The organism is Hydrogenophaga palleronii NBRC 102513 (genome assembly GCF_001571225.1).
In the GTDB taxonomy this organism is placed as follows: Bacteria; Pseudomonadota; Gammaproteobacteria; order Burkholderiales; family Burkholderiaceae_C; genus Hydrogenophaga; species Hydrogenophaga palleronii.
This window is the reverse complement of the sequence record NZ_BCTJ01000005.1, coordinates 1-56,342: the sequence shown is the minus strand read 5'-3', so window position 1 is coordinate 56,342 and position 56,342 is coordinate 1. Positions and strand designations below refer to the sequence as shown.

49 protein-coding genes and 3 pseudogenes (1 of these 52 running past the window's edge) are annotated in these 56,342 nt (G+C 67.5%); 30 read left to right on the top strand and 22 right to left on the bottom strand.

The window, feature by feature from the left end:
• A protein-coding gene (locus HPA01S_RS05800; RefSeq protein ID WP_066267763.1) for an AMP-binding protein crosses the window boundary here: on the bottom strand, positions 1-141 show its start. It extends 1,806 nt beyond the left edge of the window; the window shows 141 of its 1,947 coding nt (coding positions 1-141); its start codon is at positions 139-141; its stop codon lies off the left edge, out of view.
• Positions 142-303: 162 nt separating this feature from the next.
• Here HPA01S_RS05800 and HPA01S_RS05795 point away from each other — a divergent pair, with 162 nt between their 5' ends.
• The 11 genes and pseudogenes from HPA01S_RS05795 to HPA01S_RS23700 form a co-directional block, all read left to right on the top strand.
• Entirely contained in the window at positions 304-1,044 is a 741-nt protein-coding gene (locus HPA01S_RS05795; RefSeq protein WP_066267761.1) for a Crp/Fnr family transcriptional regulator, read from the top strand.
• 99 nt (positions 1,045-1,143) lie between these two features.
• Complete coding sequence (locus HPA01S_RS05790) at positions 1,144-1,638, top strand: type VI secretion system amidase effector protein Tae4 (RefSeq protein ID WP_066267968.1); 495 nt, start codon at positions 1,144-1,146, stop codon at positions 1,636-1,638.
• The gene (locus HPA01S_RS05785; RefSeq protein ID WP_066267757.1) at positions 1,635-2,072 is read left to right on the top strand and encodes a T6SS amidase immunity protein Tai4 family protein; all 438 of its coding nucleotides are present in this window, start codon (positions 1,635-1,637) and stop codon (positions 2,070-2,072) included. The genes HPA01S_RS05790 and HPA01S_RS05785 overlap by 4 nt, the downstream gene beginning before the upstream one ends.
• A 131-nt stretch (positions 2,073-2,203) precedes the next feature.
• Positions 2,204-3,439 carry a pseudouridine synthase gene (locus HPA01S_RS23800; protein ID WP_084360492.1) on the top strand — a complete coding sequence of 412 codons (1,236 nt, stop codon included), beginning with the start codon at positions 2,204-2,206 and terminating at the stop codon, positions 3,437-3,439.
• A gap of 61 nt (positions 3,440-3,500) precedes the next feature.
• On the top strand, positions 3,501-4,805 hold the full coding sequence (locus tag HPA01S_RS05775) for an esterase/lipase family protein (protein ID WP_066267755.1): 1,305 nt from the start codon (positions 3,501-3,503) through the stop codon (positions 4,803-4,805).
• A gap of 143 nt (positions 4,806-4,948) precedes the next feature.
• Complete coding sequence (htpG, locus tag HPA01S_RS05770; protein ID WP_066267754.1) at positions 4,949-6,895, top strand: molecular chaperone HtpG; 1,947 nt, start codon at positions 4,949-4,951, stop codon at positions 6,893-6,895.
• Between the two features lie 116 nt (positions 6,896-7,011).
• Entirely contained in the window at positions 7,012-8,442 is a 1,431-nt protein-coding gene (locus HPA01S_RS05765) for a class I SAM-dependent methyltransferase (RefSeq protein ID WP_066267752.1), read from the top strand.
• Positions 8,429-9,760 carry a sensor histidine kinase gene (locus HPA01S_RS05760; RefSeq protein ID WP_066267749.1) on the top strand — a complete coding sequence of 444 codons (1,332 nt, stop codon included), beginning with the start codon at positions 8,429-8,431 and terminating at the stop codon, positions 9,758-9,760. The genes HPA01S_RS05765 and HPA01S_RS05760 overlap by 14 nt, the downstream gene beginning before the upstream one ends.
• A complete protein-coding gene (locus HPA01S_RS05755; protein WP_066267747.1) occupies positions 9,757-10,938 on the top strand; it encodes a hybrid sensor histidine kinase/response regulator in 1,182 nt (393 codons plus the stop codon). The genes HPA01S_RS05760 and HPA01S_RS05755 overlap by 4 nt, the downstream gene beginning before the upstream one ends.
• 35 nt (positions 10,939-10,973) lie before the next feature.
• On the top strand, positions 10,974-11,921 hold the full coding sequence (locus HPA01S_RS05750) for a response regulator (protein ID WP_157084910.1): 948 nt from the start codon (positions 10,974-10,976) through the stop codon (positions 11,919-11,921).
• A gap of 209 nt (positions 11,922-12,130) precedes the next feature.
• A pseudogene (locus HPA01S_RS23700) lies at positions 12,131-12,447 on the top strand (hypothetical protein); the annotation flags it as partial.
• A gap of 98 nt (positions 12,448-12,545) precedes the next feature.
• Here HPA01S_RS23700 and HPA01S_RS05740 read toward each other — a convergent pair.
• The 3 genes from HPA01S_RS05740 to HPA01S_RS05730 all read right to left on the bottom strand — a co-directional run bounded on the left by HPA01S_RS05740 (position 12,546) and on the right by HPA01S_RS05730 (position 14,676).
• Positions 12,546-12,974, bottom strand: coding sequence for an organic hydroperoxide resistance protein (locus tag HPA01S_RS05740; protein WP_066267741.1), 429 nt, complete (start codon positions 12,972-12,974; stop codon positions 12,546-12,548).
• An 89-nt stretch (positions 12,975-13,063) separates the two neighbouring features.
• Positions 13,064-13,513 (bottom strand): MarR family winged helix-turn-helix transcriptional regulator, encoded by a 450-nt coding sequence (locus HPA01S_RS05735; protein ID WP_066267736.1) that lies wholly within the window; start codon positions 13,511-13,513, stop codon positions 13,064-13,066.
• Between the two features lie 122 nt (positions 13,514-13,635).
• Positions 13,636-14,676 carry a serine/threonine protein kinase gene (locus tag HPA01S_RS05730; protein WP_066267734.1) on the bottom strand — a complete coding sequence of 347 codons (1,041 nt, stop codon included), beginning with the start codon at positions 14,674-14,676 and terminating at the stop codon, positions 13,636-13,638.
• Between the two features lie 51 nt (positions 14,677-14,727).
• Between HPA01S_RS05730 and HPA01S_RS05725 the strand changes: the two genes are divergently transcribed.
• From HPA01S_RS05725 to HPA01S_RS05710, 4 genes are all read left to right on the top strand, one after another.
• Positions 14,728-15,603, top strand: a complete 876-nt coding sequence (locus tag HPA01S_RS05725; protein ID WP_066267731.1) for a class I SAM-dependent methyltransferase — start codon at positions 14,728-14,730, stop codon at positions 15,601-15,603.
• Positions 15,604-15,767: 164 nt separating this feature from the next.
• Positions 15,768-16,955, top strand: a complete 1,188-nt coding sequence (locus tag HPA01S_RS05720) for a cation:proton antiporter (RefSeq protein WP_066267961.1) — start codon at positions 15,768-15,770, stop codon at positions 16,953-16,955.
• Positions 16,956-16,963: 8 nt separating this feature from the next.
• Positions 16,964-18,091, top strand: coding sequence for a YbdK family carboxylate-amine ligase (locus HPA01S_RS05715; protein WP_066267730.1), 1,128 nt, complete (start codon positions 16,964-16,966; stop codon positions 18,089-18,091).
• 163 nt (positions 18,092-18,254) lie between these two features.
• Positions 18,255-18,515 carry a hypothetical protein gene (locus HPA01S_RS05710; RefSeq protein ID WP_174525281.1) on the top strand — a complete coding sequence of 87 codons (261 nt, stop codon included), beginning with the start codon at positions 18,255-18,257 and terminating at the stop codon, positions 18,513-18,515.
• A gap of 13 nt (positions 18,516-18,528) precedes the next feature.
• On the opposite strand, the gene HPA01S_RS05705 is transcribed toward HPA01S_RS05710, so the two are convergent.
• The gene (locus tag HPA01S_RS05705) at positions 18,529-19,365 is read right to left on the bottom strand and encodes an ABC transporter permease (protein ID WP_066267728.1); all 837 of its coding nucleotides are present in this window, start codon (positions 19,363-19,365) and stop codon (positions 18,529-18,531) included.
• 3 nt (positions 19,366-19,368) lie between these two features.
• Positions 19,369-20,433, bottom strand: coding sequence for an ATP-binding cassette domain-containing protein (locus HPA01S_RS05700; protein WP_502686328.1), 1,065 nt, complete (start codon positions 20,431-20,433; stop codon positions 19,369-19,371).
• Here HPA01S_RS05700 and asd point away from each other — a divergent pair.
• The 3 genes from asd to HPA01S_RS05685 all read left to right on the top strand — a co-directional run bounded on the left by asd (position 20,407) and on the right by HPA01S_RS05685 (position 23,154).
• On the top strand, positions 20,407-21,258 hold the full coding sequence (gene asd, locus HPA01S_RS05695) for an archaetidylserine decarboxylase (RefSeq protein WP_066267724.1): 852 nt from the start codon (positions 20,407-20,409) through the stop codon (positions 21,256-21,258). The two genes, HPA01S_RS05700 and asd, sit on opposite strands and share 27 nt — an antisense overlap.
• A gap of 32 nt (positions 21,259-21,290) precedes the next feature.
• A complete protein-coding gene (gene purT, locus HPA01S_RS05690) occupies positions 21,291-22,493 on the top strand; it encodes a formate-dependent phosphoribosylglycinamide formyltransferase (protein ID WP_066267722.1) in 1,203 nt (400 codons plus the stop codon).
• A 106-nt stretch (positions 22,494-22,599) separates the two neighbouring features.
• Positions 22,600-23,154 carry a DUF3455 domain-containing protein gene (locus HPA01S_RS05685; RefSeq protein ID WP_066267720.1) on the top strand — a complete coding sequence of 185 codons (555 nt, stop codon included), beginning with the start codon at positions 22,600-22,602 and terminating at the stop codon, positions 23,152-23,154.
• Between the two features lie 142 nt (positions 23,155-23,296).
• Here HPA01S_RS05685 and HPA01S_RS05680 read toward each other — a convergent pair whose 3' ends face one another.
• A complete protein-coding gene (locus HPA01S_RS05680) occupies positions 23,297-24,799 on the bottom strand; it encodes an AMP nucleosidase (protein ID WP_066267718.1) in 1,503 nt (500 codons plus the stop codon).
• Between the two features lie 54 nt (positions 24,800-24,853).
• Here HPA01S_RS05680 and HPA01S_RS05675 point away from each other — a divergent pair, with 54 nt between their 5' ends.
• Positions 24,854-26,128 carry an MgtC/SapB family protein gene (locus tag HPA01S_RS05675; protein WP_066267716.1) on the top strand — a complete coding sequence of 425 codons (1,275 nt, stop codon included), beginning with the start codon at positions 24,854-24,856 and terminating at the stop codon, positions 26,126-26,128.
• 12 nt (positions 26,129-26,140) lie between these two features.
• On the opposite strand, the gene gorA is transcribed toward HPA01S_RS05675, so the two are convergent.
• Together gorA and HPA01S_RS05665 are read right to left on the bottom strand one after the other, a co-directional pair.
• The gene (gorA, locus tag HPA01S_RS05670; protein WP_066267714.1) at positions 26,141-27,559 is read right to left on the bottom strand and encodes a glutathione-disulfide reductase; all 1,419 of its coding nucleotides are present in this window, start codon (positions 27,557-27,559) and stop codon (positions 26,141-26,143) included.
• Positions 27,556-28,461 carry a LysR family transcriptional regulator gene (locus tag HPA01S_RS05665; protein WP_066267712.1) on the bottom strand — a complete coding sequence of 302 codons (906 nt, stop codon included), beginning with the start codon at positions 28,459-28,461 and terminating at the stop codon, positions 27,556-27,558. The genes gorA and HPA01S_RS05665 overlap by 4 nt, the downstream gene beginning before the upstream one ends.
• A 203-nt stretch (positions 28,462-28,664) precedes the next feature.
• Here HPA01S_RS05665 and HPA01S_RS05660 point away from each other — a divergent pair, with 203 nt between their 5' ends.
• A complete protein-coding gene (locus HPA01S_RS05660; RefSeq protein WP_066267710.1) occupies positions 28,665-29,618 on the top strand; it encodes a pyridoxamine 5'-phosphate oxidase family protein in 954 nt (317 codons plus the stop codon).
• On the opposite strand, the gene HPA01S_RS05655 is transcribed toward HPA01S_RS05660, so the two are convergent.
• Positions 29,612-30,463, bottom strand: a complete 852-nt coding sequence (locus HPA01S_RS05655; RefSeq protein ID WP_066267707.1) for a 3-hydroxybutyryl-CoA dehydrogenase — start codon at positions 30,461-30,463, stop codon at positions 29,612-29,614. The genes HPA01S_RS05660 and HPA01S_RS05655 overlap by 7 nt on opposite strands.
• Positions 30,464-30,616: 153 nt before the next feature.
• Between HPA01S_RS05655 and HPA01S_RS05650 the strand changes: the two genes are divergently transcribed.
• Together HPA01S_RS05650 and HPA01S_RS05645 are read left to right on the top strand one after the other, a co-directional pair.
• Entirely contained in the window at positions 30,617-32,338 is a 1,722-nt protein-coding gene (locus HPA01S_RS05650; protein ID WP_084360490.1) for a GMC family oxidoreductase, read from the top strand.
• A 20-nt stretch (positions 32,339-32,358) separates the two neighbouring features.
• On the top strand, positions 32,359-32,658 hold the full coding sequence (locus HPA01S_RS05645) for an antibiotic biosynthesis monooxygenase family protein (protein WP_066267704.1): 300 nt from the start codon (positions 32,359-32,361) through the stop codon (positions 32,656-32,658).
• A gap of 169 nt (positions 32,659-32,827) precedes the next feature.
• On the opposite strand, the gene rocF is transcribed toward HPA01S_RS05645, so the two are convergent.
• Entirely contained in the window at positions 32,828-33,745 is a 918-nt protein-coding gene (gene rocF / locus HPA01S_RS05640) for an arginase (RefSeq protein WP_066267702.1), read from the bottom strand.
• A gap of 65 nt (positions 33,746-33,810) precedes the next feature.
• On the opposite strand from rocF, the gene HPA01S_RS05635 reads away from it, so the two are divergent.
• Positions 33,811-34,968 (top strand): DUF6352 family protein, encoded by a 1,158-nt coding sequence (locus HPA01S_RS05635; RefSeq protein ID WP_245638582.1) that lies wholly within the window; start codon positions 33,811-33,813, stop codon positions 34,966-34,968.
• Between the two features lie 175 nt (positions 34,969-35,143).
• Here the strand turns inward: HPA01S_RS05635 and icmF are convergent, their stop codons facing one another.
• The 5 genes from icmF to HPA01S_RS05610 form a co-directional block, all read right to left on the bottom strand.
• Entirely contained in the window at positions 35,144-38,437 is a 3,294-nt protein-coding gene (icmF, locus tag HPA01S_RS05630) for a fused isobutyryl-CoA mutase/GTPase IcmF (RefSeq protein ID WP_066267701.1), read from the bottom strand.
• A 50-nt stretch (positions 38,438-38,487) separates the two neighbouring features.
• Positions 38,488-39,366: a PPK2 family polyphosphate kinase gene (locus HPA01S_RS05625; protein WP_066267699.1), complete on the bottom strand. Its 879-nt coding sequence runs from the start codon at positions 39,364-39,366 to the stop codon at positions 38,488-38,490.
• Between the two features lie 138 nt (positions 39,367-39,504).
• A complete protein-coding gene (locus HPA01S_RS05620; protein ID WP_066267698.1) occupies positions 39,505-41,478 on the bottom strand; it encodes a TRAP transporter large permease in 1,974 nt (657 codons plus the stop codon).
• On the bottom strand, positions 41,475-42,095 hold the full coding sequence (locus tag HPA01S_RS05615) for a TRAP transporter small permease subunit (RefSeq protein WP_066267697.1): 621 nt from the start codon (positions 42,093-42,095) through the stop codon (positions 41,475-41,477). Before HPA01S_RS05615 ends, HPA01S_RS05620 begins: the two co-directional genes overlap by 4 nt.
• A gap of 85 nt (positions 42,096-42,180) precedes the next feature.
• On the bottom strand, positions 42,181-43,290 hold the full coding sequence (locus HPA01S_RS05610; protein WP_066267696.1) for a TRAP transporter substrate-binding protein: 1,110 nt from the start codon (positions 43,288-43,290) through the stop codon (positions 42,181-42,183).
• Positions 43,291-43,480: 190 nt separating this feature from the next.
• On the opposite strand from HPA01S_RS05610, the pseudogene HPA01S_RS23525 reads away from it, so the two are divergent.
• From HPA01S_RS23525 to cqsA, 3 genes and pseudogenes are all read left to right on the top strand, one after another.
• Positions 43,481-44,032: pseudogene (locus HPA01S_RS23525) on the top strand (MBL fold metallo-hydrolase); the annotation flags it as partial.
• A gap of 195 nt (positions 44,033-44,227) precedes the next feature.
• The gene (locus HPA01S_RS23520; RefSeq protein WP_245638585.1) at positions 44,228-44,656 is read left to right on the top strand and encodes a rhodanese-like domain-containing protein; all 429 of its coding nucleotides are present in this window, start codon (positions 44,228-44,230) and stop codon (positions 44,654-44,656) included.
• Positions 44,657-44,826: 170 nt separating this feature from the next.
• Positions 44,827-46,077, top strand: a complete 1,251-nt coding sequence (gene cqsA, locus HPA01S_RS05600; RefSeq protein ID WP_066267694.1) for an alpha-hydroxyketone-type quorum-sensing autoinducer synthase — start codon at positions 44,827-44,829, stop codon at positions 46,075-46,077.
• A 10-nt stretch (positions 46,078-46,087) separates the two neighbouring features.
• On the opposite strand, the gene HPA01S_RS05595 is transcribed toward cqsA, so the two are convergent.
• On the bottom strand, positions 46,088-47,074 hold the full coding sequence (locus HPA01S_RS05595) for a response regulator (protein WP_066267692.1): 987 nt from the start codon (positions 47,072-47,074) through the stop codon (positions 46,088-46,090).
• A gap of 7 nt (positions 47,075-47,081) precedes the next feature.
• Positions 47,082-48,311, bottom strand: coding sequence for a sensor histidine kinase (locus tag HPA01S_RS05590; protein ID WP_245638581.1), 1,230 nt, complete (start codon positions 48,309-48,311; stop codon positions 47,082-47,084).
• 183 nt (positions 48,312-48,494) lie between these two features.
• Here HPA01S_RS05590 and HPA01S_RS05585 point away from each other — a divergent pair, with 183 nt between their 5' ends.
• Complete coding sequence (locus HPA01S_RS05585; protein ID WP_066267686.1) at positions 48,495-49,163, top strand: helix-turn-helix transcriptional regulator; 669 nt, start codon at positions 48,495-48,497, stop codon at positions 49,161-49,163.
• A gap of 69 nt (positions 49,164-49,232) precedes the next feature.
• On the top strand, positions 49,233-50,003 hold the full coding sequence (locus HPA01S_RS05580) for a type III pantothenate kinase (protein ID WP_066267685.1): 771 nt from the start codon (positions 49,233-49,235) through the stop codon (positions 50,001-50,003).
• Between the two features lie 75 nt (positions 50,004-50,078).
• Here HPA01S_RS05580 and HPA01S_RS05575 read toward each other — a convergent pair whose 3' ends face one another.
• Complete coding sequence (locus HPA01S_RS05575; RefSeq protein ID WP_066267957.1) at positions 50,079-51,512, bottom strand: wax ester/triacylglycerol synthase family O-acyltransferase; 1,434 nt, start codon at positions 51,510-51,512, stop codon at positions 50,079-50,081.
• Positions 51,513-51,839: 327 nt separating this feature from the next.
• On the opposite strand from HPA01S_RS05575, the gene HPA01S_RS05570 reads away from it, so the two are divergent.
• A complete protein-coding gene (locus HPA01S_RS05570) occupies positions 51,840-52,094 on the top strand; it encodes an acyl-CoA-binding protein (protein ID WP_066267683.1) in 255 nt (84 codons plus the stop codon).
• 99 nt (positions 52,095-52,193) lie between these two features.
• On the opposite strand, the gene HPA01S_RS05565 is transcribed toward HPA01S_RS05570, so the two are convergent.
• The 3 genes from HPA01S_RS05565 to HPA01S_RS05555 are packed head-to-tail and all read right to left on the bottom strand — an operon-like array spanning position 52,194 to position 55,884.
• Positions 52,194-52,556 carry a polyhydroxyalkanoic acid system family protein gene (locus HPA01S_RS05565; RefSeq protein ID WP_066267681.1) on the bottom strand — a complete coding sequence of 121 codons (363 nt, stop codon included), beginning with the start codon at positions 52,554-52,556 and terminating at the stop codon, positions 52,194-52,196.
• A 19-nt stretch (positions 52,557-52,575) separates the two neighbouring features.
• Positions 52,576-53,694, bottom strand: coding sequence for an aminopeptidase (locus HPA01S_RS05560; RefSeq protein WP_066267679.1), 1,119 nt, complete (start codon positions 53,692-53,694; stop codon positions 52,576-52,578).
• Positions 53,695-53,724: 30 nt separating this feature from the next.
• Positions 53,725-55,884 carry a molybdopterin-containing oxidoreductase family protein gene (locus HPA01S_RS05555; protein ID WP_066267678.1) on the bottom strand — a complete coding sequence of 720 codons (2,160 nt, stop codon included), beginning with the start codon at positions 55,882-55,884 and terminating at the stop codon, positions 53,725-53,727.
• 236 nt (positions 55,885-56,120) lie between these two features.
• On the opposite strand from HPA01S_RS05555, the pseudogene HPA01S_RS05550 reads away from it, so the two are divergent.
• Positions 56,121-56,342, top strand: a pseudogene (locus HPA01S_RS05550) (amidohydrolase); the annotation flags it as partial.

Genomic DNA, 56,342 nt, shown 5'->3' with positions numbered 1-56,342 from the left:
GCAAGCCAGGGACTCGACCAGATCGGCCATGCCGGCCCAGCTGGTGGTCTGCCAGATGCCGTACTCCTTCTCGCGCATCGCGGCGCCGTCCGGAAGGCTTTGCGCGTGGCCCAGCAAGAGCCGGGGGAACGTGGTCGTCATGCGTGTCTCCTGAGGCCGGCCCGAGGGGGGCCGGTGCCCGGACCGCCCCGCTGGGCGTGTCCCGTTCTTGTGCGCATGGTAGGTCTTCGTTTGACGTTATGTTGTCGGTTCGACGACAATTCCGGGTCATCCCTCCTAGGACTTTCCCCTAGCCCTGTTCCCATGCAACTCCCCAAAATCTCCCGCCCCGGCACCGTTCTGCGCGAGCGAAAGCGCGCGCCCACCGAGGCCGAGCTGGCCGAAATTCCCTGGCTGCAAAGCCTCACGCCGCCCGAGCGCGAGCGCGCCGTGGCCGCGCTGGTGGTGGGTGACGCCGAAGCCGGCGACCACATCTGCCGCTTCGGCCGCCCGGTCACCTACTGGTTCGGCCTGGTCGATGGCCTGCTCAAGATGAGCAACGACGATTCGCAGGGCCCGGTGATCACCTTCACCGGCGTGGCGCCCGGCGGCTGGTTCGGTGAAGGCACGGTGCTCAAGCACGAGCAGTACCGCTACAACATCACGGCGCTGCGCAAGAGCCGCGTGGCCGGCCTGCCGGTGGAAACCTTCGACTGGTTGCTCGACCACTCCATCGGCTTCAACCGTTTCGTGATGCACCAGCTCAACGAACGCCTGGGCCAGTTCATCGCCGCGCGCGAAATCGACCGCCTCAACAACCCCGACCTGCGCGTGGCGCGCAACCTGGCCGCGCTGTTCCACCCGCTGCTCTCGCCCAACGTGGGCGGTGTGCTGCGCATCACCCAGCAGGAACTGGCCTACCTGGTGGGCTTGTCGCGCCAGCGCGTCAACCAGGCGCTGACGACCTTGTCCGCCAAGGGCTGGATCCGCGTCGACTACGGCGGCTTGCGGGTGCTGAACCTGGTGGCGCTGCGCTCGGGCGTGCTGGACGACGGGGTGCCGTAACGGTGTGTTTCCCGGGCTGCGCACGCGGCGTGCCGCGCTACGATGGCGCGGCGTGGAAATTTCAGCCGGCAGCGTTCGGCGTTCTTCAGGGAGGACGATATGGCAAAGCCAACGTTCACTGCGGCCTGGACGGCTTCGCAGCAGATCTACAGCGCGAGTGATTCCGCCAGGAAGGTGGCCGATGTGGTCGGCGGGCGAGTCGCCGAGAACATCAACGACAAGACGAGTCCGTGGCGGAACACCTGCGCGGTTCGCATGAGCTACATCCTCAACAAATCCGGACTCAGCATTCCGCCGATGCCGGAGACGAGAAAGGGTGGCGATGGACAGAACTACTTCTTCCGCGTCAGGGACCTGGTCGCATTTCTGAAGCGGGCCTGGGGTGCACCGGAGGTGGTCGCCTATCCACCCGGCGGTGGCGGTGCGCTGGCCGGAAAGTCCGGGCTGATCCTGTTTGAAATCCAGGGCTGGAGCGACGCGAGTGGCCACGCCACCTTGTTCAATGGGTCCTCGTGTTACGACCATTGCTACTTCAACGAACCGGGCGTGAACTACCGAACTGCCAAAGCGAACTTCTGGGAACTGAAGAAATGAAGGCATCGGGCCAGTTCATCGTTGCCATGCTCGGGTTCGTGATCGCCGGTGCGGCTGTGGCCGCCGATGCCGTGACGGCGGTGCAGCGGACCAATGCCGAAAACTTCAAGGACCGTGCACTCGGTGTGTGCCTGTCGACCGCTTATGAGGGATCGCCCGCCGGGCTGGACGCGCGCACGACGAGCAGCGTCTTCCTCGATTGGACTTACTACGATTTCGAGAAGGCGAACCCAGCCGTCGAACGCCTCGCAGAAGCCTACTTGCGGCGCGACTACGCCAACCCCGTGGAAGGGTATGCGGGCGCGGAGTTCAAGCTGCTCAAATGCCTCGACATGCGCCACAGCAAGGAGCTGGACGGGCTGATGCGCCAGCACGTGCCCCATCCCGCCTGGGTGGGTGACCGGCCCGCGAAGCGGCGCGCAGAAAAGCGCTGATCGGCGCCGATGGCCGGCGTTCATGCCTGCGCGCATGAGAAGCCGTCCACGAAGGGCCGCCCCCGGCCGATGCGTGCGCACGCCATGCAAACAATGGCTTGCCGGCGCACCTTATCTGGGATGATCGCCCCATGACTACCGACAAACCACGCACCCTCAAACTGGACCCCGGTGCCGCCAAGAAGAAGGTCGACCCCTTCGCGCCGCGCCGCGCCCCGGTGCGCCCACCCGGCCCGGCACGCGCCAAGAGCGTGTCTGCCTCGGCCCCCAAACCACCCCGCGAGCCCGCGCCGGGCTACGGCGCCCCACGCGGCCGAGCCGACGCCCGCCCCGACGGCGAACGCTTCGAGCGCAACGAACAACGGCCCCGCCCGGGCATGGACCGGCCGCGCAGCGGGCCCGCTGGTGCGCCACGTGGCGACGAACGCGGCTGGGGCGACCGCCCGGCGCCGCGCCGTGACGGGCCTGCGCCCTACGGAGCCGCCGAACGCGCACCACGCGGCCCGGCCAATGCGCCGCGACCGCCCCGCCCGCCGCAGGCGCACCGGCCCGATCTGGCGCGCGTGGGCAACGTGCGCGGCGAGATCCGGCTCAACAAACGCATGGCCGACCTCGGCCTGTGCTCGCGCCGCGAGGCCGACGAATGGATCGCGCGCGGCTGGGTGCTGGTCAACGGCGAGCCGGCGGTGATGGGCATGCCCGTGCCGCCCGACGCCCAGGTGGAGGTGGCGCCGCAGGCGCGCCACCAGCAGGCCGGGCAGGTCACCATCCTGCTGCACAAGCCGGTGGGTTATGTGAGCGGCCAGCCCGAAGACGGCCACGAAGCGGCCGCCACGCTGATCGGCGCGCCCAGCCAGTGGCGTGGTGACGCCAAGACGCCCGGCGGCGGCCGCCGCTTCGCGCCCGAGCACACACGCGGCCTGGCGCCGGCCGGCCGGCTCGACATCGACTCCACCGGCCTGCTGGTGCTGACGCAGGACGGCCGCGTCGCGCGCACCCTGATCGGTGAGAGCAGCGGCGTCGACAAGGAGTACCTGGTGCGCGTGCACTTCGCGCCGAACGGGCCGCAAGGCGCCGGCCTGGTGACACAGGACGTGCAGGCGGTGTTTCCGCCGAAGCAACTGGCCTTGCTGCGCCACGGCCTGAGCCTGGACGACCAGCCCTTGCGGCCGGCGCAGGTGGATTGGCAGAACCCCGAACAGCTGCGCTTCGTGCTCACCGAGGGCAAGAAGCGCCAGATCCGCCGCATGTGCGAACAGGTGGGCCTGCACGTGGTGGGCCTCAAGCGCATCCGTATCGGCAAGGTGCTGCTGGGCAACTTGCCGGTGGGGCAGTGGCGCTTCCTGGGTGCGGACGAAAGCTTCTGAGAGCCTGACAAGCCCCTGCTGTCATCCCCCACCGAAGGGGGCTGAGCGTCCACAATGGCCCATGAGCCCGACGCCCACCCCCTCTCCCCCCGACCGCGACGCGCTGCTGCGCCACGTGCGCCCCGCCGACCTGCGGGCCGTGCTGAGCCTGGCGGCACAGGCCACGAACGGCGTGATCGACATCACCGAGAGCGTGCACCAGTCGGTGCGCGACCGCCTCGGCCTGGCCGCGGGCGCGCAGGCCGACCGCACGGGGGGCCTGACCGGCCAGGTCTACCGCGGCATCCGTGGCGTCACCCAGCTGGTGGGCCATGGCGTGGACGGTGCGCTGGCCGCGTTGCTGCCGCTGGTGGACGACCCGGCGCGCCACCCCGAAGCTTCCGCAGGGCGCGAGGCGGTGCTGGCCGCCCTCAACGGCGTGCTGGGCGACCGCCTGCTCGCCACGCACAACCCGCTGGCCCAGGCCATGGTGCTGCGGTACCGCGGCCGCAACCTGTCGCTGGAGCGTGGGCCGGACCTGCAGCAACAACTGGCGCAGGCCACGCCGCACCTGCTGGTGCTGGTGCACGGCCTGTGCATGAACGACACGCAGTGGCGCCACAACGGCCACGACCACGGTGACGTGCTGGCGCTGGCGCTCGGCGCCACGCCGGTGTACCTGCGCTACAACAGCGGCCTGCACATCGCCGCCAACGGCCGCGAGTTCGCGCGCCAGCTCGAATGGCTGGCCAGCCAGTGGCCGGTGCCGCTCGAGTCCATTACCGTCGTCGGCCACAGCATGGGCGGGCTGGTGGCGCGTGCGGCTTGCGAGGTCGGGCAGCGTGCCGGCCATGGCTGGCGCGCCCGCCTGAAGCACCTGGTGTTCCTCGGCACGCCGCACCACGGCGCACCGCTGGAGCGTGCCGGCCACGGGGTGGACGTGCTGCTGGCGGGCACGCCCTTCACCGCGCCCTTCGTGCGCCTGGGCCAGTTGCGCAGCGCCGGCATCACCGACCTGCGCCATGGCGTGGTGCGCGACGCCGCGCCCACCACCAGTCCGGCGGGTGAGCCCCCGGCGGCCGGCGCGGGTTTTGTCGATCCGCGTGAACCCTTGCCGTTGCCCGAGGGCGTGGCCTGTTTCACCGTGGCCGCCACGCTGGCGCCGCAGCGCGGCCTGCTGGCGGAACGGCTCATCGGTGACGGCCTGGTGCCGCTGCGCAGCGCCCTGGGCGAACACGACGACCCGCGGCACCGCCTGGTGTTTGCGCGCGGCAGCCAGCGCACGGTGTACCGCACCGGCCACCTGGGCCTGCTGTCCAGCCCGGTGGTGGCGCAACAGCTGCTGCAATGGCTGGCGCCGGCACCGGCCACCGCCACGGTGGACTGAGCGGGTGCCACTCCGGCGCGGATCGGGCGCTGCACTGGCAGGTCTGCCGTCTTGAAATTTCGCTACCGGCCCATAATTCGGCCTCTCTTCGTGCGCACGCCCTGCCGGGCGCGCGTGTCCACCGATCTCTGCCCGCGATTCCCATGAGCAAACAAACCCTGTCGTTCCAGGCCGAAGTGGCCCAACTGTTGCACCTGGTCACGCACTCCCTGTACTCCAACCCCGATATTTTTCTGCGCGAACTGGTGTCCAACGCCTCGGACGCGTGCGACAAGCTGCGCTTCGAAGCGCTGAACAACAGCGCGCTGTTCGAAGACGCGCCCAACCTGGAAGTGCGCGTGGCCTTCGACCGCGAGGCGCGCACCATCAGCATCACCGACAACGGCATCGGCATGAGCGCGCAGGAGGCGATCGACCACCTCGGCACCATCGCCAAGAGCGGCACCAAGGACTTCATGGGCCGCCTGAGCGGCGACCAGAAGCAGGACGCGCAACTCATCGGCCAGTTCGGCGTCGGTTTCTACTCCGGCTTCATCGTGGCCGACAAGATCACTGTCGAATCGCGCCGCGCCGGCCTGTCGGCGGCCGAGGGCGTGCGCTGGACCAGCGGCGGCACGGGCGACTTCGAGGTGGAAACCATCGACCGCCCCGCGCGTGGCACCAGCGTCATCCTGCACCTGCGCGACGACGCCAGCGACTACCTCGACCGCTGGAAGCTCAAGTCCATCATCGCCAAATACTCGGACCACATCAGCCTGCCCATCCTGATGCAGAAGGAAGAGTGGGACGCCGAGAAGAGCGAGCAGGTGCTGCTGGACGAGTGGGAGGCGGTGAACTCCGCCAATGCGCTGTGGGCGCGCCCCAAGAAGGACGTGAGCGACGAGCAGTACGCCGAGTTCTACAAGAACCTGAGCTACGACACCGAGGCGCCACTGGCCTGGAGCCACAACCGCGTGGAGGGCAGCACCGAGTACACGCAGCTGCTCTACATCCCGAGCAAGGCGCCGCAAGACCTCTGGAACCGCGACCGCAAGGCCGGCATCAAGCTGTACGTGAAGCGCGTCTTCATCATGGACGAGGCCGAGGCCCTGATGCCGTCTTACCTGCGCTGGGTCAAGGGTGTGGTGGATTCGGCCGACCTGCCGCTCAACGTGAGCCGCGAGCTGCTGCAGGAAAGCCGCGACGTGAAGGCCATCCGCGAAGGCAATACGCGCCGTGTGTTGTCCATGCTGGACGACCTGGCGAAAAAGGACAAGGCACCCGCGGCCAGCGAAGGTGCCGACGGTGTGACCGACGTGGTGTCGGCCGAAGACAAGGCCGAGGCCGAGAAGAGCGCCGGCCAGTACACCAAGTTCTACGCCGAGTTCGGTGCCGTGCTCAAGGAAGGCCTGGGCGAGGACTTCGCCAACCGCGACAAGATCGCCAAGCTGCTGCGCTTTGCCAGCACCCAGGGCACTGAACTCACCGCGCTGGCCGACTACAAGGCGCGCATGAAGGAAGGCCAGGCCGCGATCTACTACATCACCGCCGACAACCGCGCCGCCGCGCAGCACAGCCCGCAACTGGAGGTGTTCCGCAAGAAGGGCATCGAGGTGCTGCTGATGACCGACCGCGTGGACGAGTGGGCGCTGTCCTTCCTCAACGAGTTCGACGGCACGCCGCTGCAGAGCGTGGCCAAGGGCGCGGTGGACCTGGGTTCGCTGCAGGACGAAGAAGAGAAGAAGGCCGCCGAAGCCGCCGCCGAAACCTTCAAGCCGGTGCTGGAACGCCTGAAGGAAAGCCTGAAGGACAAGGCCAAGGACGTGCGCGTCACCTCGCGCCTGGTGGACTCGCCGGCCTGCCTGGTGGTGGAAGACGGCGACCTCTCCACCCAGCTGGCCCGCATGCTCAAGCAGGCCGGCCAGCCCGCGCCCGAGGTGCGGCCGATCCTGGAGGTGAACGCCGGCCACGCGCTGGTGCAGAAGCTGGAGGGCAGCGCGCATTTCGACGACCTGGCGCACATCCTGTTCGACCAGGCGCTGCTGGCCGAAGGCGGTTTGCCGGACGATCCGGCGGCCTACGTGAAGCGCGTCAACGCACTTCTGGTGTGAGCATGTCTTCGGGGCTCCGAGAGCTGTCTTGCGGCTTGACTACACTCGGCGGCTGGGGAGCCTTTCAAGGGCGCCGGCACCGCACCAGCGTCTTCATCTGATCAATCGGTCACACCGTGTACCTACAGCGTCCATTCGATCACGTCGTTACGTTTCGCAATAGCCAGGGGGACAGCGCGCGCGGGACCTTGACCAGTCTTCAACGCCGCTCGCTGGTGATGGAGATCTACAACCCGTACTCCATCGTCCAGGTGAGTGAGGTGCTCAACGAACTGACCATCCGGTCGGGCGACCGCAGCATCTACAAGGGCAAGGCGGTGGTCGTCAGTCTGCTCAACACGGGGCTGATGGCGGTGATCTCCGTCGCGCTGATCGACGAATGGTCCGATCTCAACGCCATTCGCGGTGACGTGGACCAGGTGCGCGACGAAGCCATGCGCTTCGTGGCCGATTGGGAATCGCGCTTCAAGATCCGGCAGAGCTACCAGGTGACCATCAGCGAGTTCCGGGCCTTTCTGTCCGAGACGGCGCGCTGGATCGATCAGGCCGACATGGTCGACTCGTTGCCCCGGCAGCCGGATGGCCGGCTCACCGACGACGTGTTCAACGCCATCGCCGAGCCGCTCATGATCAAGGGCAAGGAGTTCCTCATCCGCCTGGAGGACGAGGCCTCCAGGCTGCCGGAGGAAGATGCATTGCTGCATCGGGTCTACGCGCAGACGGCGCTGCATCCGCTGGTCTTGCGTGCGCCCTTCGTGTACCGCACCTTCGCCAAGCCGCTCGGGTACGCCGGTGACTACGAGATGGTGAACCAGATTCTGGGGGATCCGCGCCAGGGCAGCAGCACCTACATCCAGCTGGTGAATGCGATGTTCCTGCGTGCGGCGGTCGCCGTGGCCCACCGCAACCGCATCGACATCCTGGTCGACTTTCTCAAGAAGGCCGTGGCGACCGCGGAGCGCGAGAACCGCACGGTGCGCATTCTCAACATCGGCTGCGGACCGGGTGTCGAGATTCAGCGCCTGGTGGCCTCGGGCCTGGACCTTTCGCGTTTGCGCTTCACCCTGGTCGACTTCAGCCTTGAAACGCTGAACTACACACGCCAGAAAATCGCTGAAGCCGCGCAGGCGCACAACACGTCGGTGAATGTCGAATTCGTGCAGGAGTCGGTGCACGAGCTGCTCAAACGGGCGACACGGGACAACGCACCCGCCGATGGTGAGGGTTTCGACACCATCTACTGCGCGGGCCTGTTCGATTACCTCTCCGACAAGGTCTGTGCCCGCCTGATCCGCTACTTCCTCTCGCGCAGCAACCCGGGCGCACAGATGCTGGTGACCAACGTGCACTCGGACAACCCTGAGCGTTTCGGCATGGAGCATTTGCTGGAATGGCATCTGATCTACCGCAACGAAGAGCAGATGCTGTCGGTGCTGGAGGAGGTGAATGCCCCGGTGACCTTGTATACGGACTCCACCGGTGTCAACATCTTTGCGGAATTGACGGTCAACGCGAACCTGAGGGCGATGGCACTTGAAAAGGGCTGAACGGCCAAGCTCGCCGTACGAGCAGCAACTGTCGGACTTTCGCCTGACGTACAGCAAGGCGGGATGCATCACGTCGATCGTGCTGGTGCTGGCTGGCATCGGGCTCGACTACTTCTCCTACCCGGACCGCTTGCTGGAGTTCACCCTGCTGCGCCTGTTGGTGGTGGTGCTCACGCTGGGCGTGCTTCGTCTGCTCTTCACGCCATTCGGCCGGCGTCATGTGCGCCCGCTCACCATGTTCTGGTTGATGCTGCCGCAGATCATGATCGCCTTCATGATCTACGACACCGACGGGGTGAACTCGATCTATTTCGTCGGACTGCACCTGGCGCTCTACGCGGTCGGCATCATTCTGCCGATCACCTTCCTGGAAGGCGGCAGCTTCGGCTTGCTGACCCTGATCCTGTACGTGGTGGCCTGCCTGCTGCACGACGGCGAACTGCAGGACAACTCGCGGCTGGTCACGAACTCGCTGTTCATCCTGTTCTCTGCCGCCGCCAGCACGGTGTGCACCTGGTTCAACGAAAAGGCCCGCCTGCGCCTGTTCCAGCTGCAGCACGAAGTGTCCGAGAAAAACGCCTCGCTGCGCGACATCAACAACACCTTGGCCGAAGTCAAGGGCCAACTGCTGCAGCGTGAGAAGATGGCAGCCATCGGGACTTTGTCCGCCGGTCTGTTGCACGAACTCAACAACCCTGTGAACTACAGCCTGATGGCGGTGAACATGGGATTGACGTGCAAAAGCGTGGAGGGTGATTCGATGCTCAAGGAAAGTCTCATGGATGCCCGTGAAGGCATGCAGCGCATCCAGAACATCGTGTCCGATCTCAAGACCTTCGCCTACCAGAAGCCCGGACAGGACAGCCAGCGCCCGTTCTTGCTCGAAAACGCGGTGCGGTCGGCAGTGCGTCTGGCCGGGTTCGAACTCAAGGGCGTCGAGATGGTGGTCGATCTGCCCCAGGACACCCATGTGCTGGGCGACGAGCCGGCCATCATCGGCGTGTTGATCAACCTGATGAGCAATGCCGCAAAAGCGGTGCACGCGGCCAAGCGTGAGTTTCCCAAGATCGTGGTGACGGTTGCAGCAGTCGGTGAACGGCTGGGGGTGTCGGTGCGCGACAACGGCACAGGCATCGAACCCGACAACCTGAGCCGCGTGTTCGAACCCTTCTTCACCACCCGTGACGTGGGCGCCGGCCTGGGCCTGGGCCTGAGCGTGAGCTACGGCATCGTGCAGCGCCACGGCGGTGTGCTGGCGGTGGAGAGCGAGCCCGGCAGCTGGACCGAGTTCACCTTTGATTTGCCGAGGCCCGCATGACATCCGCTGAGTCCGGTGCAACGCACGGCGCCCTTGGCGCCCATGCGATCCTGATGGTGGACGACGAGCCGCAGGCCTGCAAATGGTTTGCGCGCCTGTATGGCGACGAGTTCGTGGTGCTGACGGCGGGTGGTGTGGCCGAGGCGCTGGCCCTGCTGGCGCAACGCAGCCATGAAATTGCGGTGCTGCTGACCGACTACGCCATGCCGCAGCGCGACGGCGTGGCGCTGCTCAGCGAAGCGCGGCAGCTGTATCCCCACATCTCGCGCCTGCTGGTGTCGGCCTATGCCGACAAGGACGTGGCCATGTCGGCGGTCAACCGCGGGCATGTCGAGAAGATCCTGGAGAAGCCGCTGGACGAAGCGCTGACGCGCCAGGCCTTGCGCGAAGCCCTCATGTCGGCCCAGGAGCGGGCGCGTGAGCGCGCTCTGCTGGAGCGCCGCGCGGCCACCCTGCGCGAGACCCTCGGTTTTCTGGCGCACGAGGTCACCACGCCGCTGGCCACGGTGCGCGGCTATCTGTCGGCCATGCGCGACCGCCACCGCGACAACCCCGAGAGCGACAGCGGCTTCGCGCAGATAGAACAGCAGCACCCGGGCGACGTGTTGCAGATGATCGAAGCGGCGCAACGGCGTGCCGAGTACGCGCAGTCGCTGGTGTCGACCTTCGTGCAGACCGCGCGCGACGCCTACCACCCCGACAGCGCACCCAGCCTGCGCGCCAGCGAGCTGGTGCAGGCGGTGCACGACGAATACCCGTTCGACCACGACGAGGCCCGGTGGCTCTCCAGCGACCTGGGGGCCGACTTCGTGCTGCCCGGCCGCCGCGACCTGCTGTACCTGGTGCTCTGCACGCTGGTGAAGAACGCCACCCTGGCCCTTCGCGCCAGCCCGCCCGAACGCCCCGGTGTGTACATCCTGCTCGGCCAGGAAGCCCCCGCGCCCGGGCTGGCGGTGCAACCCGTCATTCACGTGCGCGACAACGGGCCGGGCATTGCGCCCGAAGTGCTCAGTCGCCTCACCTTCGAACCCACCACCACCCGTGCCGACAGCGGCGGCAGCGGCATGGGGCTGCTGTTCTGCCGGCGCGTGATGACCTCGTTGGGAGGGGCCGTCGTGGTGCGTTCCGAAGTCGGGAATGGCGCCACCGTCTCCCTGTATTTCCCGTCTGCCCAATAATCCCGAGAAACCTGTCTGGAGCCTGCGTGAAGCCCGTGAAAATTTTGTATGTCGATGACGAGGCGATGGCGCTGAAGTACTTCGAGCGTCTGGTGAGTCCGATGGCGCCCGTGTTGACCGCGGGGTCCGTGGAAGAGGGCAAGGCGGTGCTGGCGGCGCATGGTGCCGAGATCGCGGTGCTGGTGAGTGACCAGCGCATGCCGGGCGCCTACGGCAACGAGCTGCTGCGCCATGCGCGCGAGTACTACCCCGGCATCGTGCGCATGTTGACCACCGCGTATTCGGAAATCGGGGACGCCATCGAAGCCATCAACACCGGCGAGATCTACCGCTACATCAACAAGCCCTGGGAGCTGGAAAGCCTGCGCGCCGATCTGAAGAACGCGCTGGAACTGGCCGAGTTGCGCAGCGAACGCGACGAGCTGATGCGCGACAAGCTGCTGGCGCAACAAAGCCAGCTGCTGGCCAACCGGCTGGCCGGCTTGCTGATGCTGAGCGCTGCGGTGCACAGCGACGGGCACGAGCAGGCGGTGTACCGCTTTGCCCAGGCCGCGCTCGCGGCGGGCTGCAGCGCACCCACCGTGGACTGGCATCGCTGGGACCACGCCGACCTGATGCAGGCCGAGGCGCAGCGCGGCGCGGCCATTGCCGGCCATCTGCGCCACTGGTTGCGCGAGTTCGGGCCGCAACGCGACGGCGCCGGTGCCCTGGCGGTGCTGGCGCAGGCGCTGGGTGCCGAGCTGCAAGGCGACCGGGTGCGCATCGCCGACGGCACCGAGCTCAGCGCGCTGCTGAGCGCGCCCGCTGGCGAAGCACCCACCGCAGGCCAGTGCGCCTGGCTGGCCTGGCTGCTCTGGCAGGGCGGGCTGGTGCAGGTGGACGCGCTTGACGGGGGCTGGATGGTGCACGCCAACGCCGCCGCGCCACTGCGCAGCGACTGGCTGGCCGATGCCATCGAGCGCCTGTCCCAGGCGGCGGGTTGATCGGTCTCTTCCAGGCTGATTGAGGCGGCCCGGCGCAAGCGGACGTAAGCCGGGGCACTTTTTGGCGGCCCAGCGCTCACAATAGAGTCGCAACGGGCTGCAATTGGTCTGCAGGGGCAAACCGCCCACGATCCGCGCGCAACAGGGGACCCACATGAACAACGCCAAAGCCGATTCCACCGTCATCACCTCCCACACCACCGCGGCGCCTGCCCGCTGGCGCAGCCTGACCACCGGGCTGCTGGCCGCGGGCGCACTGGCCCTGGCCGGCTGCGGCTCGGTCGGGGGCGGCGTGGGGGTGGGCATTCCGATCGGCCCGTTCTCCATCGGCGTGGGCCTGGGCACCGGTGGCGTGAGCGCGGGCGTGAGCACCGGCGTCGGCCCGGTGGGCGTGGGGGTCGGCGTGAACCAGAACGGCCAGGTCAGTGCCGGCGCCGGCGTGGGTGTGAGCACGGGGGTGGGCAACAGCAACGCGCGCGTCGGTGTGGGCGTGGGCACCAGCACCGTGATCCACGATCCCGACAAGCGCAACTGACCGCACGCTTGCCCCCGAAGCCTTCCTCGGGAGCACGCAAAAAAGCCCACCCGGCGCGAGCCGGGTGGGCTTTTTGTTGGCTGGCCGGTTTACTTCAGCGTGATGGTCACGTCGATGTTGCCGCGCGTGGCGTTGGAGTACGGGCAGACCTTGTGGGCGGTGTCCACCAGGTCTTGCGCCACGGCGCGGTCCACACCCGGCAGGCTCACGGCCAGGCGCGCGGCGATGCCGAAACCGGCCGGGATCGGGCCGATGTCCACTTCGGCGTCGATGGACGCGTCGGCGGGCACGGCAACCTTCTTCATGCCGGCAACGTGCTTGAGCGCGCCCATGAAGCAGGCGGAGTAACCGGCGGCGAACAGCTGCTCGGGGTTGGTGGCGTTGCCGGCGCCGCCCATGGCCTTGGGTGGGGACAGCTTCACGTCGAGCAGACCGTCGTCGGTGCGCGACGTGCCTTCACGGCCACCGGTGGTGTGGGCGCGGGCGGTGTAGAGAACTTTGTCGAGGGAGGTGGTCATGGCATGGCTCCTGGGGTTGTTCGCTTGCGGGAAGCGGGGGGTGAAAACGGGATGGTGAAGGGACGGGTGAACGGGATCGGTTGAAGGGCTCAGGCGGAGAGGCGGTCGCGCAGGGCTTGCACCTGCCGGGTCAGCGCCATCACCTCGGCCACGTCGCATTGCGTGGCCTGCAGCACGCAGCCGGGGATGCGGGCGGCGCGGGTCTTGAGGCGGCGGCCGGCGGCCGTCAGGCGGATCAGCACACGGCGTTCGTCCTGCACATCGCGCAGGCGCGCCACCAGCTCGGCGCCCTCCAGCCGCTTGAGCAGCGGGGTGAGGGTGCCGGAATCGAGGAACAGGCGCTCGCCGAGTTCGGACACGGTGACGCCATCACGCTCCCACAGCACCAGCATGGCCAGGTACTGCGGGTAGGTCAGGCCGAGCTCTTCCAGCAGCGGCTTGTACAGCTTGGTCATGGCCAGCGAAGCCGAGTACAGCGCGAAACACAGCTGGTGGTCGAGCTGCAGGGCCTGGTCGCTGGAGAGGCGCGGGGTGTTCATGGAGATGAACTGTAGGCGCCATTTAAATTGCACGCAATTGAATTGCGAACAACCATGAGCGCGGCGGGGTTGTCATGGCCACGTCTTGACGGCCCGCCTGGTTACCGTGCACGCCGCGGTGTTCAGGCCATCAGCGGCTGGCCCTGCATCTCTTCGATCTGCTCCACCAGCATGTCGACCTGGCCCTGCCAGTAGTCGCGGCTGCCGAACCAGGGGAAGTTGATCGGGAACGCCGGGTCGTCCCAGCGCCGCGCCACCCACGCGCTGTAGTGGATCAGGCGCAGCGTGCGCAGCGGTTCGATCAGCGCAAGCTCGCGCCGGTCGAAGGGGCGGAACTGTTCGTAGCCGTCGACCAGCGCGCCTAGCTGCTGCATCTGCTGGCGCCGGTCGCCGCTGAGCAGCATCCAGAGGTCCTGCACGGCAGGGCCGGAGCGGGCGTCGTCCAGGTCCACGAAGTGCGGGCCGGCGTCGGGCTGGCCCTCGGGGGTCCAGAGGATGTTGCCGGGGTGGCAGTCGCCGTGCAGGCGCAGGCGCTGGATGCCGTCCGGGTCGGGCGCGGTGCCGGCCTTGAGCACCGGGTGGGCCTCGATCAGTGCCAGGGCCTCTTCGAGCGCAGCCGCCCAGGCGGTGCGCACCTCGGGGGCGATGGCGGCGTGCTCCATCAACCAGTCGCGTGGCTCGTGGGCGAAGCCGGCGGCGTCCAGGGCAGGGCGGTGCACAAAGGGCCGGGCCGTGCCCACGGTGTGGATGCGGGCGAGAAAACGGCCGATCCATTCCAGCACCTCGAAGTTGTCGAGCTCGGGCCGGCGCCCGCCGCGCCGCGGGCTGACCGCGAAGCTGAAGCCGCCGAAGTGGTGCAAGGTCTCGCCGTTCACCCGCAGCGGCGGCACGGCCGGAATCTCGGCCGCCGCCAGTTCTTCGGCGAAGGCATGTTCTTCCAGGATCTGCGCATCGCTCCAGCGGCCCGGCCGGTAGAACTTGGCCACCACCTGGTCCACGCCGTTCTGGGGCGATTCGAGGTGGATCTGGTACACGCGGTTTTCGAAGCTGTTGAGCGCGCTCAGGCGGCCATCGCCCCACAGGCCGATGTGGGCCAGCGCGTCCTGCACCACGTCTGGGGTGAGGGCGCTGTAGGGGTGCGTGCTGTGGTGTTCGGAAGTCATGCACGATTGTCGTCGTTCGCCCTGCGGCAGGCGCTCACCTATGATCGGTGCATGGTCAAACACAAGGCGAATGCGCGTCCCGCGCCCACGCTGCAGGAACAATTGCCCGAGCTGCGGCCGGGCCAGTCGGTGGCACTGCTGCAGGAGCTGCACATCCTCACGCGCGAGGGCAAGCTCAATCAGGACACCCGGCGCAAACTCAAGCAGGTCTACCACCTGGTGCAGTTCATCGAGCCGCTGCTGGCCGAGGTGCTGGCCGCGCGCGGCGACGTGACGCTGGCCGACCACGGTGCCGGCAAGTCCTACCTCGGCTTCATCCTCTACGACCTGTTCTTCAAGGACAAGCCGGTGGGCCGCGTGACCGGTGTGGAAACGCGCGCCGAGTTGGTGGACAAGTCGCAGGCGCTGGCGCACAAGCTCGGCTTCGAGCGCATGGACTTCCTGGCCACCACGGTGCAGCAGGCGCTCACGCACCCCGCGCTGCCGGCCAGCATCGACGTGGTGACCGCGCTGCACGCCTGCGACACCGCCACCGACGACGCGATCCAGTTCGGCCTGGCCAAGCAGGCGCGTCACATGGTGCTGGTGCCGTGTTGCCAGGCCGAGGTGGCCGGTGTGATGCGCCAGCACAAGGCGCTGAGCCTGTCGCGCACGCCGCTGGCCGAACTCTGGCGGCACCCGCTGCACACGCGCGAATTCGGCAGCCAGATCACCAACGTGCTGCGTTGCCTGCAGCTGGAAGCACATGGTTACAGCGTGACGGTGACCGAGCTGGTGGGCTGGGAGCATTCCATGAAAAACGAGCTGATCCTGGCCCGTAGAATGGACCAGGATCGCCATGGCGCCCGGGACCGGGCCCGGCAGCGGCTGCAGGAAGTGCTCGAAGAGCTCCATCTGCAAGCACTGTTGCCGCGTTTCATGGCCTGATTCTTTTTGTCGGGATGGCGGCATGCCTTGCCGCCTTCTTGCCCCGTTTGCCGCCGGTGCCGCCAGCCCAGCGTTGGCGGCACCGGCCGGCCTGATGGCCCCGGTGGTGTTGTGCGCGCCGCGGAATGCCGCCGATTCAGGCCACCATCCAGGAGTCTTCGCCCATGGTCACCGACTACAGTTTCCTGCTCCAGTCCATTGCATGGCCCCTGGTCATGCTGGTGGCCTGGTTCGTCGCCGAGCGCGCGCACCAGGCCTGGCACATGCCACGCGTCACCAGTTATGTGGCGGTCGGCTTGTTGGGCGGCCTGATCAACCTGCCGGGCCTCACCACCGACGTGCCCGGCCTGCCGTTCCTGGCCAACGTGGCGCTGTCGCTGGTGCTGTTCGAACTCGGTTACCGCATCAACCTGCGCTGGTTCCGCCACAACCCCTGGGTGCTGGTGCTGGGTGTGGTGGAGTCCATCATCACCTTCGGCGTCATCTACTGGGTCAGCGGCTGGTTCAACCTCACCACCGACATGCGCCTGATCATCGCCGCGTTGTCCATCTCGGCCTCGCCCGCGGGCATCGTGCGTGTGGCCAACGAGCTGCGCAGCGCCGGCCAGGTGACCGAGCGCGTGCTGCACCTGTGCGCCATCAACTGCATGGTGTCCGTGCTCGCGCTCAAGCTGGTGGTGGGTTACTGGTACCTCAACACCTCGGGCGACCTGGTGATGGCGGCCTTCGGCAGCATCCACCAGGTGGGCACTTCGGTGGCAGTGGGCGCGCTGCTGGGTGTGGCTGTGCCCTGGCTGCTGCGCCAACACAACACGCACGAGCGCGGCGTCACCGTGGTGTTTGCACTGGCCGTGCTGCTGCTGACCACCGCGGCCTACGGCCTCAAGCTTTCGCCGCTGCTGGCTGCGCTGACCTTCGGCATCGTGGCGCGTGAGCGCCGCGTGCACCTGACCAACGCGCAGCGCGACTTCGGCACCGTTGGCGACCTGCTGTCGATCTTCCTGTTCGTCTACATCGCGTCGCTGCTCAACTGGGCCGATGTCGGCACCGGCATGCTGATCGGCCTGCTGCTGATCCTGGCGCGCACCGCATCCAAGGTGGGCTGTAACCTGGTGGCCGCGCGGCTCTCGGGCATCACCGAGCGCAAGGGCCTGCTGACCGGGCTGGCACTCACGCCCATGTCGGCCTTTGCCATCCTGCTGATCGAGCAGAGCCGGCTGTACGGCTTTGCGCCCGCGCTGGAGGTGCTCTCGGTGATGGCCGGGATGATGCTGCTGCAGGAGTTGCTGGGCCCGGTGGTCACGCAGCGCGCGCTGCTGGCGGCCCACGAAACCCATGTGACGAAAGAGTAGGAGCCCTCATGCCACTCGAGACATTCAAATCCTCCGACTCGCTGACCATGGGCGTCGAGCTGGAACTGCAGCTCGTCAACACCTACGACCTGGACCTCTCCAGCAGCGCCAACGACCTGCTCGAACTGCTGCGCCGCAAACCCTTTCCGGGCGTGGTCACGCCCGAAATGACGCAGAGCATGATCGAGATCGCGACCGACGTGCAGCGCGAACACGGCCCGCTGCTGGCCCAGCTGCAGCAGATCCGCGACACGCTGGTGGCGGCCGGCGACCGGCTCAACATCGAACTGGCCGGCGGTGGCACGCACCCGTTCCAGCGCTGGTTCGAGCAGCGCATCTTCTCCAAGCCGCGCTTCCAGGAGCTCTCCGGCCTGTATGGCTACCTGGCCAAGCAGTTCACCGTGTTCGGGCAACACGTGCACATCGGCTGCTCGAACGCGGACGAGGCGCTGTTCCTGCTGCACTCGCTCAACCGCTACGTGCCGCACTTCATCGCGCTCTCGGCCTCGTCGCCGTTCTCGCAGGGCGTGGACACGCTGTTCGACTCGGCGCGCCTGAACTCGGTGTTTGCCTTCCCGCTCAGCGGGCGTGCGCCCTTCACCCTGAGCTGGGACGAGTTCGCCAACGTCTACTTCACCAAGATGGAGAGCACCGGCGTGGTCAAGTCCATGAAGGACTTCTACTGGGACATCCGGCCCAAGCCCGAATACGGCACCATCGAACTGCGCGTCTGCGACACACCGCTGACGGTGGAGCGCGCCGCCGGCCTGGCCTGCTACCTGCAGGCGCTGTGCCGCCACCTGCTGGAGCGGCGCGAGCTGCCACCCGAAGAAGACGACTACCTCGTCTACACCTACAACCGGTTCCAGGCCTGCCGCTTCGGCCTCGACGGCATGATGGTCAACCCCAAGACGCGTGAGCAGATTAGCATCCGCGAAGACGTGCTGGCCACGCTGCGCCAGCTCGTGCCGCACGCCCAGGCACTCAATTCCATGGCGGCGCTCGACGAGATCGAGCGCGCTGCCGGGCGCGTGGGCAACCACGCGACCTACCTGCGCAACCAGTTCAAGGACAGCGGCAGTGTGCAGTCGGTGGTGCGCGCCAGCGTGGAGGCCCTGCGCAGCGGCCCACCGTGACGGAGTTCACGACCCGCGCGTAGGGGGATGGCACACCGTGTCAGGGAAGTTCTGACAACGCGCATGGCGCTGCGCCGACTTAACGTTGAAAAAGGGCGTCTGTACAGTTTGTTTCATCGACGAGCCTTTTGTCACCGACCCATTTCAGCCAGAGGAAGCCGCCATGTCCACCACCGCCACCCGCCTCAATCCCTTCGTCCTGATGCTCGATCCGGAAGCCGTGATCAGCGCCATGGAAACAAGCACCCACCTGCGCAACCTGAACGGCCGCATCTGCCGCCCGCTGGACAAGCCCCTGATCCCGAAGATCTTCGACGCCGCCGCGCGCGAGTTCGACGCCGTGATCGAAGCCGAAGACTTCATCGACACCGGCAGCGAGCTGTACTGCGTGGCCCAGCCGGCACTGCAAGGTGCGGTGCACTGAGCCCGGGTACTTCTTATTTCGCGAACCGTTTGCGCGTGAGCGCCAGCGCGAGCCAGAAAGCGCCCACGGTGTAGGCCAGCAACACACCACCATGCAACCAGGCCTGTGCCGGCCACTGGTCCATGAACAGGGGCCGCACCAGTTCCACCGCATTCGTCAGCGGCAGCCAGTCGGAGATCTGCCGCACCACACCGGGCAATTGCTCACGCGGGAAAAACACCCCTGAGAGAAACATCATGGGCGTGAGGAACAGCGTGAAGTAATAGGTGAAGAAGTCGTAGCCCTGGGCCAGGGCGTTGAACACCAGGGCAATGCACGAGAACGTGATGCCCACCCCGAGCAGCACCGGCCAGGCCAGCAGCAGCTTGGGCGAGTGGCTGATGCCCAGTGCGAGCATCACGCCCAGGATGGCCGTCACCGTGAACAAGGCCTTGAAGCCGGCCCACAGCATCTCGGCCAGCACCACGTCGTCCAGGCTCACCGGCGCGTTCATGATGCCGTCCCAGGTTTTCTGCACGTGCATGCGCGAGAAGGCGGAATACAGCGCCTCGAAGCTGGCCGCGTTCATCGCGCTCATGCAGACGCTGCCGCTGGCCAGGAACAGGATGTAGGGCACGGCCACGCTGCCTTGCGGCGTGCCGATGTTCACCTGCCCGACCAGTGCCCCCATGCCGTAGCCGAAGGCCACCAGCCACATCAGCGGCTCGGCGATGTTGCCGACCAGGCTGGGCAGGGCCAGCTTGCGCCAGACCAGCAGGTTGCGCAGGAAGACGGGCCACCAGCGCATGGACAGGCGTGGTGGCGCAAAGTGCGAGGGTGGGCGGGGTGTGGTGGTGATCGTTGTCGTCATGGTCTAGCCGTCCTCGCGGATCTGTCGGCCGGTGAGTTTCAGGAACAGGTCTTCCAGGTTGGCCGGGCGGTGCAGGGTGCGCAGGTGGTGGTGTTCGCTCAGGGCCGCAAGCAGTGGCATGGCCTGTGCGGTGTAGAAGAACACGGTCTCGCCGCTCACTTCCACGCGCGCGGCCAGGCCACGCAGCGCGGCGTGCTCTTCGGCATGTGCCAGCGCCAGCGCGCCTTGGCCGTAGACCTCCACCACGTCGGGCTCCAGGTGTTGGGCGATCAGGTCGCGCGGTTTGCCTTCGGCGATCTTGCGGCCGTGGTCCAGCACCAGCAGGCGTGTGCACAGGCGCTCGGCCTCGTCCATGAAGTGGGTGGTCAGCAGGATGCTCTTGCCTTGTTGCAGCAGCATCTGCAGGCGTTCCCACATCAGGTGGCGCGCCTGCGGGTCGAGGCCGGTGGTGGGTTCGTCGAGCAGCAGCAGGCGCGGGTTGTTGACCAGCGCACGCGCCAGCGACAGGCGCCGCTTCATGCCACCCGAGAGCTCGCCTGGTTTGGCGTGCGCCTTGTGCGCGAGCGAGGCAAAGTCCAGCAGCTGCGGCACGCGCTCGCGCACCGTGGCCGAGGGCAGGCCGAAGTAACGGCCGTACACCAGCAGGTTCTCGGCGCAATCGAAGTCGGGGTCGAGCGTGTCCATCTGGCTCACCACGCCCAGTTGCGCCTTGATCGCCAGCGCGTCGCGCGGCATGCCCAGGCCGAAGGCGGTGATGCTGCCGGCGTCGGGCGCGGTCAGGCCCAGGCACATGCGGATGGTGGTGGTCTTGCCCGCGCCGTTGGGCCCGATCACGCCCAGGCATTCACCGGGGCCGATGGCGAAACTGAGGTCGTCCACCACGGTGCTGTCGCCGTAGCGTTTGACCAGGTGCCGGCATTCGAACAGGGCGTCTTTCATGTGCCGGCATTGTGCCCGCGGACCAGGGGCGCGTCCGAGGTGCCCCCCTACAATGCGGGGCTGCCCGCCCGGGCCTGTCTCTCTTGCCCCGATCGATCTGCCATGTCTCTCTTTGTCGCTCTGCAACATGTTTTCCCGAAGCGCGCGCTCACCGAGTTCGCTGGCTGGGTCGCCAATGGCCGTTGGGGGAGCATCACGCAGTGGATCATCCGCCGCTTCATCCGCAAGTACGGCGTCAACATGGCCGAGGCGGCGAACCCGGACCCGAAGGCCTACGGTTCGTTCAACGAGTTCTTCACGCGAGCCCTGCGCGACGGCGCCCGGCCGCTGGCCGACGCGGCCTTCGTCTGCCCGGTGGACGGCGCCATCAGCCAGTTCGGCAGCATCGCGCGTGACCAGATCTACCAGGCCAAGGGCCACACCTACAGCACACGCGCCCTGGTCGGTGGTGACGCCGAACTTGCTGCCTTGTTCGACGACGGCGCCTTCGCCACCATCTACCTCAGCCCCAAGGACTACCACCGCATCCACATGCCGGCGGCCGCCACGCTGCGCCGCATGATCCATGTGCCGGGCGACCTGTTCTCGGTCAACCCCACCACCGCCCAGGGCGTGCCCGGCCTGTTCGCGCGCAACGAGCGCGTGGTCTGCGTGTTTGACCTGCAGATGGGCGAGATCACGGTGCCGTTCGTGCAGGTGCTGGTGGGCGCGACCATCGTCGGCAGCATGGCGACCAGCTGGCATGGCGTCGTCAACCCGCCGCGCCCGGGCACGGTGCGCGAATGGACCTACGACGACAGCCCGCTGCACCTGCAGCGCGGTGAAGAAATGGGCCGTTTCCTGCTCGGCTCCACCGTGGTGCTGCTGTGGCCGCGCGACACGCTGGCCTTCAACCCCGACTGGGCGCCCGGCAACAGCGTGCGCCTGGGCGAGGCCATGGGCCACACCCTCTGACGTTTTCTTTTCCTCTCCCGGAGTTCCTGCACATGACCACCCTCGGCACCCCCTTGTCTCCCTCGGCCACCCGCGTCATGTTGTTGGGCTCGGGCGAACTCGGCAAAGAGGTGCTGATCGCGCTGCAGCGCCTGGGCGTGGAGACCATCGCGGTCGACCGGTACGAGAACGCGCCCGGCCAGCAGGTGGCGCACCACGCGCGTACCATCACCATGAGCGACCCGGCGCAGCTCAAGGCGCTGATCGAGGCCGAGCGCCCGCACCTGGTGGTGCCCGAGATCGAAGCCATTGCCACGCCCATGCTGCAGGAGCTGGAAGCGGCCGGCGTGGTGCGTGTGATCCCCACCGCGCGCGCCGCGCGCCTGACCATGGACCGCGAAGGCATCCGCCGCCTCGCGGCCGAAACGCTGGGCCTGCCCACCAGCCCCTACAAATTCTGCGACTCGCTGGACGAGCTGCAGGCGGCCATCGACGCCGGCATCGGCTACCCCTGCATCGTCAAGCCGGTGATGAGCAGCAGCGGCAAGGGCCAGAGCAAGATCGACGGCCCGGCCGACGTGCAGAAGGCCTGGGACTACGCCATGTCGGGCGGGCGCGTCGGCCCGGGCCGCATCATCGTTGAAGGCTTCATCGCCTTCGACTACGAGATCACCCAGCTCACCGTGCGCGCACGCGGCGCCAACGGCGACATCGAAACCCACTTCTGCGACCCCATCGGCCACGTGCAGGTGAGCGGCGACTACGTGGAGAGCTGGCAACCGCATCCCATGACGCCGAAGGCGCTGGCCGAGTCGCGCCGCGTCGCCAAGGCCGTCACCGACAACCTCGGTGGCCTGGGCCTGTTTGGTGTGGAGCTGTTCGTCAAGGGCGACCAGGTCTGGTTCAGCGAGGTTAGCCCGCGCCCGCACGACACCGGCATGGTGACCATGATCACCCAGTGGCAGAACGAGTTCGAACTGCACGCCCGCGCCATCCTGGGCCTGCCGGTGTCCACCGCGCTCAAGAGCCCGGGCGCCAGCGCCGTGATCTACGGTGCTGTGGACGCCACCGGCATCGTGTTCGACGGCGTGGACGAGGCGCTGCAGGTGCCGCAGACAGAACTGCGCCTGTTCGGCAAGCCCGAGAGCTTCACCAAGCGCCGAATGGGCGTGGCGCTGGCCTTTGATGCCGACGTCGAAAAGGCCCGCAGCCAGGCCAAGCTGGCGGCGTCTAAGGTGCGGCCGCGCGCCGCTTGACGTTTTTTTGAATCCAGCTGAATCCAGAACCCCGGTTCGTGCGTAGTGGAAGCAGTAGCGCCTTTTTTGCGCCGCTGCCCACAACCCCAACTCGAGGAGTTTTGCCATGCTGTTCAAATCCACCCTGGCCGCTGCCGCGGCACTCGCCCTGACCGCCTGTGCCTCCCACATGGGCACCGGCCCGTCTGCCGCCGTGTATTCGCAAGCCGGCCTGCCCGACGCGGTGAAGGTGCCTGCCGGCCACAAGGTGGCCTGGGAAACCGTTGGCGTCGGCCAGATCACCTACGAGTGCAAGGTCAAGGCCAACATGCCCGGCCAGCACGAATGGGTGTTCGGCGGCCCCGACGCCAGGCTGCTGGACCGCAGCGGCAAGCAGGTCGGCAAGTACTACGGCCCGCCCGCCACCTGGGAAGCCATGGACGGCTCCAGGTTCACCGCCACCCAGATCGCGGTGGCCCCGAACGGCGACGCCAACATCCCGCTGCAACTGGTGAAGGCCAACCCCGCGATGGGCATGGGCGCGCTCAACGGCGTCACCTACACCCAGCGCGTGGCCACCCAGGGCGGCATCGCCCCGCGCACGGCTTGCGGTGCTGCGAACGTGGGCGCGCGGCAGGTGGTGCAGTACCAGGCCGACTACATCTTCTACAAGGCGTCTTGAGCTGATGGCGCGGGCCGGTGGGGGTGACCCGCTGTGCGCGTGCCGAGATCGGCGACGTCGCCCGGCGTGAACAACCAGCCTGGCCCTTGCGACTGGGTGCGCCGCCAGGCCAGGGTGCCGAACGGCCCCGCTGAACCGGACGTTACTGGAACGCCACCTCGGCAAAACTGCGCAGCTTGCGGCTGTGCAGCTGGTCAGGTCCGCCTGCGCGCAGGATGTCGACCGCGCGGATGCCGATGCGCAGGTGCTGGTCGACGCGCTCGCGGTAGAAGTGGTTGGCCATGCCGGGCAGCTTGATCTCGCCGTGCAGCGGCTTGTCGCTCACGCACAGCAGGGTGCCGTAGGGCACGCGGAAGCGGAAGCCGTTGGCCGCGATGGTGGCGCTTTCCATGTCGAGCGCGACCGCGCGCGATTGTGAGAAGCGGCGCTGCGGCATGTTGTCGGGCAGCAGTTCCCAGTTGCGGTTGTCGGTGCTGGCCACCGTGCCGGTGCGCATGATGCGTTTGAGTTCGGCCGGCGGCACGCCGGTCACGTCGGCCACGGCGGCTTCCAGCGCGAGCTGGATTTCGGCCAGCGCCGGGATCGGAACCCACAGCGGCAGTTCTTCGTCGAGCACGTGGTCTTCGCGCACGTAGGCGTGCGCCAGCACGTAGTCGCCCAGCTGCTGGCTGGTGCGCAGGCCGGCACAGTGGCCGAGCATGAGCCAGGCGTGCGGGCGCAGCACGGCGATGTGGTCGGTGATGGTCTTGGCGTTGGCCGGGCCGACGCCGATGTTGACCATGGTGATGCCGGTGCGGTCTTCGCGGATCAGGTGGTAGCCCGGCATCTGCGGCAGGCGCGGCGGCGCGTTGCCCAGCTCGTCACCGGCCTCGGCCGCCAGGCCGGTGCGGCGCATCACCACGTTGCCGGGTTCGACGAAGGCGATGTACTCGCTTTGCGGATTGGCCATCTCGGCATGGCCGAGCTTGATGAACTCGTCGATGTAGAACTGGTAGTTGGTGAACAGCACGAAGTTCTGGAACCATTCGGGCGCGGTGCCGGTGTAGTGGCGCAGGCGCTGCAGCGAGTAGTCGACCCGCGGCGCGGTGAACAGCGAGAGCGGATGCGACTCGCCCGGCCTGGGCTCGTGCGTGCCGTTGGCGATGCCGTCGTCCATCGCGGTGAGGTCGGGCAGGTCGAACACGTCGCGCATGGTGGCGCGGCGCACCACGTCCATGCTGCCTTCCACGTGGTCGTGTTCGGCGAAAGAGAAATGGATCGGGATCGGCTGCGTGCTCGTGCCCACCTCCAGCTCGCCGCCATGGTTGGCCAGCAGCAGGCGGAACTGTTCCTGGTAGTAGTCGCTGTACAGGTCGGGGCGGGTGAGGGTGGTCTCGAAGCGACCGGGGCCGGCCACGAAGCCGTAGCTCAGGCGGCTCAGCGGCTGGCCGACGGTGTTCTGGCGCAGTACGCTGTGGGTGTGCAGGCGCACGTAGGGGTAACACGCGCGCACGTGGGTCTGGGTGAAGTCGCCGCCGTTCACGAATTCCCGCATGCTCTGGCGCAGGAACTCCACGTTGTCGTGGTAAATCCGTTGCACCTGGGCCAAGGCTTCGGCGGGGTCCTTGAAAACGAGCGGGGCGGTGAAGGCGGGGGTTTTTTGCATGCGCTATTGTGGCGCGCCGGTGCCCCGCACCTCCAAGACCCCACGAGGAACACCATGCCGCCCATCCACCCGCCCGAACTGGCCTCTGCCGCCGCCACCCTGGCTGCCGCCCTGGGGTGCGGTTTGCTGATCGGGGTGGAGCGCGAGCGCAGCAAGGGCGACGGCCCGGCGCGCGCGTTTGCCGGGCTGCGCACCTTTGCGCTGGTGTGCGTGAGCGGGGCGGCCGCGGCGCTTCTGCAGCACATGGGACTGGTGCTGATCGGCGCGGCCTTCGTGGCGGCGCTCGGGGTGGTGGCCTACGCGCGCGACCGCTCCGAAGACCCGGGCGCCACCACCGAAGTGGCCCTGCTGCTGACGTACCTGATCGGCGTGGTGTGCGTCTGGCAATTGCCGCTGGCCGCCGCCATGGCGGCAGCGCTCACGGCCCTGCTGGCCGCGCGCGAGCGGCTGCACCGATTCGTGAACGAGTGGCTGCGCCCGGCGGAGATCCGCGATGGCATCTTGCTGGCCGCGCTGGTGCTGGTGGCGCTGCCGCTGATGCCGAATCGGCCCTTGTGGGGGCCGGTGCTGAACCCGGCCACCATCACGCAACTGCTGGCGCTGCTGCTGGCGGTGCAGTCGCTGGCCCACCTGTGCCGCCGGCTGCTGCATGCGCGCCAGGCGGTGGCGTTCTCGGCTTTTGCTTCCGGGTTCGTGTCGAGCACCGCGACCATCGCCACGCTCGGCATGAGCGCGCGGCGAAACAGCAGCGAAGCCCGCCTGATGGCGGGCGGCGGCCTGTTGTCGTGCGTGGCCACGCTGCTGCAGATGTTGCTGGTGGCCGCGGCGGTGCGCCCGGCCTGGCTGTCCACCCTGTGGCTGCCGGCGCTGGCGGGCGGGTGCGTGGCCGTGGTGTGGGGCGTGTGGCTGGTGCGCGGCGCTCCCGTGGGGGTGGGTGGTGCGCTGGGTTCTTCACCGCACACCGAAGGCCTGGGCGCCGCGCAGGGCGACCGGATGTTCAGCCTCCGGGGTGCCATGGCAATCGCCGCCTTGCTGGCCGGCATCCAGGTGCTGGTGCATGCGCTGGACCTCTGGCTGGGGCAGGCCGGGGTGCTGGCCGGCACGCTGCTGGCGTCGCTCGTGGATCTGCACTCGGCGCTGGCCGCGGTCTTCGTGTCCAGCGAACCGCCGCAGGCGGGCGTGCCATGGGCCTTGATGCTGGCGCTGGGCGTGCATGCCCTGAGCAAGAGCGTCACGGCCGCCTTGAGCGGCGGTGTGCGCTACGCGGCGTGGCTGGTGCCCGGGCTGCTGGTGCACACCGGCTTGTGCATGGCCCTGCTGGCGGTGTGAGGACGCTTCAGCTCAGGCCTTGACCGGCTCGCGCATGGTCACGAATTCCTCGGCCGCCGTGGGGTGGATGCCGATGGTGCTGTCGAACACCGCCTTGGTGGCACCGGCTTTCAGCGCCACCGCAAAGCCCTGCACGATCTCGCCCGCTTCGGCGCCCACCATGTGCAGGCCCACCACGCGGTCGCTCCTGTTGTCCACCACCAGCTTCATCAACGTGCGCTCGGTGCTGCCCGAGAGGGTGTGCCGCAGCGCCTTGAACTCGCTGCGGAAGATGGTCACGTCGCCGAATTTCTCGCGTGCCGCTGCCTCGCCATAACCCACCGTGCCGATGCTCGGGTGGGTGAAGACGGCGGTGGGGATGAACTCGTAGGCCATGCTGCGCGGCGCCTTGCCGGCGGCCGGGCCGAACAGCTGGTCCACCACCACCATGGCCTCGCCGAGCGCCACCGGCGTGAGCTGCACACGGCTGGTGACGTCGCCCACCGCGAAGATGGACGGCACATTGGTCTGGTAGCGCTCGTCCACCACGATCTGGCCGCCCTTGCCCTGCACCACACCCGCCGCCTCCAGCCCCAGGCCCTTGACCAGGGGCACGCGGCCGGTGGCGTAGAGCACCGCGTCGGCCAGCAGCGTGCTGCCGTCCTTCAGCGTCACGCGCAGGCCGTCGCCGGTCTTGTGGATGGCGGCCACGTCGGTGCCCAGCCGCAGGTCCACCCCGGCCTTGGCCATTTCATTGGCGGCGAAGTGGCGCACCTCGTCGTCGAAACCGCGCAGCACCTGTTCGCCGCGGTAGAGCTGCGTCACCTGCGCACCCAGGCCGTTGAAGATCGACGCGAACTCGCAGGCGATGTAGCCGCCGCCCACCACCAGCAGGCGTTGCGGGAACGGTTCGAGGTCGAAGATGGCGTTGGAGTCGATCACGTGCTCACGGCCTTCGATGTCGGGCACGTGGGGCGTGCCGCCGGTGGCAATGAGGATGTGCCTGGCGGTGAAGCGCTGCTCGGCTGGCTCGCCGTTCACCTTCAGCGCCACCGCCTGCGGGCCGTCGATGCGGGCGAAAGCGTCGAACACGGTCACGCCCGAGCCGGTCAGCAGGTTGCCGTAGATGCCGTTGAGGCGGGCGATCTCTTTTGCCCGGTTGGCCTTGAGCGTGGCCCAGTTGAGCACCGGCGCCTCGCCTTCCCAGCCGTAGCCGTGCGATTCCTCGAAGGCTTCGGCGTAGTGCGCGGCATAGCTGTAGAGCTTCTTGGGGATGCAACCCACGTTGACGCAGGTGCCGCCCAGGCCGCTGTTGCCCAGCCGCTCGGCCAGCGCGACACGCGCACCGCGTTGCGCGGCCATGCGCGCGGCGCGCACGCCGCCGCTGCCGCCGCCGATGACGAAGAGGTCGAAGTCGAAAGTGGACGTCAAGGTCGAAGTGGCGTTGCTCATGTTGTGGTGTTTCTGGGCTCGAAGCCCTTGAGTTCCTGGCGGATGAAATCGATGAAGGCCCGCGTGCGCGCGGGCAGCAGGCGGGCGTGGGGGTAGACCACGTGAATCGGGCGCGGGGCGTCCTCGAAGTCCTCCAGCACCGTCTGCAACTCGCCGCTGAGCAGCAAGGGTGCGACCTGGTACGAGAGGAACTGGCCGAAACCCGCGCCCGCGGCGCAGGCCTGTACGGCCGGCGCAATGTGATTGAACTCCAGGTTGCCACGGACGCTGAGTTTGAAGGTCTTGTTGCCCTCGCGGAAGAGGCCCCAGCCGGGCGCATGGTCCACCAGCCGCACGCAGTTCGCCTGGAGCAATTCGTTCGGGTGCTGCGGCCGGCCGTGTTCGCGCAGGTAGGCCGGTGTGGCCACGACCACGCGGCGGATCTCGCCCAGCGGCAGCGCGACCAGACTGGAGTCTTCCAGCGCGGCGATGCGGATGCCCACGTCCACGCCTTCTTCCACCAGGTTCACCACCCGGTCCAGCAGCAGCACGCGGCACTGAAGCTGTGGGTGCTTCTGCACGAAGCGCGTGACGATGGGTGCCACATGCATCTGGCCGAACAGCACCGGGGCGGTGAGGGTCAGCTGGCCGGCGGGTTCGGTGGTGTTGTCCTTCAGTGCGGCCTCGGCGTCGTCCACCGCGGCCAGCAACTGGCGGCAGCTCTCCAGGTGGCGGCGGCCCTCTTCGGTGAGCGAGATGCGGCGCGTGGTGCGGTTGAACAGGCGCACCCCCAGCGCGGCTTCATAGGCCGCCAGCGAACGCACCACCGCAGGGAGGGAGCTGCCCATGGCCCAGGCCGCCGCCGTCAGGCTGCCGGCGTCGGCAATCTGCACGAAGGTGGCCATGGCGCGCAATTTGTCCATGCGGCATTAAACCGATTTGTGGATCAGTCCTGTGCCTGCAGGGGTATTTGTGAATCGGATGGCAGCAAAGAAGATGGCTGCCTGTAGTTTTAGGAGACTGCCATGTCTGCTTGCATGCCGTTCCATCACGCCCCGCTCCCGCCGCTGGCGTGCGCGCCCGCAACTGCCCGGCCCCTGGTGCGGCCCACGCGCGGGTTGGCAGCATGAGCGGCTTCCACACCGGCGAACGGGCCCTGCAGATGCGCGTGGGCGTGCAGGCGCAAATGGCGCAGATCGGCCCGCGCGTGCTGCGCGATCACATGCCCGACCAGCACCGCGTCTTCTTCGGCCTGTTGCCGTTCCTGCTGGTCGGCAGCGTGGACGCGCAGGGCCAGCCCTGGGCCAGCGTGGTGGCGGGCGCGCCCGGCTTCATCGATTCACCCGACGCCAGGCAACTGCGGGTGCATGCCCACCCGCTGCCACACGACCCGCTGAACCACACGCTGCACGAAGGCGCGCCGCTGGGTCTGCTCGGCATCCAGCCGCACACGCGCCGGCGCAACCGCATGAACGGCACGGCCTCGCTGCTGGCCGACGGCTTCGGCGTGGCCGTGGGCCAGAGCTTTGGCAACTGCCCGCGCTACATCCAGGCGCGCGAACCGGTGTGGACGCCGTCGGCACCGGCCGGCCGGGTGGCTCATGAGGGTGCGGTGCTGGACGAGGCTTCACGCCAGCTGATCCGCGCGGCCGACACCTTCTTCATTGCCACCGCACACCCGTTGAGCGAACGCCCGGACGAGCCCGGCCATGGTGTGGACGTGTCGCACCGCGGCGGCTTGCCGGGCTTCGTGAAGGTGGAGGGCGAACGGCTCACGGTGCCCGACTTTGCGGGCAACCAGTTCTTCAACACGCTCGGCAACATCAACTTGCACCCGCTGGCCGGCCTGCTGTTCATGGACTTCGAGCGCGGCGATCTGTTGTACCTGGCGGCACGCGCCAGCGTGTTGTGGAGCGGCGCCGAACTCGCGTCGTTCGAGGGCGCAGAGCGCCTGCTGCGCCTGGACGTGACGCACGCCAGGCGCGTGCAGGGCGGGCTGCCGTTGCGCTGGGGTGTGGCCGAGCGCTCGCCCGCTCTCGAAGGCACGGGCACCTGGCCGCGCCCCGGGACCGATCAGTAGTGGTACACGCCGCGGCCGGTCTTGCGGCCCAGGTAACCGGCGGCCACCAGTTCCTTCAGCAGCGGGGCGGGGCGGTACTTGCTGTCGTTGAACTCGGCCATGTAGACGTTCATCACGGCCAGGCAGACGTCCAGCCCGATCATGTCGGCCAGCGCCAGCGGGCCGATTGGCTGGTTGGTGCCGAGCTTCATGCCGGCGTCGATGTCGTCTGCCGTGGCCACGCCTTCGGCGAGCACGAAGAAGGCCTCGTTGATCATCGGCACCAGAATGCGGTTGACCACGAAGCCGGGCGCGTTCTTCACCGTGATGGGCGACTTGCCCAGCGCTTCGGACAGCGCCTTCACCGCGTCGTGCGTTTCGTCGCTGGTCTGCAGGCCGCGGATGATCTCCACCAGCGCCATCATCGGCACCGGGTTGAAGAAGTGCATGCCGATGAAACGGTCCGGGCGTTGCGTGGCCGCGGCCAGCTTGGTGATGCTGATCGAGCTGGTGTTGGTGGCCACGATCACCTCGGGCGCGAGCAGGCCGTCGAGCTGCTGCAGGATCTTGACCTTCAGGCCTTCGTTCTCGGTCGCGGCCTCGATCACCAGTTGCGCGCTCTTGAGGTCGTCGTAGTTCGTCGAGCCCTGGATCAGCGCGAGCGCCTGGGCCTTGTCGGCTTCGCTGATCTTCTCTTTCTTGATCAGCCGGTCCAGGCTGCCGGCGACGGTAGCCAGGCCCTTGTCGACCGCGGCCTGCGCGATGTCGACCATCACCACGCGAATGCCGCGTGTGGCGCATGCCTGTGCGATGCCGTTGCCCATGGTGCCCGAGCCGATGATGCCGACGGTGTTGATGCGGTTCATGAAGAAGCTGCTCCTGTTGAGATCGGTAAAAACCCGGCGTCGCCGGTGTGTCTTTCCTAGGCGGTGCTGCCTAACGGGGCGCGAGGCCCTGTGCTAACTTGCCCGCAGATTGTCGCGCACGCCCTGCACGGCGTGGCACACCTCGGAGACTCCATGTTCGACTACATCATCGTGGGCGGCGGATCGGCCGGCTGCGTGCTGGCAGGCCGCCTGAGCGAAGACCCCGCCATCCGCGTGGCCCTGCTCGAAGCCGGCCCGCCCGACAGCAGCGTGCTCATCCACTGCCCCGCCGGCCTGGCCCTGCTGGCGAAGAACGGCCAGGCCAACTGGAGCCTGCAGACCGTGCCCCAGCCCGGCCTGAACGGCCGGCGCGGCCACCAGCCGCGCGGCAAGGTGCTGGGTGGCTCCAGCTCCGTCAACGCCATGATCTATACGCGCGGCCATCCGTCCGACTACGACGCCTGGGCCGCGCTGGGCAATCCCGGCTGGTCGTTCGCCGAGGTGTTGCCGTACTTCAAACGCGCCGAGCACAACCAACGCGGCGCCGATGCGCTGCACGGCCAGGGCGGCCCGCTCAACGTGATGGACCTGCGCAGCCCCAACCCCTTCCTGCCGGCGTTCGTCGAGGCGGGTGTGCAGGCCGGCTACCCGCGCAACCACGACTTCAACGGCCCCGACCAGGAGGGCGTGGGCGCCTACCAGGTCACGCACAAGAACGGCGAGCGCTACAGCGCGGCCAAGGCCTATCTCACGCCGCACCTGGGTCGGCCGAACCTGCAGGTGATCACCCACGCACTCACCACCCGCGTGCTGACCGGGCTCGGCGCCGACGGCACGCCGCGCGCGGTGGGCGTGGAATACCGCGGCGACGGCGGACGCGGCCCGCTGCAGACGCTGCGCTTGAAGGAAGAGGGCGGCGAGGTGGTGTTGAGCGCCGGTGCGTTCGGCTCGCCGCAATTGCTCATGCTCTCCGGCATCGGGCCGGCCGGCCACCTGCGCGAGCACGGCATTGCACCGGTGCACGAGCTGCCCGGCGTCGGGCAGAACCTGCACGACCATGTGGACGTGGTGATCGTGGTCAACGCGCCCCGGGTGAAGGACACGTTTGGTGTGTCGCCGGGTGGCGTGTGGCGCGTGCTGAAGGGCATCTTTGAATGGCGGCGCCAGCGCAGTGGCGTGCTCACCACCAACTTCGCCGAAGCGGGTGGCTTCATCAAGAGTTCACGCGCCGAAACCATTCCCGATTTGCAACTGCACTTCGTGGTCGGCAAGCTGGTGGACCATGGCCGCAAGACGGTGCTGGGCCACGGTTACTCCTGCCATGTGTGCCTGCTGCGGCCGAAGAGCCGCGGCACGTTGCGGCTGGCCGATGCCGATCCACGCAGCGCACCGCTGATCGACCCTGCGTTCCTGCAGGATGCCGACGACACCGCGCGGCTGGTGCGGGGCTTCAAGAAGATGCGTGTGCTGCTGCAGCAGCACGCGCTGGCGCGGCACGGTGGCACGGAGTCGGCATCGTCGGCCGCTGCGCAAAGCGATGCCGAGATCGAGCGCTTCATCCGCGACCACGCCGACACCATCTACCACCCGGTCGGCACCTGCCGCATGGGGCCGGATGGCACACCCGGTGCGATGGACGTGGTGGATGCCCGGCTGCGTGTGCATGGCGTGGCCGGCCTGCGCGTGGTGGATGCGTCCGTCATGCCCAGCGTGGTGGGCGGCAACACCAATGCGCCGGTGATCATGATGGCAGAGAAGGCCGTCGATATGATGCGCGAGGACAGGCAGGGGAACTCCCCCGCGCCGCTTCGCGCCAGCCCCGAGGGGGCAACAGCCGTGGACATGCAGAGCCGGTCCCACGCTGTTTCTGACTAAAACCATCCTCCGACCAAAAAATGATTCTTGAACACGCCGACATCCGCATCGACCCCTCAAACTCCGCGGAGTTTGAAGCCGCCATCGCACGCGGTGCCAGCACCGTGATCGGCAAGGCCAAGGGCTTCAAGGGGTACCAGGTGCAGCGCAGCATCGAGAGCCCGGGCCGTTACCTGCTGCTGATCCAGTGGGAGACGCTGGAGAACCACACCGTGGATTTCCGCGGCTCGGCCGCCTTCGCCGAATGGCGCGCCATCGTCGGCCCGTTCTTCGCACAGCCACCGGTGGTGGAGCACCTGGAGTTGGTGGCGCGGGGCTGAGAAGGTGTGAGCGCACCCGCTCCGGCAGTGGGCGGTTCAGTGCAGCGTTTGGCGAAGCACCACCATTTCTCCGGCGCACGTGCCCGAGTCCAGAGATGCCGTGGAACCGGCTCCGCCGGGCCACAGGCATCGCCCCCTGGGGGGTGACGCCGCAGGCGGCGCGAGGGGGTTACTTTTTCCTCATCAGCGTCGACTTGCCGAACAGGCTTTCGATCAGGTCCACAGCCACCTCCGCGGTGCGGTTGCGCACATCGAGCGCCGGGTTGAGCTCCATCACGTCGAGCGAGGCCAGCCGCCCGGTGTCCGCGATCATCTCCATGCACAGCTGCGCTTCGCGGTAGGTCGGGCCGCCGCGCACCGTGGTGCCCACGCCGGGGGCGATCTCCGGGTCGAGAAAATCGACGTCGAAGCTCACGTGCAGATGGGTGTCGGCGTCCACGCCGAGCAGCGCCTGTTCCATGGTGTGGCGCATGCCCATCTCGTCGATGTAGCGCATGTCGAACACCTCCAGCCCCGCCTGGTGCACCAGGCGCTTCTCGCCCGCGTCCACGCTGCGGATGCCGATCTGGCGCACCATGCCGGCCTCGATGGCGGGCGTGTGGCCGCCGATACCGGTGAGCTGCGCCGGCCCCAGGCCGCACAGCAGGGCCACCGGCATGCCGTGGATGTTGCCGCTGGGCGTGAGCTCGGCGGTGTTGAAGTCGGCATGTGCGTCCAGCCACAACACGCGCAGCTTCTGGCCCGTGGCGCGGCAGTGGCGCGCCACCGCGCTGATCGAACCCAGGCCCAGGCAGTGGTCGCCGCCGAGCACGATGGGCAGGTGGCCCGATGCGAGTTCGGCGTGCACCGCGTCGTGCAGGGTCTGGTTCCAGGTGGTCACCGCGTCGAGGTGGCGGTAACCGGCGCTGGGTGGCAACCAGGGATTGGCCGGGCCGACCAGGTTGCCCCGGTCCAGCACCTGCAGGCCCTGGCCCTCCAGCACCGTGGCCAGCCCGGCGACGCGCAGCGCCTCGGGACCCATGGACGCCCCGCGGGCACCCGCGCCGATGTCGGTCGGCACGCCGATCAGGCTGATGTGGTTGTGCATCGCTGGATTGTCAGCCAGATGGCTGCGTGGCGCAGCGGTTGTTGCATGCAGCAGGGCCGCGCCATGTGGACGACAATCGTCCGCTCACCCACCGCTTCACACCCTCCGCGACGCAACGCGGTGTGTTCTTCCTCTTCTTCATGCCCGACGTTTCTTCTCCCATCTGGCCACTCTGCGGCCATGACCGACTGGCCCGCAACCCTCTCGGCAGGCTGAGCCCGACCGACGCCTACTGGCGGCTCTGGCTGGAGCGGCCCGAGCTGGCGCTGGTGGAAGAATCCTGCGCCGCCGAACGGGCGCTGCACGCCTCGTTGATGGACACGCCCACACGCGCCGTGGCGCCGGCCGAACTGGCGGCGTTTGAAGACGACGACGCGCGCACCAACCACCGGCTGTTCCTCGGTTTTCGAGACGCGGTGATCGCCGCCGGCTCGCTGGAAGCGGCCTACGCCGGTTTCTTCAAGGCCGGCGCGATCCAGATCCCGCCGCTGTTCCTGGACCTGGTGGTGCAAGCCCTGGTGTGTGAGCTGCTGGACGGTGAGACCGACGCCTGGCAGTGGCGTGCGGCCGAGCTGCTGTTCCGCCGCCAGCGCGTCAGCGTGCAGGAGGGCCGTGTGCTCAGCGGCGACAGCGAGGTGCTGGACCTGCTCAACGAGACTGGTGGCCTGGGCGAGATCGGGCGCGTGCTCCTGCAGGGTGGTGCGGCGCTGCCCGAAACCACCGTCGAGGTGCTGGGCGCCGACAACACCGGGCGTTATCTGCGCAGCCGCACCGGCCAGGGCCGCTTTCATTTCGTGCTGGACCTCACCCATGAAATCCAGAACGAACTGCCGCACGGGCTCACGCTCACCATGACCCGCGCGCAGTCGGGCCTGAAGGCCCTGGCGGCCGTGCTGGAGAAGTGGGTGCGGCACTTCCATGGCGTGGAGGTGAAGATCCAGCCCGAGTCGCGGGTGGAAGATGCATCTTGGCGCTGGCACCTGGGCCTGGACGTGGAATCGAGCGCGCTGCTCAACGACCTGTATGTGGGCAACGAGGTCGACGCCGAACGCCAGCGCCGGCTCATCAGCCTGTTCCGCCTGAGCTTCACCAACCCGCTGGACATGCGTGCCGACGTGCGCGGCAAGCCGGTTTACCTGGGCCTGGCGATGTCGGCCGAGGGCCTGCTCAAACTGAAGCCGCAGAACCTGTTGCTGAACCTGCCGCTCGCCAAACCTGAGTAGCACCCCCTTGCGCCGCTGACGCGGCTTCCCCCTCTGTTGCGCGCCTTCGGCGCTTCGAGGGGGGACGGCAGCTTGGGCCGGCAGAGCCGGACCCGTGCTGCCCCTGGTCTCGGCTACTTCATGCGTTGCGGGTCGCGCTCCGGTGAGGTGACACCGATACGGCTCCTTGTCGCCTTCACATGTTGCGGCGGTACTGCCCGCCCACCTCGAACAGCGCGCTGGTGATCTGGCCGAGCGAGCACACGCGCACCGCGTCCATCAGCACCTCGAACACGTTGCCGTTTTCAATCACCGCCTGCCGCAGGCGTTGCAGCATGGCGGGTGCTTCGGCCGCGTGGCGGGCGTGGAAGTCGGCCAGGCGCTGCAGCTGGTTCTGCTTCTCCTCGTCGGTCGAACGCGCCAGTTCCAGCGTCTCGGGCGTCGGGTCACCGTGCGGGTTGCGGAAGGTGTTCACGCCGACGATGGGGTATTCACCCGTGTGCTTGAGCATCTCGTAGTGCATGGACTCGTCCTGGATCTTGCCGCGCTGGTAGCCGGTCTCCATCGCGCCCAGCACACCGCCGCGCTCGGCGATCTTCTCGAACTCCTGCAGCACCGCTTCTTCCACCAGCTCGGTGAGTTCGTCGATGATGAAGGCACCCTGGTTGGGGTTCTCGTTCTTCGCCAGACCCCACTCGCGGTTGATGATGAGCTGGATCGCCATCGCGCGGCGCACCGAGTCTTCGGTGGGCGTGGTGATGGCCTCGTCGAACGCGTTGGTGTGCAGGCTGTTGCAGTTGTCGTAGATCGCAATCAGCGCCTGCAGCGTGGTGCGGATGTCGTTGAACTGGATCTCCTGCGCGTGCAGTGAGCGGCCGCTGGTCTGCACGTGGTACTTCAGCTTCTGGCTGCGCTCGTTCGCGCCATACCGGTCGCGCAGCGCCACCGCCCAGATGCGGCGCGCCACACGGCCGAGCACGGTGTACTCGGGGTCCATGCCGTTGCTGAAGAAGAAGCTCAGGTTGGGCGCGAAGTCGTCGATGTGCATGCCGCGCGCCAGATACGCTTCCACGAAGGTGAAACCGTTGGACAGCGTGAACGCGAGCTGGCTGATCGGGTTCGCGCCGGCTTCGGCAATGTGGTAACCCGAGATCGACACCGAGTAGAAGTTGCGCACGTCGTGGTGCACGAAGTACTGCGCGATGTCGCCCATCACCTTCAGGCTGAACTCGGTGCTGAAGATGCAGGTGTTCTGGCCCTGGTCTTCCTTCAGGATGTCGGCCTGCACCGTGCCGCGCACATTGGCCAGCACCCATTCGCGGATCTTGGCGGCCTCGGTGTCGGTGGGCTCGCGGCCGTTCTCGGCCTTGAACTTGTCCAGGTTCTGGTCAATGGCCGTGTTCATGAACATCGCCAGGATGCTCGGCGCCGGGCCGTTGATGGTCATGGAGACCGAGGTGGCCGGGTGGCAGAGATCGAAGCCGCCGTAGAGCACCTTCATGTCCTCCAGCGTGGCGATGCTCACGCCCGAGTTGCCCACCTTGCCGTAGATGTCGGGGCGCGGGTCGGGGTCGTTGCCGTAGAGCGTGACCGAATCGAAGGCGGTGGACAGGCGCTTGGCCGGCATGCCTTCGGACAGCAGCTTGAAGCGGCGGTTGGTGCGGAAGGCGTCACCTTCGCCCGCGAACATGCGGGTGGGGTCTTCGCCCTCGCGTTTGAAGGCGAAGGTGCCGGCGGTGTAGGGGAAGCTGCCGGGCACGTTGTCCAGCATCAGCCACTTCAGGATTTCGCCATGGTCCTCGTACTTCGGCAGCGCCACCTTGCGGATGACGGTGCCCGAGAGGCTTTGGGTGGTGAGCGCGGTGCGGATTTCCTTGTCGCGGATCTTCACCACGTACTCGTCGCCCGCATAGGCCTTCTGCATGTCGGGCCACTGGGTGAGCAGCTTGCGCGCGGCCGGGTCCTGGTCGAGTTCGCGCACCTGGGCGAGGTCGATCACGGCTTCGGCGGCGCGTGCGCGCTCGGGTTTTTCCACCCGCAGCATGCGCGCGCTCTCGGTGAGCTGCTGGATCTCGCGCGCCAGGCGCGCCTGTTCGATGGCCTTCTGCTTGTAGCCGCGCACGGTGTCGCTGATTTCGGCCAGGTAACGCGTGCGCGCCGCCGGCACGATGGGGGTCTGGTTGGTGCTGTGCCGCACCTTCACGGTGGGCAGGCGGCCCTCCTGCAGTGGCAGGCCGAGTTCACCGAGCTTGAGCTTGAGGGCCTGGTACAGCGCGGTCACGCCGTCGTCGTTGAAGCGCGCGGCCATGGTGCCGAACACCGGCATCTGGTCGGGCGGCGTGCTCCAGGCTTCCTGGTTGCGCTGCACCTGCTTGGCGACGTCGCGCAAGGCATCGAGCGCGCCCTTGCGGTCGAACTTGTTGATGGCGACGAAGGCGGCGAAGTCCAGCATGTCGATTTTTTCGAGCTGGCTGGCGGCGCCGAACTCGGGCGTCATCACGTACATCGGCACATCGACGTGCGGCACGATGGCCGCGTCGCCCTGGCCGATGCCGGAGGTCTCGACCACGATGAGGTCAAAGCCGGCGCACTTGCAGGCCGCGATCACGTCGGGCAGGGCGGCGCTGATCTCGCTGCCGAAATCGCGCGTGGCCAGGCTGCGCATGTAGACGCGTTGTCCCTGGCTCCACGGCGAGATCGCGTTCATGCGGATGCGGTCGCCCAGCAGCGCGCCACCGCTCTTGCGGCGCGAGGGGTCGATGGAGATCACGGCCACGCGGAGGCGGTCGTCCTGGTCCAGCCGCAGGCGGCGGATGAGTTCGTCGGTGAGTGACGACTTGCCCGCACCGCCAGTGCCGGTGATGCCGAGCACCGGCACCTTCGTCGCCTTGGCTTTTTCACGCAGGGCGCTGACGACGGCCGCATCGGCACTGCCGTTCTCCAGCACGGTGATGAGCTGCGCCAGCGCGCGCCAGGCCATGTCGTCCTGCCCTTCGATGGCAGGCAGCGCCATGGGCGCGTAGGGGCTCAGGTCCTTGTCGCAGCGCATCACCATCTCGCCGATCATGCCGGCCAGGCCCATCTTCTGACCGTCTTCCGGGCTGTAGATGCGCGTCACGCCATAGTCCTGCAGCTCGCGGATTTCGGCCGGCACGATCACGCCGCCGCCACCGCCGAACACCTGGATGTGTTCGCCGCCGCGCTGCTTGAGCAGGTCCACCATGTACTTGAAGTACTCCACATGGCCGCCCTGGTAAGAGCTGATGGCGATGCCCTGCGCGTCTTCCTGCAACGCCGCGGTGACGACCTCGTCCACCGAGCGGTTGTGGCCCAGGTGGATCACCTCGGCGCCCATGCCTTGCAGGATGCGCCGCATGATGTTGATGGCCGCGTCGTGGCCATCGAACAGGCTGGCGGCGGTGACGAAACGCACCTTGTGCGTGGGGCGGTAGTTGGCCAGGGCCTGGAATTCGGCGGCGAGGTTGCTCATGGTGTCTTGTCTCTCTGTCTTTGTCTGTTCATCTGCCGCGGCGGCGGCGCCTATTCGATGCGCAGTCCGCTGAGTTCGGGCTTGGGCGGCGGGTAACGCAGCTCCAGTGCCTTGAGGGTATCGCGCACGATGCTGGCGATCATCAGGTTGCGGTGGGTCTTGGAGTCGGCGGGCACGACGTTCCAGGGCGCCCAGGGTGTGCTGGTTTCGACGAGCAGCGCCTCGTAGGCGCGCTGGTAGTCGGCCCATTGTTTGCGCGCGTCGATGTCGCCGAGGCTGAATTTCCAGTGTTTGTGCGGGTCGTCAATGCGCTCCTGCAGGCGCTTGCGCTGCTCCTCGTTGCCGATGTGCAGCATGAACTTGAGGATGACGGTGCCGGTCTCAGCCAGCAGGCGCTCGAAGTCGTTGATGTGGGCGTAACGCTGGGCCGTCTGCGCCGGCGTGATCCAGTGGTTGACCACCGGCACCAGCACGTCTTCGTAGTGGCTGCGGTTGAACACCATGGTTTCGCCCGCGCCCGGCATCTGCTGGTGGATGCGCCAGAGGTAGTCGTGGTCGCGCTCGACTTCGGTCGGCGCCTTCCAGCCCACGGTGTGCACACCCAGCGGGCTGGTGCGCGAGAACACGCCGCGCACGGTGCCGTCCTTGCCGGCGGTGTCGGTGCCTTGCAGCACCACCAGCAGCTTGAAGCGGCGGTCGGCGTAGAACAGGTCCTGCAGGCCGTCGAGTTCTTCGGCGATGGCCTGCACCATGGCCTGGTCAACCTGCTTGTCGCCGTTGGAAAAGGGCTTGTCGCCCGGCTTGAGTTTCTTGAGCGAGACCTTGCTGTCGGCCGCCGGGTCGATCTGCCAGTCGCGCCAGGCGCTGCCCTTGGGCGCGCGCAGCGCGGCCTGCGGGAACGGCAGGGGGGTGTCGGTGGGGCGGGGCATCGGGGGGTCTCCGGCGGGGGCGTTGATGGCATGCTGCACGCATCCCATCAGTTGACGTTTACGTAAACGTCATATTAACCCGATTCGCCAAAAAAAAGGGGCGCCGAAGCGCCCCTTTGAACGAACCCGGTCGGGTGGTCACTTGTAGAGCAACTGCGGCAGCCACAAGCCGATCTGCGGGAAGGTGTAGAGGATCACGATCGCCAGGATCTGGATGCCCATGAACGGCAGCATGCCCAGGAAGATCTGGTTCAGCGTGACGTGCGGCGGCGCCACCCCCTTCAGGTAGAACGCGGCCATGGCCACCGGCGGGCTCAGGAACGCGGTCTGCAGGTTCAGCGCGACCAGCAGGCCGAAGAACAGCGGATCGACGTCGAAGTGGCTCAGCAGCGGAATGAAGATCGGCATGAAGATCACGATGATCTCGGTCCATTCCAGCGGCCAGCCCAGCAGGAAGATGATGATCTGGGTCATCACCAGGAACTCGATCTTGGTGAGGTTCATGCCCAGCACCCATTCCTCCACCAGCGCCTGGCCGCCCAGCAGGGCGAAGGCGGCGGAGAAGATCGCAGAGCCCACGAACAGCCAGCACACCATGGCCGAGGTTTTGGCCGTGAGGTAGACCGATTCCTTGAGCACCGAAATGTTGAGCCGGCGGTAGGCCGCCGCCAGCAACATGCCGCCCAGCGCTCCCATGGCCGCCGCCTCGGTGGGCGTGGCCAGGCCGAGCACGATCGAGCCCAGCACGGCCAGGATCAGCAGCATCAGCGGGAAGAACGAGGCCAGCAGCATCTTGAAGATTTCAAGCCGCGCGAAGCTCAGGAACAGGTAGAACAGCGTGACCAGTGCGCCAGAGATGGCGAAGAACACCCACCACCAGGTCGGGGCGGGCTGGGTCGTCGCGGCCGCCGTGGCGTCACCATCCACTGCCGCGGCTTCGGCCGCCGCTGCCGGTTCGCCGCTGGCCGCGGCGGGTTCGGCTTCCGCACCGGGGGGCGCTTGCAGGCTGCCGGCTTCTGCCGGTTCATCGGGATCGGCTGGCGGCTCGGCCAGGCCACCCGATTCGGAGGGCGGCTCGGCCAAACCACCTTCGGACGGCGGCTCCGCCAGGCCACCACTGCTGGAAGCGCTGGAGCGCGAGGCACCGATTTCCTCGATGTCGTAGACCGCCTCCACCTTCACCGTGGTCACGGCCTGGTAGCTCGGGATCATGATGGCCGCAAAGATCAGCGCCGGCAGCGCCGCCATGCCGATCTGCTTGAGCAGGTGCGACAGCGGCACATCGGCGTTGCGGCGGCCCTTGAGCAGGCGCAGCACAGCGTGCGAGGTGGGGTCGTTGGTCAGGCGTTCCGTCAGCGGCGGCAGCTTGACCCGGCGCTCTTCGGCGCTCAGCGGCGGCGCCCATTGCGGCTTGAGCTTGGCCACCAGGATCACATACAGGATGTACAGCGTGGCGAGCATCAGGCCCGGGAAGAACGCACCTGCATAGAGCTGCACCACCGACACGCCGGCGGTGGCGCCGTAGACGATCAGCAGCACCGACGGGGGCAGCAGGATGCCCAGGCAGCCGCCGGCCGTGATCGAACCCGCCGCCAGTGGCACGCTGTAACCAGCGCGCAGCATGGCCGGCAGGGCGAGCAGGCCCATCAGCGTCACCACGGCACCGACGATGCCGGTGGCGGTGGCGAAGATCGTGCAGGTCACCAGCGTGGCCACGGCCAGTGCGCCGGGCAGGCGCGCCAGCGCCAGGTGCATGCTCTTGAAGAGCGATTCGATCAGGTTGGCGCGTTCGACCAGGTAGCCCATGAAGACGAACAGCGGCACGGCGATCAGCACGTCGTTGGCCATGGTCTTGTAGGCCGACTGCACCATCAGGTCGAGCGTGCGTGTGACGTCCCGGTCGTAGGCCATCCAGGTGAACACCATGCCCATGCCCATGAGCGTGAACGCGGTGGGAAAGCCCAGCATGATGGCCACGACCACCAGCGACAGCATCAGCAGGCCGAGGTGGCCCTGGGTGATGGTTTCGGCGCGCAACAGCACCGTGCCTGCGAGGATCACGACCAGGGCCATGAAGCTCAGGCCGAACCAGAGTTCCTTGCGCAACTTCATTTGTTTTTCTCCTGAGCGATCACGACGGCGTCGAGCGCAGCGATGTCTTCGTCTTTCACGTGGACCATCTCCTTGAGTTTCTCAACGTCCACTTCCTGCACGTCGTCTTCGCGCGCCGGCCAGGCGCCGGTCTGGATGCACTGCACGCAGCGCACGATCTCCACCACGCCCTGCAGCAACAGTGTGATGCCGGCCAGCGGAATCACGTACTTGAAGGGGTAGAGCGGCAGCGGGTCGGCGGAGAAAGTCTGTTCGCGGATGGCGAGCGATTCGCCCGCGTAGATCCAGCCGGCCCAGGTCAGCGCGATGATGCCGGGCAGGAAGAACACGATGTAGAGCACCAGGTCCACCGTGGCCTGGGTGCGCGGCTGGAAGAAGCCGTACAACACGTCACCGCGGACGTGCCCGTTCTTCGACAGTGTGTAGGCGCCGGCTGTCATGAACAGCGTGCCGTACAACATGATCTGGGCGTCCAGCACCCAGGCGTGCGGGTTGTTCAGGGCGTAACGCGAAAAAACTTCCCAGCTGATCAGCAGCGTGAGCAGCAGCGCACACCAAGCGAACAGCTTGCCGATGAAGGTCGACAGGCGATCGACCTTCCACAGGATGGATTGCATCGAAATTCCTCAGCCGGCGCTGGAAAAAGGGCAAAAAAAGAGGGGCATCGCGCCAGCGATATGCCCCTCTTTCAGTGTGCCGTGATCAGCTCTTCTTGCCGAAGTAATGGTTGTACGCCATCTTGTAGTCGACGGTGTAGTCGTTGTGCCATTGGCCGGCGCGTTGGGCAAACGCCTTTTGCGAGTCCAGCACCTTCTTGAACAGCGGGTTCTCGGCGGACTTCTTGGCAATGGTCTTGTCCCAGGAAGCCAGTTGCTGGCGCAAGATCGGATCGGGCGTCTTGTAGAAACGCACGCCTTCCTTCTTCAGTTCCTGGTAGTCCTGCGAGTTGCGGTCGATGGCCTTCCAGCTCATGTCGGCGCTGCCCGCTTCGGCCGCGTACTCGATGATGGACTTGAGCTCGGCAGGCAGGGCGTTGAGCTTGCTCTTGTTGAACAGGATCTCGAACTGCTCGTTGCACTGGTGGAAGCTCTGCAGCATGCAGTTCTTGGCCACGTCGGCGAAGCCCAGCACGCGGTCGCTGGAGGCGTTGTTGAACTCGGCCGCGTCGATCAGGCCACGGTCCAGTGCGGGCACGATCTCACCACCCGGCAGCGGGTTGACGGCCACGCCCATGTCGGTGAACACGTCCACCGCCAGGCCCACAGTGCGGAACTTCAGGCCCTTCATGTCCGCCACCTTGGACACCGGCTTCTTGAACCAGCCCAGCGGCTGCGTCGGCATGGGGCCGTACAGGTAGGAAGACACGTCGAGGTTCAGGCTCTTGTAGATCTCTTCCATCAGCGCCTTGCCGCCGCCGTACTTGTGCCAGGCCAGGACCATGTTGGCGTCCATGCCATAACCGGGGCCCGAACCCCACAGCGCCAGGGCAGAGTTCTTGCCGTACCAGTACGCCACCACACCGTGGCCGCCATCCAGCGTGCCCTTGGCCACCGCGTCGAGCAACTGGAAAGCCGGCACGACCGAACCCGCGGGCAGCACTTCGATCTTCAGGCGGTTGCCCGCCATGTCGTTGACCTTCTTGGCGAAATCTTGTGCGTACTCGTGGAAGATGTCCTTGGCAGGCCAGGTGCTTTGGAAGCGCAGGGTGGTGGTCTGTGCCGTGGCCACCATGGGCACGGACATCGCACCGGCCGCAACGGCGGCGCCCTTGAGCATGCCTCGGCGCGAAGTGACGGTCTTCTTCTCGGTCATCTGTTGTCTCCAGTCGGGGTTGGTGAGGAAACGATGATGCGCCCAACATACCGCTACTGCGCGCAGGGTTTTCACCGACCAGTGAATACCGACCTGCGTGCAAACCCTTGCTTTTGAGGGGTAACGCACCCTAAAAGCGCGTGAAAATATCTTCAGACCAGCATGAAAATTTGTTTGGCACAGCTCGATCATGATGAGCATGTTCCCTGTGCCTCAGGTGCCGCCCCTTGAAAGCTTCACGATGAAACCGATCCAGTTGTTTGACCCCGCCTCCAGCACCTACACCTATGTGCTGTTCGACCAGAGCAGCCGCGAGGCCGTGATCATCGACCCGGTCGATGAGCAGATCGAACGCGATCTCGCTACCCTGCGCGAGTACGGCTTGAAGCTGGTCTGGACGGTGGAGACCCACGTGCACGCCGACCACATCACCAGCGCCGGCCGCCTGGCCGAACTGGCGGGCGCGAGGACCGCAGCGCCGGCCGGGTGTGGCATCGGCACCGCCGGCGTGCAACTGCAAAACGGCGACACGCTGCGCTTTGGCGACGAGGTGCTCAAGGCCTACGACACGCCCGGGCACACCGCCGGCAGCATGAGCTACGTCTGGCGCGACCACGTGTTCACCGGCGACGCGCTGCTCATCAACGGCTGCGGCCGCACCGACTTCCAGTCGGGCAGTGCCGAGGCGCTGTACCGCAGCATCACCCAGGTGTTGTTTGCGCTGCCGGACGACACCACCGTCTGGCCCGCACACGACTACAAGGGCCGCCATTCGTCCAGCATCGGCCGTGAGAAGGCCAGCAATGCGCGCATCGCAGGCAAGACCGAGGCCGAGTTCGTGGCCTTGATGGAATCGCTGGACCTGCCCAGGCCGCGCCGCATGGACGAAGCCGTGCCGGCCAACCGCAGCTCGGGCCTGCAGCACGATGCCGACGCCGTGCTGGAGACGCGGCCGCAGCCCCCGGCGGGCGACAAGAAGGGCAGCTACGCCGGTGACGTGGTGCCCGAGCTGGCCTGGCGCTGGCTGCAGTCGGGTGAGGCGGTGATGGTGGACGTGCGCACCGACGCCGAGCGCGAGTGGGTCGGCTTCGTGCCCGGCGCGCTGCCGGTGGCCTGGAAACAGTGGCCCGGCATGGCGATGAACCCGGACTTCGACGAGCAGCTGCGCGCCGCAGCGGGCGACAAGAAGCTGGTGCTGCTGTGCCGCAGCGGCGTGCGGTCGGTGGCCGCGGCCCAGCGCGCGACCACGCTGGGCCTGGAGGCTTACAACATCCTGGAAGGCTTCGAGGGCGATCCGGATGCCGACGCCCACCGCGGCGCAAAAGGCGGCTGGCGCTACCGCGGCATGCCATGGCGGCAGAACTGATGGGGTCAGGAATCGTGTCTGATGCGACAAGATGTCGCCGCTTATCGGCTCAGAGCCACAAAACTTGAGCAAAAAGCCTGACTACCCCTGTCAATCCTGACAGGGCATTGTGCGGTTTGTCACGAATTTCTTTTTTGATGGGGTTTTTCAATCCGCAAAGGTGAAACCCCATGGAAACGCTGGAACGTGCTCAAGGCATCGTTTACAAGAACCCGCCGCTGGCGGCGACCCTCGTTCAGCGCATCGAACGTGACTTCAAGCCGCGCTGGGAAGGACCCTGGGGCGGCAAGTTCGTGTTGCACGGTTCGCAGCCCGGCCCCAACGCCGTGCGCCTGGACGGCAACGACTACCTGAGCGTCACCGGCCACCCTGAGATCGTGGCGGCCCAGGTCGCGGCGCTCACCAAGGGCAGCGAGTTCGTGGTGCAGTCCGGCGTGTTCCTGCTGCAGCAGCACCCCACGCGCGCGCTCGAGATGGCGCTGGCCGAGTGGGTCGGCAAGGACGATGCCTTTCTCTGCCAGTCTGGCTATTCGGCCAACGTCGGCCTGCTGCAGTCGATTGCGGACGCCGACACGCCGGTGTACCTGGACACCCAGGCCCACGCCTCGCTCTGGGAGGGTGCCCACGCCGCGCGCGCGCCGGCCTTTGCCTTCCGCCACAACGACCCGGCCCACCTCGACAAGATGATGGCCAAGAACGGCCCGGGCGTGGTGGTGGTGGATTCGGTCTACAGCACCACCGGTTCGGTGTGCCCGCTGGAGGCCATGATCGAAGTGGTTGAAAAACACGGCAGCATGATCCTGGTCGACGAGTCCCACTCGCTGGGCACGCACGGTGCGAGCGGTGCCGGCCTGTGCGCCGAACTCGGGCTGACCGACCGGGTGCACTTCATCTCCGCCAGCCTGGCCAAGTCGGTAGCGGGCCGCGCCGGTTTCTTCACCGCGCCGGCCAGCATGCGCTACTACATCCTGAGCTCGAGCTTTCCCAACATCTTCAGCTCCTGCCTGCTGCCGCACGAAGTGGCGGGTTTGAAAGCCACGGTGGAGGTGTTGCAGAAGGCCGATGCCGAGCGCGCCCGCCTCAAGGCCATCACGCACCGGGTGCGTGACACGCTCACCGGTCTGGGCTATCCGCTGCACCACGGCACCGAGCAGATCATCGCCCTGGAGGCCGGCACCGAACCCGACACCATGCGCCTGCGCGACGAGCTGGAAACGCGCGGTGTGTTCGGGGCCATCTTCTGCGCCCCGGCCACCAGCAGCAAACGTGCGCTGGTGCGTCTGACGCTGAATGCCTCGCTGACCGAGGCCGAGCTGGAGCACCTGGAATCGGTGGCGCGCGAGATCGCACCGATCGTCAAACCCTGGGATTGGCCTTGCGCGCGCCGTGCCCGCGCGCAGGCGGGTGCGCTGGAGGCCTGAGCCCCAACGCTCAGTTGTCCTGCACCTTGCGCCCGCCCTGCGCTTCGAGGAAGTGCCGGTAGGCGTAAATCGGCTGCGGCAGGTCCGCGGGGTGCAGGGTGAAGAGTGCGCCTGAGAGGATGCCCTCTTCGCCCACCGCGAAGGCAGGCGCGGTGCGCACCGGGCCACGCAGGCCCATCTGCTGGTGCAGCTCCACCGCGGCCAGGCGCTGGCCGGCCTGCACCGCGCGCACCGCATCGAAGCCCAGCCCGGCCGAGCCGGCCAGTTCGGCCAGGTCGGGCAGGCTGGCCGTGGGTTCGAGCTGCAGCCAGTGGCAGTTGCCCATGGAGTCCAGGCCGATCAGGCCGAAGGGCTCGCCCAGCACCACGTATTCCACCCAGTGCTGCTCGGTGTAGGTGCGCAGCGCCTGCGCCACCGACGGGATCTGCAGCATGGACTGTTGCGCCGGCCGCAGCGCGGCGCGCCACAGGGTGTTGAGCCGCGGGTGCGGCGTCTGCGCGAGCTTGCGCAGCACACCCAGCAAGTGGCGCGTGATGTCGGTGGTCTGCTTGGGCACGAACTGGTCGATCAGGCCGTTGTTGAAGGCCTGGATCGCGATCTGCTCGTCGGCCTGGCCGGTGAGCAGCACGCGCGCACCGGGCCAGTCGAGCAGGGTGTTGAGCACCTTGAGGCCGTCGGTGCCCGGCATGGCGTAGTCGACCACGCAGATCTGGGCCAGCTCGTAGCGCGAGGCGTTGACGGCCCAGTAGCGCAGCACCTGCGGCAGCAGCGGCTGGCCCTGGCGCCAGTGTTCGATCATCTGCAGCTGCACCATGGCGTCGGCCTCCCAGCGTGCCGGTTCCCGTGCCATGCGTGCGGCAAACCCCGAGGGCCGCGAGTACAGCTCGACCTGCCAGTGCGCAGGTATCACCATGCCCAGCATTTCAAGGTAATCCGTGTCGTCGTCGAGGAACAGGACGCCGCCGGGGCGGTGGAAGAGGGGGATTGTCAGTGCCATCGTGGGGTCAGGCTGGTGTGGCCACCTGTGTGGGTACCGTGGGGGTGATGGGCAGATCGATCATGAAAACCGCACCGAGCCCGGGCTGCGAGTGCACGCTCAGGCGACCGTTGGCGCTTTCAACCACGTTCTTGCAGAACGTCAGGCCCAGGCCATTGCCGGCACCGGTCTGCGTGGAGAAGAAGGGCTCGAAGATGCGCTGCTGCTGTTCCAGTGTGATGCCGATGCCGTCGTCCGACACCGCGATGCGGCCCTTGCCATGGTGCATGCCCACGTCCAGCCGCAGGTCACCCGGGCTGGGTGCGGTGCTGGCGGCGGCGAGTGCGTGCAGGGCATTCTTCACCAGGTTGGTCAGCACCTGGGCGAACAGCGGGCGCGAGGCCGTGAAGAAGAAATCGTTCTGGATGTGGATCTGCACGCAGTCGCGCTCGCGCGAGGAGCGAAACGGGTACTGGTTGATCACCTCCTGCACCAGCTCGGCAGCCGTGATCAGCGACTGCTCGCGCGGCAGCCGCATCAGTTGTGCGTTGGAGATCTGGGTGTCGATCTGGCGGTTCATGCTGCGGACCAGGTTTTGCAGCCGTGTGGCGAGCTCCTCGAGCTTTTTGCGCTTGGCTTCCGGCACATCATGCTGCACCAGGTTGCGCAACACATCCCCCATCAGGTTCACCGTGGCCAGTGGCGTGCGCAGTTCGTGCGCCATCACCCCCATGGTGCTCAGCGTGTTGAGCAGGCGGGCGCGGCGCAGGTTGGCGCCCGAGAAGCCCAGCATCAGGCCCATGGTCCAGGAAAAGCCGATCACCACCGTGTTGGCCAGCGGGTCGGTGAAGCCGTGCGGGCTGCCGGAGAGTTCGGCGGTGGCCCAGCCCGCCAGGCCGCCGGTGATCAGGCCCAGGGTGGCGAGCCGCCAGTCGGTGGCGTGGTAATAGATCAGGATCATCATCGCCACGCTGCCGAGCCAGACCGCGTTGCCACCGTTCATCCAGTACATCCAGGTGAAGAACCAGGGCAGCTGGATCCAGGTCGCCAGGCTGAACATGCGCGCGCTCTCGGTGGACGACGGATCGCGCGAGACGCGAGGCAGCACATAGATCAGGGCGAGCAGCGCCATCACCAGACGTACCCACGGATTCTCGTAGGGCTGCGGGATGAGATGGCCCCAGATCCCGTAGATGACAAGGTGCCCGACGAAGGTGAAGGCGCCGATCCACAGTAGCCGATACCGAGAAGGGTGCAAAATAGCCTCCACGGGGGCACGGACGACTTCGTCCAGCAACCACCGCCACAGGCGGGCCTTGGCGCTGACCATCCACAACCGGTCCAAAGACAAAATGCACTCCTTCGATCGTCAAACACCCCCAGCGCGTGCTCCCTTTACTGATCCTGCAGGCATTGTGTATGCAACAGCCTGTTTCAAACCATGACCCTGCCTGTCAACTTTGACAGTGTGGGCCTGGACGGCATTCTGGCCGATTGGGTCCTGGCACTGCGCGACCAAGGTGTGGAAGCCGTGCTGGTGCTCGGGCCGAACCCCCTTGGCGGGCGCGACCAGCGTGAGGTTCTTGCGGTCCACCCACCCCGTTTGCTTGGCCCGGCCGAGGCGCTCGCGGAGAGCCGCGACTTCGGTGCCGGCTGGCGCGACAGCGACGCACCGTTGGTGGCATGGCAGGACATTTCCAAATCCTCGTTCGAACAATCGAGCCGCTGGCGCCGCCTCTGGCTCGCCCACGGGTACCAGACCCTGGTGCGCGTGGCCTTCAGCCTGCCGGCGGGTCGCGCGTTCGAGTGTTTCATGTTCAGCCCACGCGCGTTTGCCGACCGCTCCGAAGCCGCCGTGCTGGCATGGTCGGCGTTCAACGTCTGGCCGATGCTCCGGCGCACGATTGCCGAGCAGCGGGTCGGTCTGAGCCCGCGTGAACTCGAAAGCCTGAACCTCGCATTTGAAGGCCTGACCGCGCGCGAAACCGCGGCGCGCATGGACTGCTCCGAACGCACCGTGAACTACCACCTGGCCAACGCCATGTCCAAGCTGCAGACCGACAACAAGCTGGCCGCCGTGCAGCGCGCCTGCTGGATCGGCCTGATCTGACGCCGCCTGCCAGACGCGCCATGCTGCGCTGCTGCCATTGAACCTGGACCGCTTCTTCATAATCCGCGCATGACATTCCTGGCCCTGGACGTAGGAAACACCCGGCTGAAATGGGCCTTGTACGACGCGCCGTGCGTCGGTGCTCGCCTGCTGGCGAGCGGCGCCCAGTTCCTGGAAAACATCGAAACCCTGGAAGACGGTGACTGGGCCCGGTTGTCCGCACCCAACTGGGTGCTGGGCTGCGTGGTCGCGGGTGACGCGGTCAAGCGGCGGGTCGAGGAGCAGCTCGAAATCTGGGACGTGACACCGCGCTGGGTCGTCTCCAGCGTGGCCGAAGCGGGGCTGTCCAACGGCTACGACCACCCGGCGCGGCTCGGCTCGGACCGCTGGGTCGCCATGATCGGCGCGCGCCAGCGCCTGCTCGCACAAGGCCGCGCACGGCCTTGCGTGGTGGTGATGGTGGGCACGGCGGTCACGGTCGAGGCCATCGACACCGACGGCCGCTTTCTCGGCGGCATCATCTTGCCGGGTCACGGCATCATGCTGCGCGCGCTCGAATCGGGCACCGCCGGCCTGCACGTGCCGACCGGCGAGGTGCGCGACTTTCCTACCAACACCAGCGACGCGCTCACCAGCGGCGGCACGTTTGCGATTGCCGGCGCGGTGCAGCGCATGGTGGAGAACCTGCGCCACCAGTGCGGCGAAGAGCCGGTGGTGTTCATGACCGGCGGCGCGGGCTGGAAGATGGCGCCCAGCATGTCGACCGAAGTCGAGTTGGTCGAGAGCCTGATCTTCGACGGCCTGCTGGAGATCGCCGACCGCCGCCTGGCGCTGGCCTGACCCCCGCGCCGCCTGCGGCGTCACCTCCCAGCGTGCCCTGGACAAAGCACCTCGCGCGAAGGCGCTGCCCGCCAATCAGGCTTTCGCTTCGCCCCAGGGCAGCATCAGCGTGACGGTGAGCAGGCGCGCGAACTCGGGTTCGAACTGGTCGATGATGCGCTGCGGGTCCGGGCACAGCGTGCTGTCGGCAATCACGCCGAACTGCACGCCGCCGCCGTAGCTCAGGATCGACACGCCCAGGCCCACCGTGCCGGTCTGCGGCACCCAGAACATGGTCTGCTCCAGCGTCGAACCACACACCTGCAGCTTCTGCGCCGGCCCGGGCACATTGGTCATCACTGCCGTGGTCTTGCGGCCGAACAGGCTGAGCATGGCGTCCTGCGCCGGTTTGATCAGCAGGCCGGCCACCGACAGCAGGCCGAAGGTGAGCAGCGGCTGCAGGCTGCCTTTCAGGCTGCTCATGCGCGTGCGCACCGCGAACACGCGCTCAACCGGGTTGTCCAGCCCGATCGGCAGCACCAGCGGCACCAGGCCGAAGCGGTTGCCGAGTTTCCAGGCGTCTTCCATCGGCCGCAGGTTGATCGGCACCATGGCTCGGATCTCCTGGCCCTCGGTGTCGTCGCCCAGCTCGCGCAGGTAGGCGCCGATGGCACCCGCCACGCAACCCAGCAGCACGTCGTTGACCGAGCAGTTGAGCGCCTTGCCGATGGCCTTCACCTCGTCCAGCGGAATCGGCTCGCACCAGGCCACGCGTTTGGTGTGTCCGGGCTGGCCTTTGAGGCGGGTTGCCGAATCGTCGGGCATCAGCGCCAGCGCCGCGAGGTCGCTGGCCAGTTGGCCGCCCATGCGCGCCAGGTCGGCGGCCTGGCCCAGGGTTTCGCTCAGGCCGTGCTGGGGCGAAGCGATCAACGAGAGCGAGCGAGCGGCGCTGCCGCCAGCGGCTTCCAGCGCCTTGGCCGCGATGTCGCCGAACGGCCGGATCAGGCTGTCGGCCAGCCAGTCCTCCGCGCCTTCCCGGCCGGCCTTGGCAGACTTGCGGCCCTTGCGCTGCGGCGGCGCGCCGCCACCGTCCACCAGGCTCATCATCACGCTGATCAGCGCGATGCCATCGGCAATGCAGTGGTGGATGCGCGCGATCAGCGCCGAGCCGCCGCCGTATTGCTCGATCAGCTCGAAGCGCCAGAGCGGGTGCTCCGGGTCCAGCGGCTGCATGGCGAGTTCGCCCACGCGCGCCTGCAGCGCGTCCTGCTCGCTCTGGCCGGCGGTGCGCTGCAGGGTGTGGGTGGCGATGTGCCGGTCGAGCTGGAAGTCCGGGTCGGTGGACCAGTGCGCGCCGGCCGCATCCTCGCGCGGCACCTGCAGAAAACGCGGGTAACGCAGCAGGCGCTCCTGCACACGTTCGCTCAGCGCCGCGGGTGTGATGCCCGGGCGCAGGATCCAGACGCCCACGATCATCATCAGGTTGGACGCCGAGTCCATGCGCAGCCAGGCGGTATCGACCTTGCTCATGCGCTCGCCGCCCTGCACGCCCAGGGTGCTGGTGAGTGCCCGCGCCACCGAGTTGCCGGCGCCGAGCGCGCGCGCCACCACCGGCGAGGGCTTGGGGCGGCGGGGTGCGGCGGGTGTGGCAGGGCCGCCGGTGCGGGCCGCAACGCGTTGAACCATGGATGCTCCTCGGGTGCGCAAACCGCCGGGCCTGGAAGGCGGCCGGTGTCGCTTGTCTTGGGGTTGTGACCCTATTGTGCAGAGCACGCCAACCGTAAGATAGCGGGACTCCCCTAAGCCCGACGAACGCGGGCCGGGCATCCGATTCTTATTCTTCAGGAGCATGCTTTCATGGCCGATCTCAAGTCCCGTTTCGACGCCGCGGTGGCGAATTCCAAGAACCTCAGCGAGCGCCCCGACAACGCCACCCTGCTCAAGATCTACGGCCTGTACAAGCAGGCCACCGCCGGCGACAACACCGAGAAGAAACCCGGCTTCAGCGACATGGTGGGCCGCGCCAAGTGGGACGCCTGGAACGGTTTCAAGGGCACGGGCAACGACGACGCGATGCAGCAGTACATCGACCTGATCGAAAGCCTGAGCTGAACTCCCGCCCACCCTCGCCACACCTTTGGTGAGGGGGCACCAGGCGGCCCGGCAAAGCCGGTACCGCGGGTGCCTTGTGGGAAAAGCAGCGAAGCCGGCTCAGCCGGCTTTTTTCTTTTTCGCCGCCGGGGCGGCGGCCTTGGCGGCCGCGGTTTTGCTGGCCGGCTTTTTGGCCGCCAGCAGGGTGTCGAGGTTCTTCACGATCTCGCTCTCGATGCGCTCCTTGAAGGCGCCGAGCAGGAAACCCAGGCGGGCGTCGAGTTCAAACTGCTGGGCCGACACCTTGAGCGTGCCGTTCACGCCCGAGCGGGTGAACTGCACCTCGTCGCCATCGTCACCCTCTTCGTAGGTGCAGCTCATGTCGAACTCGTTCTCGGCCTGCTCGGCCCAGCGCCAGGCCAGCTTGCGGGCGCCGGCCAGGCCGAGGGTGTGCTTGCGTTCGATGTGGATGTCTGCTGCCATGGCGTACCTCGGTGGGGTTTCAGGGCCGGCTGCGCTCGCCGGGGATGGTTTGTGTGACGGTGATGCTGGCGCGTGGTGCCAGTGCCCGCAGCCGGGCCCAGCGTTCTTCTTTCGGCAGGGCGGCCAGTGCACGCACCGCATCATAGAAGCGAGTGAAGCTGCGGCCCTCGCGCTCGAACAGCGCGTCGAACGCCGGCACCAGTTCGTCGTAGGCCGCCTGGGCGGCGAAGCTGGCGTTGCTGGCCTGGGCCACGAAGGGGTCGTAGCCGGCAAAACCGCCCCAGCCGTTTTTCAGCCCCTGGTACTGGTGCCGGAAGTCGGCCATCAGTTCGGCCTTGCGGGCGCGCTTGGTGGCATCGTCCAGCGCGGGGTCCTGGTAGACGGCTTGCAGGCGCTGGCGCACCGACAGCGTGAGGGTGCGGAAGTCGCGCCGGCGCTGGTCGAAACGTGCGTAGTCGGCGCGTGCCGCCTCACTGGCCTGGCTCGCCAGCCAGCGCGCGCCACCCAGGCGCTCGACCGTGGTGGCGAAGGATTCGTTGAACACCGTGTCGCCCGAGGCGTAGACCACCTGGTGTGACAGTTCGTGGAACAGCAGGCGCGCCAGTTCACCCTCGGGGTAGGCAATGAAGGTGTTGAGCAGCGGGTCGCCGCCGGCCCAGTTCATCCAGCCCAGCGTGGAGTAGGCCGGCACCGGGTACACCGAGACTTCCAGCGCCGGATCGAGGCTGTTGGCGAAGGCGCGCGCGTCGGCCTCGCTGAAGTAGCCGCGGTAACCGACACAACCCGCAACCGGGAAACACCAGTTGTGCAGGGTGAGCGAGAGCTCGGGCGCGGCCACCACGTTGTAGATGGCGGCGCGGCGCTGCAGGTCGGCATAACGGTGGTAACTGGCGTTGTCGGGCAGGCCCAGTTCGGTGACGGCGAAGGCGCGCATGCGCTGCGCCAGCTCCAGCCGGTCCTTCAATGTGGCCGGCGTCTGCGCATCGGCCAGCCAGGCATCGATCGGGCGCGCCGCCTGCATCAGCCGCAGGTGGCCGGTGACCGACTGCCAGTAGTACCCCACGCCGGTGGTGGTGCTGCAGCCCGAAGCGGCCAGCAACACCGCCGCCCACACAAAACCCTGCAGACCCAGCCTCATCGCACGAGATCCACAGCGCATAGAGCTGACTCAATCCAGAGACACCGAGGGTCCGGCTGCGCCGGCCCCAGGTGTCGCCCCCCTCAGGGGGGAGGCGCCGGAGGCGACGCAGGGGGTGCTCTCCACCTCCACCAGGCAGTCGTAAAACACCGGCCCCCTGCCGATGTCGGTCAGGCGCTGGCTGGTGAGTTCGTTGACGTTGGTGCCGGCCGGCCCGAGCTTGCGCCACCAGATGCCCAGGCCGTTGACCACGCCGGGGCGCGCGCGTTGGCTCACGCGGGCCTTGCAGTGGTACTCGCCACGCTCGTTGAAGATGCGCACCATCTGGCCGCTGCCGATGCCACGCGCGGCGGCGTCGTCGGCGTGGATTTCCAGCAGCGGCTCACCTTCGATGTCGCGCAGGCTGGTGACGTTGACGAAGCTGGAGTTGAGGAAGTTGCGCGCCGGCGGCGAGATCATGGCCAGCGGGAAACGCGTTGAACTGCCGATGGCCTCGAAGTTCGGCAGGTACTCGGGCAGGCCGTCCATGCCCTGCGCCGCCAGCCACGCGCTGTAGAACTCGCAGCGCCCCGAGGCGGTGGGGAAGTTGCCGTGGGCAAACGGCGCCTCCGGCACGGGCAGGGTGGCAAAGCCCTGGTCCAGCAGTTGCTGGAAGTCCACCCGATTACCGAAGGCGCTGCGGCACAGCGTGAGGTCGTCGTCCTGGAAGCAGGGGTCGTCAAAGCGCATCTTCGCGGCCAGGGCGCGGAAGATGTCGGTGTTGCTGCGTGCCAGGCCCACCGGTGCGATGGCCGGGCGGTTGAGCAGCACGTCGGTGTGGCCGTAGCTGGCGTGGATGTCCCAGTGCTCCAGCTGCGTGGTGGCCGGCAGGATGTAGTCGGCGTGGTCGGCGGTGTCGGTCTGGAAGTGTTCCAGCACCACGGTGAACAGGTCTTCCCGCAGGAAGCCCTGCACCACCTTGGCCGATTCGGGCGCCACCGCCACCGGGTTGCAGTTGTAGACGATCACCGCCTCCACCTTCGGGCCGAAGGTGCTTGAGCTCTCGCGCAGCAGGTCGTCGCCGATGGTGCTCATGTTGAGCGTGCGCGTGCGCCGCCCGGCCAGCAGGTCGGGCCGCTGCAGGGCGGCGCGGTCCACCGGGAAATGGCCCGAGGCCGACAGCAGCACGCCACCGGCGGGTTCGCGCCAGGCGCCCACCAGCGCCGGCAGGCAGGCGATGGCGCGCACCGCGTTGCCGCCACCGCGCACACGCTGCACGCCGTAGTTGACGCGGATCGCGGCCGGCTTGGTGGTGCCGTAGGCGCGCGCAAGGTCGATGATCTGCTGCGCCGGCACGCCACACACCTCGGCGGCGCGCTCGGGCGGCCACTGCAGGGCGCGCTCGCGCAGGCCCTCCCAGCCCAGCGTGTGCTGCTCGATGTAGTCGTGGTCCAGCCAGTCGTGGGTGATCAGCTGGTGCATCAGCGCAAAAACCAGCGCGGTGTCGGTGCCGGGGCGCAGCGCGATGTGTTCGTGGCACTTGTCGGCGGTTTCGGTGCGGCGCGGGTCGATGCAGACCAGCCGCGCCCCGTCGCGTTTGGCCTGCTGCGCGACGCGCCAGAAGTGCAGGTTGCTGCCGATGGAGTTGCTGCCCCAGATCAGGATCAGCTTCGAGTGCGCGAAGTGCTCGACCTTCATGCCGACCCGGCTGCCCAGCGTGTGCACCAGGGCTTCACCGCCGGCGGTTGAGCAGATGGTGCGGTCCAGCAGCGAGGCGCCGAGCCGGTGGAAAAAACGCCCGGCCATGGCCTCGCTCTGCACCAGGCCCATGGTGCCGGCGTAGCTGTAGGGCAGGATGGCCTGCGGGTCGCGCGCGGCAATGGCCTGCAGGCGCGATGCAATGTCGCTCAGCGCCTCGTCCCAGCCCACCGGCTCGAAGCGCCCGCTGCCCTTGGGGCCCGAACGCCTGAGCGGGGTGAGCAGGCGCTCGGCGTGGTAACTGCGCTCGGCATACCGCGAGACCTTGGTGCACAGCGCGCCGTCGGTGTGGTGGTGCGCCGGGTTGCCCTGCACGCGCACGGCCACGCCGTTGTCAACGGTGGTGATCAGGGCGCAGGTGTCGGGGCAGTCGTGCGGGCAGGCGCCGCGCACCTGCAGCGGGGCGGTGGGGCTGGGCGCGTGCGCGGAAACGTCGGCGATGGGGGTGGTCATGGGGCACCTGTCGTGGCGGGCCAGGGTCTGGAACACATCCGGCGCCGAATGCCGTCCATGATATGCGCGCCCAGGCGCCGCGCGGCATGCCAGCCCGCATCGGGTGGATGGGGCAGGGGGGTATTCCCGCCGGGTGCGCTCGGGTGTCGCCCGCGCTCGCGTCGAGGGGTCGGGGCTTGGGTACCATGGGCCTTTTGAACCGGTGCCCGCCTGCGGCACCCTGAGGGCCCCTCCCCATGAAGCTCATCGACTCCATCCTCACCCAGGCGGCCGGCATCGCCAGCGTGCGGCGCGACATCCACGCCCACCCCGAACTCTGTTTTGAAGAAGTGCGCACCGCCGACCTGGTGGCCGCCAAACTCACCGAGTGGGGCATTCCGGTGCACCGCGGCCTCGGCACGACCGGTGTGGTCGGCATCGTGCACGGGCGCGACGGTGGCGCCAGCGGGCGCGCCATC

Bases quoted from the DNA above. Each gene is read 5' to 3' on its own strand.
- HPA01S_RS05795 (WP_066267761.1), top strand. From the start codon at position 304: ATGCAACTCCCCAAAATCTCCCGCCCCGGCACCGTTCTGCGCGAGCGA.
- HPA01S_RS05790 (WP_066267968.1), top strand. From the start codon at position 1,144: ATGGCAAAGCCAACGTTCACTGCGGCCTGGACGGCTTCGCAGCAGATC.
- HPA01S_RS05785 (WP_066267757.1), top strand. From the start codon at position 1,635: ATGAAGGCATCGGGCCAGTTCATCGTTGCCATGCTCGGGTTCGTGATC.
- HPA01S_RS23800 (WP_084360492.1), top strand. From the start codon at position 2,204: ATGACTACCGACAAACCACGCACCCTCAAACTGGACCCCGGTGCCGCC.
- HPA01S_RS05775 (WP_066267755.1), top strand. From the start codon at position 3,501: ATGAGCCCGACGCCCACCCCCTCTCCCCCCGACCGCGACGCGCTGCTG.
- htpG (WP_066267754.1), top strand. From the start codon at position 4,949: ATGAGCAAACAAACCCTGTCGTTCCAGGCCGAAGTGGCCCAACTGTTG.
- HPA01S_RS05755 (WP_066267747.1), top strand. From the start codon at position 9,757: ATGACATCCGCTGAGTCCGGTGCAACGCACGGCGCCCTTGGCGCCCAT.
- HPA01S_RS05740 (WP_066267741.1), bottom strand. From the start codon at position 12,974: ATGACCACCTCCCTCGACAAAGTTCTCTACACCGCCCGCGCCCACACC.
- HPA01S_RS05735 (WP_066267736.1), bottom strand. From the start codon at position 13,513: ATGAACACCCCGCGCCTCTCCAGCGACCAGGCCCTGCAGCTCGACCAC.
- HPA01S_RS05730 (WP_066267734.1), bottom strand. From the start codon at position 14,676: ATGACTTCCGAACACCACAGCACGCACCCCTACAGCGCCCTCACCCCA.
- HPA01S_RS05725 (WP_066267731.1), top strand. From the start codon at position 14,728: ATGGTCAAACACAAGGCGAATGCGCGTCCCGCGCCCACGCTGCAGGAA.
- HPA01S_RS05720 (WP_066267961.1), top strand. From the start codon at position 15,768: ATGGTCACCGACTACAGTTTCCTGCTCCAGTCCATTGCATGGCCCCTG.
- HPA01S_RS05715 (WP_066267730.1), top strand. From the start codon at position 16,964: ATGCCACTCGAGACATTCAAATCCTCCGACTCGCTGACCATGGGCGTC.
- HPA01S_RS05710 (WP_174525281.1), top strand. From the start codon at position 18,255: ATGTCCACCACCGCCACCCGCCTCAATCCCTTCGTCCTGATGCTCGAT.
- HPA01S_RS05705 (WP_066267728.1), bottom strand. From the start codon at position 19,365: ATGACGACAACGATCACCACCACACCCCGCCCACCCTCGCACTTTGCG.
- asd (WP_066267724.1), top strand. From the start codon at position 20,407: ATGTCTCTCTTTGTCGCTCTGCAACATGTTTTCCCGAAGCGCGCGCTC.
- HPA01S_RS05700 (WP_502686328.1), bottom strand. From the start codon at position 20,433: ATGTTGCAGAGCGACAAAGAGAGACATGGCAGATCGATCGGGGCAAGA.
- purT (WP_066267722.1), top strand. From the start codon at position 21,291: ATGACCACCCTCGGCACCCCCTTGTCTCCCTCGGCCACCCGCGTCATG.
- HPA01S_RS05685 (WP_066267720.1), top strand. From the start codon at position 22,600: ATGCTGTTCAAATCCACCCTGGCCGCTGCCGCGGCACTCGCCCTGACC.
- HPA01S_RS05680 (WP_066267718.1), bottom strand. From the start codon at position 24,799: ATGCAAAAAACCCCCGCCTTCACCGCCCCGCTCGTTTTCAAGGACCCC.
- HPA01S_RS05675 (WP_066267716.1), top strand. From the start codon at position 24,854: ATGCCGCCCATCCACCCGCCCGAACTGGCCTCTGCCGCCGCCACCCTG.
- gorA (WP_066267714.1), bottom strand. From the start codon at position 27,559: ATGAGCAACGCCACTTCGACCTTGACGTCCACTTTCGACTTCGACCTC.
- HPA01S_RS05665 (WP_066267712.1), bottom strand. From the start codon at position 28,461: ATGGACAAATTGCGCGCCATGGCCACCTTCGTGCAGATTGCCGACGCC.
- HPA01S_RS05660 (WP_066267710.1), top strand. From the start codon at position 28,665: ATGAGCGGCTTCCACACCGGCGAACGGGCCCTGCAGATGCGCGTGGGC.
- HPA01S_RS05655 (WP_066267707.1), bottom strand. From the start codon at position 30,463: ATGAACCGCATCAACACCGTCGGCATCATCGGCTCGGGCACCATGGGC.
- HPA01S_RS05650 (WP_084360490.1), top strand. From the start codon at position 30,617: ATGTTCGACTACATCATCGTGGGCGGCGGATCGGCCGGCTGCGTGCTG.
- HPA01S_RS05645 (WP_066267704.1), top strand. From the start codon at position 32,359: ATGATTCTTGAACACGCCGACATCCGCATCGACCCCTCAAACTCCGCG.
- rocF (WP_066267702.1), bottom strand. From the start codon at position 33,745: ATGCACAACCACATCAGCCTGATCGGCGTGCCGACCGACATCGGCGCG.
- icmF (WP_066267701.1), bottom strand. From the start codon at position 38,437: ATGAGCAACCTCGCCGCCGAATTCCAGGCCCTGGCCAACTACCGCCCC.
- HPA01S_RS05625 (WP_066267699.1), bottom strand. From the start codon at position 39,366: ATGCCCCGCCCCACCGACACCCCCCTGCCGTTCCCGCAGGCCGCGCTG.
- HPA01S_RS05620 (WP_066267698.1), bottom strand. From the start codon at position 41,478: ATGAAGTTGCGCAAGGAACTCTGGTTCGGCCTGAGCTTCATGGCCCTG.
- HPA01S_RS05615 (WP_066267697.1), bottom strand. From the start codon at position 42,095: ATGCAATCCATCCTGTGGAAGGTCGATCGCCTGTCGACCTTCATCGGC.
- HPA01S_RS05610 (WP_066267696.1), bottom strand. From the start codon at position 43,290: ATGACCGAGAAGAAGACCGTCACTTCGCGCCGAGGCATGCTCAAGGGC.
- cqsA (WP_066267694.1), top strand. From the start codon at position 44,827: ATGGAAACGCTGGAACGTGCTCAAGGCATCGTTTACAAGAACCCGCCG.
- HPA01S_RS05595 (WP_066267692.1), bottom strand. From the start codon at position 47,074: ATGGCACTGACAATCCCCCTCTTCCACCGCCCCGGCGGCGTCCTGTTC.
- HPA01S_RS05585 (WP_066267686.1), top strand. From the start codon at position 48,495: ATGACCCTGCCTGTCAACTTTGACAGTGTGGGCCTGGACGGCATTCTG.
- HPA01S_RS05580 (WP_066267685.1), top strand. From the start codon at position 49,233: ATGACATTCCTGGCCCTGGACGTAGGAAACACCCGGCTGAAATGGGCC.
- HPA01S_RS05575 (WP_066267957.1), bottom strand. From the start codon at position 51,512: ATGAGCAAGGTCGATACCGCCTGGCTGCGCATGGACTCGGCGTCCAAC.
- HPA01S_RS05570 (WP_066267683.1), top strand. From the start codon at position 51,840: ATGGCCGATCTCAAGTCCCGTTTCGACGCCGCGGTGGCGAATTCCAAG.
- HPA01S_RS05565 (WP_066267681.1), bottom strand. From the start codon at position 52,556: ATGGCAGCAGACATCCACATCGAACGCAAGCACACCCTCGGCCTGGCC.
- HPA01S_RS05560 (WP_066267679.1), bottom strand. From the start codon at position 53,694: ATGAGGCTGGGTCTGCAGGGTTTTGTGTGGGCGGCGGTGTTGCTGGCC.
- HPA01S_RS05555 (WP_066267678.1), bottom strand. From the start codon at position 55,884: ATGACCACCCCCATCGCCGACGTTTCCGCGCACGCGCCCAGCCCCACC.